Here is a 57135-nt window from a genome sequence, read left to right on the forward strand (position 1 = left end):
TAGGATCGGATCGGCGGCTAAGGCGAAAGCCGTCAGTGGTAGTCGTCTTCGCGCTGATGCCGAACGGCGAGGATCGTGACGTGCTGAACCGTATCGTGCGGCGCGGGGGCCGGGGTCTCGTCCCGCTTTGCGCCCTCGATTTCGAACAGCGCGACATAGCCGGCGTTGCCGAAGGAAATCACCAGCTCGCGCAGAAAGGGATTAGCGTCATCGACCTTGCGGCACGTGAACGGGAAGCTCGCAAGCAGTTCCGTGGCCCGGCGTATGGCGTCGAGCGCACGAGCCGCAGCCTCGACGTCGTACTCGAGCAAAAAACCGTAGAGCCTTTTGAGGTCGTCGCGCGCACCGCGTGTGTAGCGAACGCGAAAACTCATTTATCTTTCCGCTTCGCGTGCAGCATCGCCTCCAGTTCGGCGTGCACGTTGTCGGCAGCGAAATAATCGTTGTCCCGCCGCGCCTGTTCACGCGAGTCCAGCCCTCGCGCAACGAACTCGCGCTGTAGACGGCGGCGCGCAACGCCTTCGCGCAGTGCGGCCTCCATGAACGAGGAGAGCGACTCGTTTTCGTGCAGCACGTCTTCCGCAGCTTGCCGCAGTTCGGGGTCAACGCGCAGCGGGGGCATGGTGGCGGTCTTCATTGCCTCTCCTTGCATCGCAAATGTAATGCAGATAGTAGCACGCGGCGCTTGAACCATTCGGCCAATGGTTACACGCGGCGCCACACTCTTTGTGCATCACAACATTCGTTCCCAGCCCCGAGACGGCTGCGTCCTTTCACGACGCATGAGTCGCCCCCCATCGCACCGCGCCACCGAAAACCACCGCCCTCCGCTTGACTTTCGATCGACCGGATACGATCATTCGTTCAACAATAGAGCAATTGCTCAGACATGAGCCTGGCGGCCGCTTTGAGTAAGGAGACACCGAATGAACACCGAACGCAGCCATGCGAACGTGATCCTGCACATCGGCGCCGGGTCGTTTCACCGGGCGCATCAGGCGTGGTATCTGCATCGCGTGAACCTCACGCGCAAGCCCGGCGAGGCCGCCTGGTCGCTCACCGTCGGCAATATCCGCTCCGACATGAACGCCGTGATGGACGCGCTCGCCGCGCAGAACGGCGCCTACATGCTCGAAACGGTGACGCCGCAGGGCGAGCGCGCATACGAGGAGATTCACTCGATCACACGCGTGCTGCCGTGGTCCGCCGATCTCGCGAGTCTGGTCGACGCGGGCGCGGACGCCGACTGCAAGATCATCGCCTTCACGGTGACCGAAGGCGGCTACTACCTCGACGAGCACGACCGCCTCGACACCGCGAATCCCGACCTCGCCGCCGATCTCAAGGGCGGCCGCACGACGATCTACGGCGCGCTCGCCGCGATTCTCGAAGCGCGCATGGCGTGCAACGGCGGCCCCGTCACACTGCAAACGTGCGATAACCTGCGCAGCAACGGCAAGCGCTTTCACGCGGGCATGCGCGAGTTTCTTGCGCTGCGCGGCGCAACGGACCTGCGCGACTGGTTCGACGCGAACACGGCCTGCCCCGACTCCATGGTCGACCGCATCACGCCGCGCCCCACGCCCGACGTGCGCGAGCGCGTGAAAGCCGCAACCGGCGTGGACGACGCGTGCCCCGTGATGGGCGAGGCGTTCATCCAGTGGGTGATCGAGGATCACTTCTGCGCGGGGCGGCCCGCCTGGGAGCGCGCGGGCGCGGAAATGGTCGAATCGGTCATGCCCTACGAGGAAGCGAAGATCCGCATCCTCAACGCCACGCATAGCTGCATCGCCTGGGCGGGCACGCTCGTCGGGCTCGACTTCATCCACGAAGGCACCCAGGATGCCGATATCCGCACCTTCGCGCGCGAGTACGTGAGCGAGGACGTGATCCCCTGCCTCACGCCCAGCCCGCTCGATCTCGCGAAGTATCGCGACGTCGTGCTGGAGCGCTTCAGCAATCCGTACATCCAGGACACGAACCAGCGCGTGGCCGCCGACGGCTACTCGAAGATCCCCGGCTTCATCGCACCGACGCTCGCGCAACGCATCGCCGCCGGCGCGACGCCCGCCGCCACGGCCATACTGCCCGCGCTGTTCCTGCGCTTTCTCGAACGCTGGCATAAGGGCACGCTGCCCTACCGCTACCAGGACGGCGTGATGGACGAAGCCGCCGTGCACCGCATGTTCGACAGCGGCGACCCCGTCTCGACGTTTCTCGGCGACAAACTGCTATGGGGCGGCCTGGCCGGCAACCCGACGCTGGGCAGCGCCGTGCGCGGCGCGCTCACGCGCGTCGACCAGTGGCTTGCCTCACGCGGTTGCAGCGCTTGAATACCGGCCACACCTGAACCCCGCGCCATGCGCGCGCTCCGGGTCGGCGCGCATGGCGTCGCGTCCGGTGCGCGGCTAAAGTAGCGCAACTCTCATCAAGACTTCAGCGCGCCTATGTATCTCGGCATCGACCTCGGCACCTCCGAAGTGAAAGTCCTGCTGCTCGCGCCCGACGGCCGCGTGATCGGCACGGCCGGCACGCCTTTCGTCGTCTCGCGCCCTCACCCGCGCTGGTCCGAGCAGAATCCCGCCGACTGGTGGGACGGCACGCGCCGCGCGCTCGCCGCGCTGCGCGAAGCCCATCCGCAGGAATTCGGGCAGGTGCGCGGCATCGGCCTTTCCGGGCAGATGCACGGCGCCGTGCTGCTCGACGCCCGCGACAACGTCCTGCGCCCGGCGATCCTCTGGAACGACATGCGCGCCGTGGACGAGTGCGCCGAACTCACCGCGCGTGCACCGCAGTTGCATCGCATTGCGGGCAATCTCGCCATGCCGGGCTTCACCGCGCCCAAGCTGCTATGGGTCGCGCGCCACGAGCCGAAGATCTTTCGCGAAACGGCCTGCGTGCTTCTGCCGAAGGACTATTTGCGCCTGCAACTCACCGGCGGCAAGGTCTCCGATCCCTCCGATGCGGCGGGCACGCTCTGGCTCGACGTGGCCAGGCGCGACTGGTCCGACGCGTTGCTCGACGCCTGCAACATGACACGTGCGCAAATGCCCGCGCTCGCCGAAGGCAGCGCGCCCTCGGGCACGCTCCTGCCCGCGATTGCGCGCGAATTCGGCCTGCGCGAGGACGTGATCGTGGCGGCGGGCGGCGGCGACAACGCGACCAGTGCCATAGGCATCGGCGCGACGCAGCCCGGCGACGGCTTCGTCTCGCTCGGTACCTCGGGCGTGCTCTGCGTGGTGGGCGACCGCTTCCGGCCCAACCCGGCTTCCGCCGTGCATGCGTTCTGCCACGCGATTCCGGACCGCTGGCACCAGATGAGCGTCGTGCTCTCAGCGGCAAGCTGCCTGCGCTGGGTCTGCAAGCTCACGGGCACGAACGAGCCCACGCTGCTCGCCGAAGTCGAACAACTCAGTCCGCAAACGCTCAACGAAGCCCCGCTCTTCCTGCCGTATCTCTCGGGCGAGCGCACGCCGCACAACGACCCGTACGCACAAGGCGTGTTCTTCGGCATGACGCACGCGACCGATCGCGCGCTGCTCGGCTACGCCGTGCTCGAAGGCGTGACGCTCGCGCTCACCGACGGGCTCGACGCGCTCGCGGCCGCAGGCACCGAAGTGGGCGCGCTCTCGATGCTGGGCGGCGGCGCGCGCAGCGGCTACTGGGCGCAACTCGTTGCGGACGCATTCAACACGCCCACGCGCCAGCACGGCGGCGGCGAGACGGGCGCGGCGCTCGGCGCGGCGCGGCTGGGCTGGCTGGCAGCGGGCGGCGACGCGCGCGAAGTGCTGACCAAGCCCCCAGTCGTGGCCGAGTACACGCCGAACGCCACGCGCCACGCGGCGCTGCGCGAGCGGCTCACGGCCTACCGCGCGCTGTACCGCCACGTACGCCCACTCTTCGAGCCCTCGCGCGAACGCCTCGCGTAAGGTGTGCAGTACACTTCGGCCCCGATCCAGCCTCGACCACCACCGTGCCCAAGTCCACCGAAAAACTCGATCTCGCGACCCGCGCCGCCTGGCTCTACTACGTGGCCGGCAACACCCAGAACGAAATCGCCGAGAAACTCCAGGTGTCGCGTCCGGTCGCGCAGCGCCTCGTCGCATTCGCGGTCGAGAAGAATCTCATTCGCGTGCGCGTCGATCACCGGCTCGCCGACTGCCTCGCGCTCGCCGATGCGCTGTCGAAACGCTACGGCCTTTCGGTCTGCGAAGTGGTGCCGGTGGACAACGACACGCCCGAGGAGATCGACCGCAAGCTCGCGGTGGCGGGCGCACAGGTGATGGAGCGCTACCTCACCGAAGAGCGGCCGATGGTGGTGGCCGTGAGCAGCGGCCGCACGCTCAAGGCCGCCGTCGATCAGATCGCGCAACTGGAGCGGCCGCAGCACCGGCTGGTTTCGATGGTGGGCGCGATCGCGCAGGACGGCTCGTCGAATCGCTACGACGTCGCGCTGCATATCTCCGAGAAGACCGGTGGCAAGCATTTCCTGCTGCCCGCGCCGCTCATCGCCGACAACGAGGCCGAGCGCGCCCAATGGTGCAATCACCGGCTCTATCGCATCGTCGAATCGCTCTCGGGCGAGGCCGATGTCGCGTTCGTGGGCATCGGCAATATCGGCGAGCATTGCCCGCTGCATGAGGACGGCTTCATCACGTCCGACGAAGTGCGCGAGCTGATGAATCAGGGCGCAGTGGCCGAGATGCTCGGCCTGCCGATCGACGCGGCCGGCAAGCGCGTGGATTCGCCCACCGGCCGCCGCGTGACGAGCGTGTACCTCGATTCGCCGCCGCGCCGCCCGACCATCGGCTTTGCCGGCGGCGCGCGCAAGCGCGATGCGGTGATCGCGGCGCTCAACGGCGGCTGGCTCTCCGGGCTCGTGACCGATGAGCTGTGCGCGCGCGCCGCGCTCGCACGCTAACGCCTCCCGCCTCTATACGCCGAAGACAAAAAAAGCCCGCACGAAGCGGGCTATCAAAGGCAACCTCAGGTACCTCGCCACACAGTACACCGCCTCAGCCAGCGAGGCGGTGCGTCCGGCAAGCCAGTGAAATCACGCAGCCAGTTGCTGCGCGAAGCGACGCTCGAACGCGAGACCGTCCGCATTGAAGAGATGGCAATGATCGGGCGTCGAGCCGACTTTCAACGCCTCGCCGCGCTGGTGCTGCTCCAGCGGCGGAATGCGCGCGATCAGGCCCTCGGGCGCAACCGCGCATTCGGCGTAGAGATAAGCGGCGTCGCCGAGCGACTCGACCGCCATCGCCTTCGCGCTCACGCCTTCCGCGCCCGTCATGATGTGCAGGTGCTCGGGGCGGATGCCCACCGTCACCTTGTCGCCTTCGCGCGCATTGCCAGGCTCGACCGCCACCTTCTGCGTATCGCCCGTTTCGTAGCGCACGACAATGCCGTCGCTGCCGACCTGCTGCACCGTGCCGTCGAGGAAGTTCATCTTCGGCGAGCCGATGAAGCCCGCGACGAACCGGTTCGCCGGCGCGTGATAAAGACGATTCGGACTGCCAACCTGTTCGACATTGCCCGCCGAAAGTACGACGATCTTGTCCGCCAGCGTCATCGCCTCGACCTGGTCGTGGGTCACGTAAATCATCGTCGTCTTGAGCTCGTCGTGCAGGCGCGCGAATTCCAGACGCATCTTCACGCGCAGCGCGGCGTCGAGATTCGAGAGCGGCTCGTCGAACAGGAACACTTTCGGCTTGCGCGTGATCGCGCGCCCAATCGCCACACGCTGCCGCTGGCCGCCCGAAAGCTGCTTGGGCTTGCGGTCGAGCAGATGGTCGATGTGCAGGATCTTCGCGGCGTTCTTCACGGCCGCGTCGATCTCGGGCTTCTTCGCGCCCGCGAGCTTCAGGCCAAACGCCATGTTGTCATAGAGCGTCATGTGCGGATACAGCGCGTACGACTGGAACACCATCGCAATGCCGCGCTTGGCCGGGGGCACGTCGTTCATGCGCGTGCCATCGATCATCAAATCGCCGCCGCTGATGTCCTCCAGCCCCGCGATCATGCGCATGAGCGTGGTCTTGCCGCAGCCGCTCGGGCCCACGAACACCACGAACTCGCCGTCGCCGATGTCGAGGTTCACGTCGCGCAGCACTTCGTTGTCGTCGTAGCGCTTCAGTACGTCTCTGAGGATCACGCTTGCCATGATGTGTCTCCGTTGCCGCGGAATTGCCCGATATCGCTCAATACGAACGCGCATCCGCCTGGTTGATTCGTTGCGCCACCCGTGCGGGCAGCGTCGTCATGTCGTCGAAGATTTCGATTGCGCCCGCTTCGCGCAGCTCGTGCGCGTGCGCGTCGCCGCCCACGTGCGTGCCGCCCACGAAGCCGAGCACCGTCATGCCCGCCGCGCGCGCCGCGCTCACGCCCGTCACGCTGTCCTCCACCACGAGGCACGCGGCGGGCGTCACGCCCATGCCTTGCGCCGCGGCGAGATAGACGTCGGGCGCGGGCTTCGGCCGCGCGACGATATCGGCGCAATACACGCGCGCGCCGAAGAAGCGATCGAGTCCATTGCGCGCGAGCACCTCGCGCACCACGGCCGTGTAGCTGTTGCTCGCGCAGGCCTTGGTGAGCGTCACCGCTTGCAGCGCGGCCACGACGCCCGGAAAGAGCGGCGCCTCACGTGCCTCGGCTTCGGCCACCGTGCGGATCGCGTCGACATCGGCGGCGCTCAGGCTGCGCCCGAGCGCCTCGCCCGCGCCGCCCAGCACGCGCTCGATACGCTGGCCGAGCAGCGGCATCACCACGGGCGCCGCGTCGACTCCTGGCCAGCGTGCTTCGAGTTCGCGCACCAGCACACGGGCCGCCACGGCTTCGCTGTCGATCAGCACGCCGTCGCAGTCGCAGATCAGGGCTTGAATGGGCATTGCCTTGTCCATTTACTTGACCGCCCCGAAGGTGAGGCCGCGCACCAGTTGCTTCTGCGAAAGCCAGCCGACGATCAGCACCGGCGCCACCGCGAGCAGTGACGCCGCGGAGAGCTTCGCCCAGAACAGCCCCTCGGGACTCGAATACGAGGCGATGAACACAGTAAGCGGCGCAGCGTTGGAGCTGGACAGATTGATGCTCCAGAATGCTTCGTTCCACGAAAGAATAATCAGCAGCAGCGCGGTGGAAGCGAGCCCTGGCACCGCCATCGGCATGAGCAGATAGACGATTTCCTGCCACGTGGCCGCGCCGTCCATGCGTCCGGCTTCGAGAATGTCGCGCGGAATCTCATTGAAATACGTGAAAGTCATCCACACCGCAATGGGCAGGTTGATGAGCGTATAGACGATGATCAAACCGGACACGGTGTCGAGCAGCCCGGTGTTCTTCCACAGCAGGTAGATCGGCACGAGCACGCCCACCGACGGCATCATCTTCGTGGAGAGCATCCACAGCAGGACCTTCTGCGTGCGCTGGGTCGGGAAGAACGCCATCGCGTATGCGGCGGGCACGGCAAGAAGCAGGCAGACGACGGTCACGCCGGCCGAGATCAGCACCGAGTTCCACGCGAACGAGAAGTAGTTGCTGCGCGCGAACACCTCGCGGAAGCTGTCAAGCGTCGGCAGGAAGAAGATCGTCGGAATATAGGCCTGTTGCTCGGTCTTGAACGCCGTGATCGTCATCCAGAAGATCGGGAAGAACAGCGCGAGCGCGATGAGCCAGGCAAGCAGCCCCGGCAGCACGCGGCCGATGAACTGGAGCGGCGACGAACGGTTGACCGCGTGGGGCGATGGCGCGGGCGTAGCGGTAATCTGGCTCATTTTTCGTACTCCCCTTTGAGGTTGCGCGCGAGCATGCGCACGAGGAAGAACGACACGATGTTCGCGAGCACGACGGCGAGAATGCCGCCAGCCGAGGCGATGCCCACGTCGAACTGTTGCAGGCCCATCGAGTAGATCAGGTAAGTGAGGTTGGTGGTCGCGTTGCCGGGACCGCCGCCCGTGGTCGTGTAGATCTCGGCGAAGATCGACAGCAGGAAAATGGTTTCCATCATCACGACAACGGCAATCGCGCGCCGCAGGTGTGGCAGCGTGATGTAGAAGAACAAGGCGATCGGGCCCGCGCCGTCGATCTTCGCGGCTTCCTTCTGCTCCTGGTCGAGCGACTGGATCGCCGTGAAGAGAATGAGGAACGCGAACGGCAGCCACTGCCACGCCACGATCATGATGACCGCCGTGAGCGGATACACGGCGAACCAGTCGATGGGCGTCATGCCCATCGAACGCATGGCGATGGCCACGAGCCCGTACACGGGGTGCAGGATCATGTTCTTCCAGATCAGCGCGCTCACCGTGGGCATCACGAAGAACGGCGCGATCGCGAACAGGCGCGCCACGCCCTGGCCGATGAACTTGCGGTCGAACAGCACCGCCATCAGCACGCCGCCCACCACGGTGATCACGAGCACCGCCACGATCAGCTCGATGGTGTGCACGATCGACGGCACGAACGAGGGGTCGGTGGCAAGGAACTTGTAGTTGTCGAAGCCCGCGAAACCCTTCAGGTCCGGATTCAGCAGGTTGTATCGCGTGAACGAATACCAGATCGTCATCGCGAGCGGAATCGTCATCCACAGCAGCAGCACCGCGACGGACGGCGTCACGAGCCAGCGTGACGCCGAGCGGCGTGTCTCGACCTGCTGCGGTTTCTGCGGCGTACGCGCTCGATTGAATATAGGCATGGGGAGATGGAGATGACGCATGAGGACCACCCTTCTCGGTTGCGCGCCGGCTCGTGGCACGGCGCGACATCGGCTTCGCGAGGGGGCGCGCCGCGCCGGGTGGCCCGGCGCGCGCTCGCGGCACTACGCTTGCTGCGGGAACATCGCAGCGTGGCTACGTTTGCTGCCCTTACTTCTGGTACCCGGCCTGCGCCACGGCGCGGTCGGCGGCGGCATTGCCCGCGGCCAGCGCCTGATCGACGCTCATCTGCCCGGCCACGGCACCTGCAATGCTCTGGCCCACGACCGTACCGAACGACTGGAATTCAGGAATCCCGACGAACTGGATACCCGTGTACGGCACCGGCTTCGCGGTCGGGTGATTCGGATCGGCGGTCTGGATCGCCTTGAGCACGAAGTCCGAGAACGGCGCGGCCTTCTTGTACTCGGGATTCTGGTACGTCGAAATACGCGTGCCCGACGGCACCGAAGCCCAGCCCTCGTCCTGCGCGACCATCTGGACGTATTCCTTCGACGTGGCCCATTCGATGAACTTCTTCGCGGCGTCCTGCGACTTCGACGACTTCGGCACCGCGAGCGCCCACGACCACAGCCAGTGCGCGCCATTCGGCGTGACCTGCGTCGGCGCGGCCGCGAAACCGATCTTGTCGGCCACCTGCGACTGCTGCTTGTTGTAGAGAATGCCGGCGGCCACCGTCGCGTCGATCCACATCGCGCACTTGCCCGAGGACATCAGCGTGAGGTTTTCGTTGAAGCCGTTCGAGCTCGCTCCCGGAGGGCCATCCTTCTTCAGCATATCCACGTAGAAGTTCACCGCCTTCTTCCACTCGGGCGAGGTGAGCTGCGCATGCCACTTCTCGTCGAACCAGCGGCCGCCGAAGGTGTTCGCAACCGTCGTCACGTACGCCATGTTCTCGCCCCAGCCGGCCTTGCCGCGCAGGCAGATGCCGTAGGTGCCGGCGGACTTGTCGGTGAGCTTGTCGGCGAAGTCCTTGATCTGGTCATAGGTGGGCTGTTCGGGCATCTTGAGGCCCTTCTTGTCGAACAGATCCTTGCGGTAATACGTCATCGAGCTTTCCACGTAGAACGGCAGCGCATAAAGCGTGCCGTTGTACGAGAGGCCGTCGCGCGCGGTCTTCACCACATCGTCGATGTCATAGCTCGCGGGCAGGTTCGTCATCGGCACGATCCAGCCGCGCTTGCCCCATTGCGGCGCCTCGTAGGTGCCGATCATCATCACGTCGAACTGGCCGCTGTTGGTCGTGATGTCGGTGGTCGCGCGCTGGCGCAGCACGTTTTCTTCCAGAATCACCCAGTTCAGCTTGATGCCCGGATTGGCCTTCTCGAAGGCCGGCGAGAGCTTCTTCAGCTCGATCATGTCCGGGTTGTTCAACATGGCGATCGTGACGGTCTGCGCGTGAGCGGCGCTCGCCGCGGCGACGAGTGCGCCGGCACTCACCGCTCGACCTATGCACTTTGCTGCGGTCTTCATTGCTGGCTTCATGACGTTGTCTCCTTGTTCGTTGCGTTATGTCGTATTGCGTTGTGCAAGGGCTGCGGGAAGGGTCAGCTCATCCAGTTTCCGCCGTCGACGTTGAGTGTCTGCGCGGTGATGTAGTCGGCGTCGGCGGACGCGAGAAAGAGCGCGGCGCCCGTGAGATCCTCGGGCAGACCCATGCGCCCGAGCGGCACGGCCTCGCCCACGAGGCGCTTTTTCTCGCCCAGCGGACGATGTTCGTAGCGTGCGAAGAGCGCGTCGACCTGCTCCCACATTGGCGTGTCGACCACGCCCGGCGCGATGCCGTTCACGTTGATGCGATGCGGCGCGAGCGCGAGCGCCGCCGACTGCGTGTAGCTCAGCACCGCAGCCTTGGTTGCGCAGTAGTGCGAAACGAGTGCCTCGCCGCGGCGGCCCGCCTGCGAGGACATGTTGATGATCTTGCCGCCCTGCCCTTGTTCGACCATGCGCCGCGCCACGGCCTGCATGAGGAAGAACATGCCCTTCACGTTCACCGCGAAGAGGCGGTCGTAAATGTCCCAGGATTCGTCGAGAAGCGGGCGCATGTCGAACAGCGCCGCGTTGTTGAAGAGAATGTCGATGCGGCCAAAGCGTTCGACCGCGCTGAGCACGATGCGATCGATGTCCTCGCGTCGCGTGACGTCCGCGCTCACTGCCAGCACGCGCTCGGGGTACGCGGCGGCCAGCGTGGGCGCGATGGATCCGGCGGCCTTCACGTCGACGAGCACGCAGCGCGCGCCTTCGTCGAGATAGCGCTGCGCGACCGCCTCGCCAATGCCGCTCGCCGCGCCGGTGAGCACGGCTACCTTGTCCTGCAAACGTCCTGCCGCCGGGGTCGCGGAATGTGCCACAGGTTTGTCTCCAGTTTCATTCGTGTGGGGCGCGCCAGAAAAACACCTTGGTGAAGTGCATCTGGGCGATCGCCCGACATGTGAGCATTTGCTCTTTCGTTGATCGAATGATCGGATACGAGTCGGAGCCTGTCAAGGCGAACGAACGCGATTGCCCGACATTTCGATGGTGCGGCGCGCAAGCCCTCGCGGGGCGTGGCATGGGGACCCGGCCCCCTTGGCCGGACGGCGAGCTCACTCGCCAAGCGAAGTGATACGTTATATCATCTCGCCTTCGCGACGCCGACGCTCCCGCGCCTCTTTCAGATTCCGCTATAAACAAGGATAGAACCATGCTGACGTTCACCCGCGCGAATTGCCCCCAACGCCCCGCCACTACGGGCGCGCTAACGCGCGTTACCCCCGCGCTCGCGCGGCTCGCGGCAGGGCTCGCCCTCGCGCTGGGCACGGCGCTCGGCGGCGCGAGCGCGGCCCTGGCGGCGCAGGCGGGCAGTGCCGCGATTCCGGTGGTCGCCGCCGAGAACTTCTATGGCGACGTCGTCAAGCAGATCGGCGGCAGCTATGTGGACGTCACGAGCATCCTCAGCAACCCCGATCAGGACCCGCATCTTTTCGAGGCGAGCCCGAAAACGGCCCGCGCGCTCCAGAACGCGCGCGTAGTGGTCTATAACGGCGCCGACTACGACCCGTGGATGACCAAGCTGCTCAGCGCAACGGGCGCGGGCAAAAACGGCAACGACCGCGCGACGATCGTCGCGGCGGACCTCGTCGGCAAGAAAGCGGGCGACAATCCGCACCTCTGGTACGACCCGAAAACCATGCCCGCCGTGGCGCGCGCCGTGAGCATGGCGCTCGGCGCAGCGGACCCGGCGCACAAGAGCGTGTACGATGCCAACCTGGCGACGTTCCTCGCCTCGCTGCAACCGGTCGACGCCAAGGTCGCGGCGCTGCGCGCGCACTACCAGGGCCAGCCGGTCACGGCTACGGAGCCGGTGTTCGGCTACATGTCGGACGCCATTGGCCTCGATATGCGCAACCAGCGCTTCCAGCTCGCGGCGATGAACGACACCGAGGCGAGCGCTTCGGACATCGCCGCGTTCGAGCGCGACCTGCGCGAGCGCCGCGTGCGCGTGCTGATCTACAACAGCCAGGCGACCGAAGCGCTCACGCGGCGCATGCTGGCGCTGGCGAAGCAGTCGAAGGTGCCGTCGGTGAGCGTGACCGAAACGCAGCCGGCCGGCGTGAACTTCCAGCAATGGATGCTCGCCCAGCTCGAAGCGCTCGACAAAGCGCTCGCCGCGAGCGCGCAGAATCAACATTAATCGTATTCAGCAAGGACACACGCCATGACAGGGGCCGGCCCCTCGCCCACTGATCTCGCTTCACAGCAAGGCGCGCAACACCATGGCGCTCATGGCGCGCACCGCGCGCCCGCACCCGTGCTCACGCTCGCGGGCGTGAGCCTCGCACTCGGCGAGCGCACCATCCTGCGCGACGCGAACTTCGCGGTGAACCAGGGCGAATTCATCGGCGTGCTCGGGCCGAACGGCGCGGGCAAGACCACGCTCATGCGCGCCATTCTCGGCCTCGTGCCGGCCTCGCACGGCGCGATCCGCGTGCTCGGCGAGCCGGTCGCGCGCGGCAACGCGAAGATCGGCTACATGCCGCAAACGCGCACCGCGCTCGCGAGCCGCCGCGTGCGCGGCCGCGACTTCGTGGCGATGGCCGCCGACGGCCACCGCTGGGGCCTGCCGCGCGCCGACGCGGCCACGCGCGCCGACGTCAAGCGCGTGCTCGATCTCGTGGGGGCGACCGCGCTGGCGGACCGCCCGCTCTCGGAGCTTTCGGGCGGCGAGCGCCAGCGCCTGCTGCTCGCGCAATGCCTGCTCGGCGACCCGAAACTGCTGCTGCTCGACGAGCCGCTCATCAGCCTCGACCCCAACCATCAGCGCGGCGTGGTCGAACTCGTGCGCCGCGTGCAGCGCGAGCTCGGCATCGCGGTGCTGTTCTCCGCGCACGAACTCAATCCGCTGCTCAACGCGCTCGACCGCGTGCTCTATCTCGGCAACGGCGTGGCCGCGCTCGGCAGCGTGGACGAAGTCATCACCGCGCCGGTGCTCTCGCGGCTCTATGGCTCGCCCATCGAGGTGATGCGCATGAAGGGCCGCATCTTCGTGATGTCGGGCGACGTGGAAGTCGAAAAACACGACCACGAGCACGAGCACGACCATGCGCACGATCATGCGCACGATCATGGTCACGGTCACGGGCACGACCACGGCCACAGCAACGGCAATAACGACAACGCACACGGCCACACGCACGATGCTTGAATACGATTTCATGGTGAACGCCTTCGCGGCGTCGGGCATCGTCGCGGTGCTCGCGGGCATCGTCGGCTACTTTCTGGTGATGCGCGGGCAGACGTTCGCGGGCCACGCGCTCTCGCACGTGGGCTTCACGGGTGCAACGGGCGCCGTGCTGCTCGGTGTCTCGCCGATGTGGGGCATGGTGGGCTTCACGCTCGCAGCGGGCGTGTCGATGGGTGCGCTCGGCGAAAAGCTCGCGGGCCGCGATGTCGCGATCGGCGTGATCCTCTCGCTCGCGCTCGGTTTCGGCCTGCTGTTCCTGCACTTCTTCACGTCGTACGCCACCCAGGTCACGGCGCTCCTGTTCGGCAACGTGCTCGGCGTGAGCCGCGAAACGCTGGGCGTGCTCGCGGCGCTGGCCGTGGCGAGCCTCGTGGCGCTCGCGGCCATCATGCGGCCGCTGTTGTTCGCCTCGCTGCAACCGGAGCTTGCCGAAGCGAAGGGCGTGTCTCTGCGCGCCGTGTCGATGCTGTTTCTCGCCATCGCCGCACTCGCCGTGGCCGCGTGCACGCAGATCGTCGGCGTGCTGCTCGTCTTCACGCTGATGGTCGGGCCCGCCGCCGCCGCGCAGAACCTCACCACGCGCCTTTCCACGGGCCTCGTGCTCGCCGCGCTGCTCGCGCTCGTGCAGGCGTGGCTCGGCGTGACGCTCGCGTACTACACCGACTGGCCCACGAGTTTCTGGATCACCGCGCTCGCCGCGCTGGTGTATGGTGCAAGCTTGATCGGGCGTCGCTAGCACGTTGCGCGCGCATCGAAAAAAGGCGTTGCCCCTTCCGGTGGCAACGCCTTTTTCGTTTGTATGGCTCGCTTGCGTTACTTCGACAAGATCCGCGCATGATGCGCGAGATGATCCTCGACGAACGACTGGATAAAGAAGTAGCCGTGATCGTAGCCCTCGTGGCGGCGCAGCGTGAGCGGCTGCCCCGCCGCCTTGCACGCGGCTTCGAACACATCGGGGTTCAACTGGGTGGGCAGGAACGAATCGGCCATGCCCTGATCGACGAGGATGCCCTCCTCGAACTTGCGCGTCGCCTTCGCCACCAGTTCGCTCGCGTCGTATTGCTTCCACGCTTCGCGGTCGTCGCCCAGATAGCCGCTGAAGGCCTTCTCGCCCCACGGGCAGCGCGTGGGCGCCGCGATCGGCGCGAACGCCGACACCGAGCGATAAATGTCCGGATTGCGCAGCGCGAGCATCAACGCGCCGTGCCCGCCCATCGAATGCCCGAAGATGCCGAGACGCGCGCCGTCGACAGGCAGATTCGTCGTCACCTTCGCGCGCAGTTCGTCGCGCACGTACGAATACATGCGCCAGTGCTTCGACCACGGCTCGCGCGTGGCGTCGACATAAAACCCCGCCCCCACGCCGAAGTCCCACGCATCGGCTTCGCCCGGCACGTTCGCGCCGCGCGGGCTCGTGTCGGGGGCGATGAGCGCGAGGCCGTGTTGTGCGGCGAAGCGCTGCGCGCCCGCCTTGATCGGGAACGTCTCCTCCGTGCAGGTCAGGCCCGCGAGATAGAAGACCCCCGGCACGTTCGCCGTGCGCGCCTGCGGCGGCAGATACACCGAAAAGCGCATCGGCAGGCCGATCGTTTCCGACTCGTGCTGATAAATGCGCTGCACGCCGCCATGGCAGGCGTGTTCCTCGATCAGGTTCAGCATTCCGTATTTCCTCGCTTGGTAGGTGAGTCCAATTCGCCTCATCACGCCGCTGGCGCGAACCAGGTGCGCACGCGGCCGTACAGGTCGATGAAACGGGCATAGCGCCGGGCCAGCGCTGCGTCGGGGCGCGGCGACGCCACGCGCGTTGCGGCGGGCGCCAGCGCGGCGAGGTCGCTCGCGCGCCAGTGCCCGCACGCCAGGCCGCCCAGCAGCGCCGCGCCGCGCGCCGCCGCGTTCGGGCAGTCGATGGCGTCAAGCTGCGCGTCGAGCGCGTCGGCGAGCAGTTGCCGCCAGCGCGCGTCGACGGAGCCGCCGCCCGCCAGCTTGAGCCTCGGCACGGCCTGCGCAGCGCCCGTGCTCTCGCCGCCGGTTTGCGCCATACCGCGCACGGCGTCCAGGCCCGCGCGCAACGCGAACGCCACGCCCTCGAACGCCGCGCGCATGAGCGTGCCGCGCGTATCGCCGAGCGACGCGCCGAGCCAGCCGCCGCGCGCCGCCGGGTCGAGCCATGGCGAGCGCTCGCCGCTCAGGTAGGGCAAAAATGCGAGCGTCTCCGAAGGCGGCGCGGCGAACGCGTCCACATACGCGCAGGCCCAATCGTAAGACAGCCAGCCGCGCGCGGCTTCGAGCGCCACGCCCACATTCTGCATGGCGGCCATGGTGTACCAGCCGCCGGTGGCCGAGCGGTAGCGATGCAGCCCGCGCCGCGCGGGGGGAATGCTGCGCGCGGTCACGATGATCTGGCCGCCGGTGCCCGTGGTAAGGAGCGCATCGCCGTCGTCGGCCAGGCCGCTGCCGAGCGCGGCGCAAGGCGTGTCGCCGGCGCCCGTTGCGAGCACGATGCCCGCAGGCATGCCGAGCGCCTGGGCGGCCGCGCCGCTCAGCGTGCCGCTCGCTTCACTCGAACCGGCCAGCGGCGCGAACCAGCGCACGGGCAAGCCAAGGCGTTCGATCAGCGCGAAATCCCACGCGCCATCGGGCGCGGCGAGCGCGGTCGCGCACGCATCCGAGGGATCGGCGACGAACGCGCCGCCCAGCGCCACGCGCAGCCAGTCCTTCGGTTGCAGCGCCCAACGCGCGGCCTGCGCGATCGGCGGCTCGTTTTGCAGCACCCAGCGCAGCAGCGGGCCGGCCATGCCGGGCGCAGCGGGGTTGGGCTGGGCATGTTCGGCGTCGTCGGGCCACGCATCGAGCAGCGCATGCGCGCGCGTGTCGGGCCACAGCATCGCGGGGCGCAATGCGCGGCCGGCTTCGTCGGTGAGCACGACGCCATGCATCTGCCCGGAAAAGCCGATGGCGCGCACTGCCGCGCGCTCGCTTTCGGGCAGCCGCGAGCACGCCTCGACCAGTGCCTCCCACCAGCGATCGACGGCGATCTCGGCCCAGCCGGGCTGCGGCGTTTCGAGCGCATAGGCAACACTCGCCGAAGCGCGCTCGACGCCCTCGCCATCGACGATGCCAAGCTTGAGCGAACCGGTGCCGAGGTCGATGCCGAGAAAACGCGTTTGCGATGAGCTCATGGGAGGCCGTGCGAGAGATGTGAGGCAGCGGAAAAAAAGCCATGATACCGGCGCGCAGCGCGCGCCGATGAGCGACCCGAAAAGCGCGTGGCGAGCCGGTCACGAACATGCCGCGAACCCGCTCGCAACGCAGCCGATTTCGCTTCGAAAAATGCCCATTCACGGGTTAACCCGGTGGCTGTCCAAGCGATGCCAAATGGCTCACATTCGGCATCCGAAATAGAGATCATAAGGGCGCGGCCATATGTGACATTGCCCGTCCCCTATTGACGAGCCGCCGCAACGGCAACGTGCGCACGTCAACGATTGCCACGCCGCAGCGAGACGCCCACCGCCGGACACGCGCCGCACAGGCCGTCGACTCCCTGAAACAGGGCCCTTCCCGCGTTGCGCCGCCGCATTCGCGCACGCGCGCAGCGCGCCTCGCAGCCCCAAACAGGCGCTCACACGCGGCGCGCCGACGCCGATCGCACCCTTATGTCGGCCATCCGTCGGCCTGCGCGCATATCGCCCCCGGAAAGCACGGAATAGTCCCCAGCGGTCTTGTTGCATATTTTCGTACCGCATACCTTGGAGGCCATATCCTTAAACAAACAGACGGAGACAGACGACATGCAAGCCAAGGGTCTTCAGGACCGGTCCGGCCAGGTCCACCCCTGCGACGAGCGCCTGCCGTTCGGCCAGTTGCTTACGCTCGGCATCCAGCACGTGCTCGTGATGTACGCAGGCGCGGTCGCCGTGCCGCTCATCGTCGGCGGGGCGATCGGGCTGCCCAAGGACCAGGTCGCCTTCCTCATCAGCGCCGACCTGTTCGCCTGCGGCATCGCCACGCTGATCCAGACACTCGGCCTGTGGATCTTCGGCATCCGCCTGCCCGTCATCATGGGCTGCACCTTCGCCTCGGTCGGCCCGATGATCGCCATCGGCACGAATCCGTCGCTCGGCATTCTCGACATCTTCGGCTCGACCATCGCCGCGGGCGCCATCGGCATCGTCATCGCCCCGATGATCGGCAAGCTGCTGCGCTTCTTCCCGCCCGTGGTGGTCGGCACCGTGATCGCGGTGATCGGCCTCTCGCTCATGGAAGTGGGCATCAACTGGGCTGCCGGCGGCGTGGGCAACCCCGAGTACGGCAGCCCCGTCTACCTCGGCCTCTCGCTGCTCGTGCTAATGCTGATCCTGCTCATCAACAAGTTCGGGCGCGGCTTCGTCGCCAATATCTCGGTGCTGCTCGGCATCGTCGCGGGCTTCGCCATTGCGCTGGCACTCGGCCGCGTGAATCTCGCGGGCATGGCGAGCGCGCCGTGGGTGGGCATCGTCATGCCGTTCCATTTCGGCATGCCGAAATTCCATATCCTGCCGATCGCGACGATGGTGATCGTGATGTTCGTGACCTTCATCGAATCGACGGGCATGTTCCTCGCCGTGGGCGACATGGTCGAGCGCCCGGTGGATCAGGCCACGCTCGTGCGCGGTCTGCGCGTGGACGGTCTGGGCACGCTGATCGGCGGCATCTTCAACTCGTTCCCGCATACGTCGTTTTCGCAGAACGTGGGCCTGATCGGCGTGACGGGCGTGAAGAGCCGCTATGTGTGCGCGATGGGCGGCGTGATTCTCGTGCTGCTCGGCCTCTTCCCGAAGATGGCGCAGATGGTCGCCTCGGTGCCCGCCTTCGTGCTGGGCGGCGCGGGCATCGTGATGTTCGGCATGGTGGCCGCGAACGGCATCAAGGTGCTCTCGCGCGTGGACTTCGTGAAGAACCAGCACAACCTCTTCATCGTGGCCGTGAGCGTGGGCTTCGGTCTCGTGCCGGTGGTGTCGCCGCACTTCTTCGCGAAGCTGCCGCCGGCGCTCTCGCCGCTGCTCCATAGCGGCATCCTGCTCGCTTCGGTGTCGGCCGTGGTGCTGAACCTGATCTTCAACGGCGCAAAGAGCGAGAAGGCCGCCGAGCGCGCCATCCGTCGCGCCGGGCACGATCTGGAAGGCCGCCCCGACGCGGACCAGGCGCCCGACGCGGGCCACGAAATGCCCCGCTCGGCAGCGCACTGAATATGAACGGTTTGAGTTGACGCGAGAGGTTCCCCGCTCGCCGGTGTCCATCTACACGCACATGCGGGCGGGGTCTTTTGCTGGTTTGGCGCCATGGGAAACCGTGGCGCCTTTTTTTTGCCCCGCTTTTGCCCTCTTCTTTTTCGTTTTGGCACGCGCATAAAAAAACGCCACGGTCTCCCGTGGCGTTTTCGCTTCCTGCTGCCGAAGCCCTTGCGGCGCGTTACCCCGCCGTAGCCGCCGAAGCCGCTGCCGGCGCGCTCGCCGCGCCGTAGTCGGCCGGCGCATCAGCCGGACGCGGCGTTTCACCCGCGTTCGCGATCCAGCCGCCGCCCAGCGCGCGATACAGATCGACGAGGTTGGTCAGCCGCGCGAGCCGCGCCGTGACGAGCGACTGCTGTGCGGTGTAGAGGCTCGTCTGCGCGGCCAGCACCGGCAGATAGCTGTCCACGCCGTTCTTGTAGCGCAGTTCCGAAAGCGTGAGCGAGCGCTGGTTCGCGAACGTGCTGCGTTCGAGCGCCGCGATCTGCTCGTCGTAGGTACCGCGCGCAGCCAAACCGTCAGCCACTTCGCGGAACGCCGACTGGATCGACTTCTCGTAGTTGGCGATCTCGATGCGCTTCTCGACATTCGCGAGTTGCAGGTTCGCGATGTTCGAACCGCCTTCGAAGATCGGCAGCGTGATCTGCGGCACGAAACTCCACGCCGCCGTGCCCGCCTTGAAGAGGCCGCCGAGCGACAGGCTTTCGGAGCCGAACGCCGCCGTGAGCGAGATCTTCGGGAAGAAGGCCGCACGCGCCGCGCCGATATTGGCGTTCGCCGCGAGCAGCGTTTCCTCGGCCTGCATGATGTCCGGACGCCGCGTGAGCAGATCCGAAGGCAGTCCCGCCGGGATGTCGTTGAGCAGGGCCTGGCCATCGAGCGGCAGGCCTTGCGGCAGATCCGCCGGCAGCGGCTCGCCAATCAGGAGCACGAGCGCGTTTTCGGCCTGGGCCCGCGCGCGCAGTTGCGCCTGCATGTTGGCCTGCGCGTTCTCGACCACGGTCTGCGCCTGGCGCAGATCGAGCTCGGTGCCGGTGCCCGTTTCGAACTGCGCCTTCGCAATGTTGTACGAGTCCTGCGCCGTCTTGAGCGTTTCCTGCGTGACCTTGAGCAGGTCGTCGTCGGAGAGCATGACCAGATACTGGTCCGCGACTTCCGAAACCAGCGTGATCTCCGCCGCCTTGCGCGCATACGCCGTGGACAGGTACTGAGCCAGCGCCTGGTCCTTCAGGCTGCGGATACGCCCCCAGAAGTCGAGCTCCCACGACGCCTGCACGCCCACGTTGTAGACGCTGTACGGATTCGGACTGTTCGGATTGGTCAGCAGATCCTTCGGCGTGCGCGTGCGCGTGTCCGTGCCCACGCCGTTGATGGCGGGGAACAGATCGGCGCGCGCGATCTGATACTGCGCGCGCGCCGCCTCGACGTTGAGCACCGAAACGCGCAGGTCGCGGTTGTTCTTCAGCGCGATATCGACGAGCTGTTGCAGACGCGGATCGACGAAGAACTCGCGCCAGCCGATGTCGGTCGCCGCGGCGCCGTTGGCGCTCTTGGCGGGCTGGCCGTTCTCGCTCGCCGCGACGGGCTGCGTCGCGTAGACGCCGCCCTGCGGGAAGCTCTGCGACACCGGCGCCTCGGGACGGTGGTACCACGGCTCCATCGTGCAACCCGCGAGTAGCGCGGCGGCCACTGCAATTACGGATAGTTTATGCATCTCAATGTCCTTCCTTGCCCGGGCCGTTGCCGTTGCTTCCGCCGCCGTTGCCGCCGCTTCCGCCACCGTTGCCGCCCTGACCGCCGGCGCCGTCACCGTTCGCGCCGTTCTCGTCGTCGTGGTCGTGCGCGTGGTGCTCTTCGTAGTGCTGGAGCGCGACATCGGCGTCTTCCTTCTCGCCGGCAAACTTCGCGCGGATCACGACGAAGAACATCGGGATCATGAAGATCGCGAGGAACGTGGCCGTCAACATGCCGCCGATCACGCCCGTGCCGATCGCGTGCTGCGAAGCCGAACCCGCGCCGTTACTGATCGCGAGCGGCATCACGCCGAGAATGAACGCGAGCGACGTCATGAGAATCGGGCGCAAACGCAGTCGCGAAGCTTCGAGCGCGGCTTCGATCGGTCCCATCTTGCCTTCGGCTTGCAGGTCTCGCGCGAACTCCACGATCAGAATCGCGTTCTTCGCCGACAGACCCACGGTGGTCAACAGACCCACCTGGAAGAACACGTCGTTCTCCAGGCCGCGCAAGGTCACGGCGAGCAGTGCGCCGAGCACGCCGAGCGGCACCACCATGATGACCGCGAACGGAATCGACCAGCTTTCATACAGCGCCGCAAGACACAGGAACACGACGAGGATCGAGATGCCGTACAGAATCGGCGCCTGCGAACCCGACTGGCGTTCCTGATACGACAGACCCGTCCACTCGTAGCCGATGCCCGCGGGCAGCTTCGCCGCGATCTGCTCCATGGCCGTCATGGCCTGGCCCGTCGACTTGCCCTGACCCGCCTGACCCTGGATTTCCATCGCCGAGATACCGTTGTAGCGCTCGAGCTTGGGCGATCCGTAGGTCCAGTGGCCGGCCGCGAACGAGGTGAACGGCACCATCCCGCCCGAACTGTTGCGCACGTACCAGAGACCCATGTCTTCCGGCGTCATGCGGAACGGCGCGTCGGACATCGCGTACACCTTCTTGATACGGCCGTCGGTGTCGAGGAAGTTGTTCACGTACGACGACGCCCAGGCGATCGAGAACGTCTGGTCCACCGCCGCCGACGTGACGCCAAGCGCATTGGCCTTCTCGCGATCGATATCGATCTTGAACTGCGGCGTGTCGTTCAGGCCGTTCGGGCGCACGAGTGCGAGCGTCGGGTCCTTCGCGGCCATGCCGAGCAGCATGTTGCGCGCTTCCATCAGCTTGTCGTGACCGACGCCGCCGCGATCCTGCAATTCGAAGTCGAAGCCCGACGCCGTGCCGAGTTCGGGAATCGAAGGCGGATTCACCGGAATCACCATCGCGTCCTTGTAGCTCGCGTAGTGACCGAACATGCGGCGCACCAGCGCCTGGACCTTCTGGTCCGCGTGCTGACGCTCCTTGTAGTCCTTCAGGCGCACGAACACGAGACCCGAGTTCTGGCCACGGCCCGCGAAGCTGAAGCCGTTCACCGTGAACACCGACTCGACGATCGACTTCTCGTCCGTGAGCAGCCAGTTCTGGATGTTGGCGAGCGTGCGTGCCGTGGTTTCCTGGGTCGAGCCCGACGGCGTTTGCACGATCACGAACATCGTGCCCTGGTCCTCATCGGGCAGGAACGACTTCGGCAGGCGCACGAACAGCAGGCCAACCGCGACGATCACCGCGAGATAGATGATGAGCCAGCGGCCCGAGCGCTTGATCACGTGGTAGACGCCGCTGTGATACTTGTCGCGGCTCTTCTCGAACGTGCGGTTGAACCAGCCGAAGAAGCCCTTCTTCTCTTCGTGATGGCCCTTCGGAATCGGCTTGAGGATGGTTGCGCACAGCGCCGGCGTGAGAATCAGCGCGACGAGCACGGACAGCACCATCGCCGCCACGATCGTGAGCGAGAACTGCCGGTAGATGGCGCCGACCGAGCCGCCCGAGAACGCCACCGGCACGAACACCGCGGAGAGCACGAGCGCCACGCCCACCAGCGCGCCGGTGATCTGGCCCATCGCCTTGCGGGTGGCTTCCTTCGGTCCTAAACCCTCCTCCACCATCACCCGCTCGACGTTCTCCACGACCACGATCGCGTCGTCCACCAGCAGGCCGATGGCGAGCACGAGGCCGAACATGGAGAGCGTGTTGATGGAGAAGCCCACCATCGCCATGATCGCGAACGTGCCCAGCAGCACCACCGGCACCGCGATCGTCGGAATCAACGTCGCGCGCAGGTTTTGCAGGAACAGGTACATCACGAGGAACACCAGCACGATGCCTTCCAGCAGCGTCTTGATCACTTCCTCGATCGACAGGCGCACGAACGGCGTCGTGTCGTACGGGTACTTCACGACGAGACCGTGCGGGAAGTACTTCGAGAGGTCGTCGATCTTCTGGCGCACCAGCTTCGCCGTTTGCAGCGCGTTGGCGCCCGTGGCGAGCTGGATACCGAGGCCGGCCGTCGGCGAACCGTTGTACTTCGTGTCGAAGTTGTAGTTTTCGCCGCCAAGACCAATGCGCGCCACGTCCTTCAGACGCACCTGCGAGCCGTCCTGGTTGACCTTCAGCAGAATGTTGCCGAACTGCTCAGGCGTCTGAAGCAGCGTCGATTCCGTGATGGTCGCCTGGAACGACTGCCCCGCCACCGATGGCGTGCCGCCAAGCTGGCCGCCCGCGATCTGCACGTTCTGCGCGGTGATCGCCGCTGTGACGTCGGTTGGCGTGAGCTGGAAGTTCGTGAGCTTGTTGGGATCGAGCCACACGCGCATCGCGTACTGCGAGCCGAACAGCGTGACCGTACCCACGCCGTCGATACGGCTGACCGGGTCCTTCACGTTCGACGCCACGTAGTTCGCGAGGTCGTACTTGGTCATGCTGCCGTCTTCGGACACGAACGCGAGCACCAGCAAGAAGCTGCTGCTCGACTTCGTCACGCTGATACCGAGCTGCTGCACCACCTGCGGCAGGATCGGCGTGGCGAGTTGCAGCTTGTTCTGCACCTGCACCTGCGCGATGTCCGGGTTGGTGCCCGCGGCGAAGGTCAGCGTAATGGTGGCCGTGCCCGAGTCATCGGACGTCGACGAGATGTACAGCAGATGGTCGAGACCGCTCATCTGCTGCTCGATCACCTGGGTGACCGTGTTTTCCACCGTCTTGGCCGACGCGCCCGGATAGTTGGCGCTGATCTGGATGGACGGCGGCGCGATGGTCGGATACTGCGCGACCGGCAGCGTGAACACCGACGCCACACCCGCCAGCATCAGGATGATGGCGATCACCCATGCAAAGATAGGGCGATCAATAAAGAACTTTGCCATGAAGCAGGCTCCCGGTTATTGCGCTGCGGAGGCGGCAGGCGCGGCCGAGGCGCTGTTTGCGCCACTTGCACCATTCGCGCCCGAGGCCGCCGATGCCGCGCTCGCGCCGTTCGCATTGCCCGAAGCCGTCGCCATGTCGGCCGAAGGCGCGCCGGGCGCCGGCGGCGGCGGCAGTTGCGCGGGCACAGGCTTCACCTGCGCACCCGGCTTGACCTTGTCGGTACCCTGCACGACCACGCGGTCGCCCGCGTTCAGGCCGGCCTGGACGACCCAGTCCTGGCCTTGCGTGCCCGACGTGGTGATCGGCTGGATCTTGACCTTGTCGTCCTGGCCCACGAGGTACACGGTCGCTTGCCCCTTCTGGTCATGCAGCACGCCAATCTGCGGCACGAGGAACGCGTTGTTGTTGATGCCTTCCTCGATGCGCGCGCGCACGAACATGCCCGGCAGCAGCACGCGGTCGGCGTTCGGGAAGAGCGCGCGAATCGTGACCGAGCCCGTGGTCTGGTCGACCGTGATGTCGGTGAACTGGAGCTTGCCCTTTTCCGAATAGACGCGGCCGTCTTCGAGGACCAGCGACACCTTCGCGGCGTTCGGGCCGGTCGTCTTCAGGCGCCCTTCCTGGATGTCGCGGCGCAGCTTCAGGCCTTCGAGGCTCGACTGCGTGACGTCGACGTACATCGGGTCGAACTGCTGGACCGTGGACATGAGCGTGGCCGCGCTCGCCTGGACGTAGGCGCCCGGCGTCACCTGCGAGATACCCACCTGGCCCGTGACCGGCGAAACGACGTCGGTGTAGCCCAGGTTGATCTGCGCGGTGTCCACGGCGGCCTTGCCCGCGGCGACGTCAGCCGCCGCCTGGCCCTGCGCCGCGACCGCGTTGTCGTAGTCCTGCTTGCTCACCGCGTTGGCCTGCACCAGCACCTTGTAGCGCGCAACCAGCGCGTTCTGCGTGACGAGGTTGGCCTGCGCCTTGGCGAGCGTGGCCTTGGCGTTGTTGAGCGCGGCGATATAGGGCGCCGGATCGATCTTGTAGAGCCGCTGGCCGGCCTTCACGACCGCGCCTTCAGTGAACTCGCGGCGCAGCACGATGCCGTCCACCCGTGCGCGCACCTGCGCGACGAGGAAGGCACTGGTACGGCCAGGAAGCTCGGAGACGACCGGCACGGCGGTCGGCTGGACGGTGACGATACCCACTTCGGGAGTTTGCGGCGGCGGCGCCGACTGCTTTTGCCCGCAGGCTGCAAGCACGATGGCAGCCGTCGCGACACTGATTAGGCGGAATGGAACCCGTTCGACGCGCATGGAGCGACCTCTGTCTATAACTGACAATAAAAGCGTGCGGCGTCCTGCAACGAGGAGGACGACCACGCACGCCAGCATCTGGCAAATACCTGACGGACCAGCCCGGTACTTCTCTTAGATAGGCGCGATTCCGGTCAGCCCATCCGTCCGGGCGATACTGCTGCGCGCCACCGCGAAGGCGTCGCGCATAGGGGTTTCTACGACCACTTGGCCAGTGACGGATATTAACCGGACATCACCACTTGAGGCACCCAGGTGGTGGGGTGCTATTATAGATACATTCGCGAACGAATGTAAAAGGACGTTACGTAACCGTTGAGGGGTACTTCTGGAGTGATTTACGCGTCATTTCAATATTACAAATCAATACATTACCGTTCGCGCCCCAAAAAATAATTCCAGCCCATTAACTCGCAGCAACTATTTATTTCAACATGGCACGCCGTACGAAAGAGGAAGCGCTGGAGACGCGCAACCGGATCCTCGACGCCGCCGAACACGTCTTTTACGAGAAGGGCGTGTCGCGCACTTCGCTGGCGGATATCGCCCAGGCCGCGGGCGTCACGCGCGGCGCAATCTATTGGCATTTCGAAAACAAGGGCGACCTGTTCACGGCGATGTTCGACCGCGTGGTGCTGCCGCTCGACGAGCTGAAAGTGGCGTCGACGGACCCGGGCGAGCCCGACCCGCTCGCGCGCATGCGCGACCTCTGCGTGCTCTGCCTGCGCAACACGGCGACCGACGAGCGCCGCCGCCGCGTGTTCGAGATCCTGTTTCTGAAGTGTGAGTTCGTCGAGGAGATGGGGCCGGTGATGGCGCGCCATCAGACGAACATGTGCGAGGGCCTCGCGAGCATCGAGCAGGGTTTGCGCAATGCGATGTCGAAAGGCCAGCTACCCGCCGACCTCGACGCCACGCGCGCCTCGCGCGTGCTCCATTCGTTCATCAGCGGCGCGCTGCGCGACATGGCGATCCTGCCCGATGTCTTCGACGTGGCCAGCAACGCCGAGCGCCATGTCGAGGCGATGCTCGACGCGCTGCGCTACAGCCCGTCGCTGCGCACCGGCGCGGGCGAGCAGAAAGACGCCTGAGCGCGTCGCGCCCGCCCGGCGCGATCAGGCCGGCACGCGGCTCGCGCGGGCTCGCTGATTCGATGCGTAGATATTGTCGCGAGCGAGCGGCGCGCCCGCCTGCACGGCGGCGAGCCACGCGTCGGTGCTCACCACCGCCGCGAAACGCGTGTGCATCACCACGCTGAACGCGCGGTGGATCTCCTCCGCGCTCGCCGAACCCGCCTCGTTGGCGTACGGCACCGCGCCCGTCGCGTCAGCGAGAAACTCCACCGCCAGACCCGCATGAGTCGCCTCGAACACCGTCGAGGCGTCGCAGTTGTGCGTCATGTAGCCCGCCACCGCGATCGTGTCGATGCCGCGCTGCGCGAGCCACGCCTTGAGATCGTTGCCCGCGAAGGCGCTCGGCAGCGACTTCTCCACGTAGTGATCGTGCTCGCGCGAGGCGACCACCGGATGCAATTCGGCGCCCACGCTGCCGCGCGCGAACAGCGGCGAGTCCGCCGGCGCGAAGTTCTGCACGACCACGACCGGCACGCCCGCCGCGCGCGCGGCGTCCATGGCGCGGCCGATATTGGCGAGCGAGGTTTCGACGGGGGGAAATTCGATCGGCAGATCGCCGCTGACATATTCGTTCTGCACGTCGATGACGACGAGCGCGCGGCGCGGATTCGCGGACATGGCAATGCCTCCTGGTTTGGGTTCTCGGGTTGGAAACGTTCGACGGGCCGGTACGCCGTACAGCGGCGGGTCGATGGCGGGATTGTGGCGCGCCGCCCGCGCGCATGACAGTGGCCCGAACGACAACTTTCGCTAGAATCGGGCCATTCATTCCGGGAACGGCGCACGACCCTTCCCGTCTGCGAGAACCGTCATGACCGCTTGCGCCCGCTCACCGCTCAAGTCGCGCGCCGCCGCGCCCGATACGCGCCCAGCCCCGGCGGCAACCGCCGCGCCGCTGCGCGTGGCCGTGATCGCCTTCGACCGCATGAGCCCGTTCCATCTTTCCGTACCCTGCGTCGTATTCGGCGAGGACCGCGGCGAAGGCGGCGTGCCACCGTTCGAGCTCGTCGTGTGCGCCGCCCAGGACGGCGCGCTCGCCACCACGGCGGGCTTCACGATCGGCGCGCCGCATGGCCTCGAAGGACTGCGCGGCGCCGACGTGGTCGTCGTGCCGAGCTGGCGCGACATGCACGAAGCGCCACCCGTCGCGCTTTGCGAGGCGCTGCGGCAAGCGCATGCAAGCGGCGCGATTCTCGTGGGGCTGTGCCTCGGCGCTTATGTGCTCGCGCACGCGGGCCTGCTCGACGGCCGTCCGGCCACCACGCACTGGGCCGCCGCCGACGATTTCGCGCAGCGCTTCCCGGCCGTGCGCTTCGATCCGGACGTGCTCTATATCGACGACGACGACCTGCTCACCTCGGCCGGCACGGCGGCGGGGCTCGACTGCTGCCTGCATCTCATGCGCCGCCTGTGCGGTTCGAACGCCGCGAACTACGTGGCGCGCCGGCTCGTCGTGCCGCCGCATCGCCAGGGCAACCAGGCGCAGTTCGTGAAGCAGCCGCTCGCCGGGCCGGGGCGCGGCGACCGGCTCTCGGGCCTGCTCGACTGGATCCGGGCGCATCTCGACGCGCCGCATACGCTCGATTCGCTCGCCGGGCGCGCGCTCATGAGCCGGCGCACCTTCACGCGTCAGTTCCGCCTCACGACGGGGTCGACCGTGAGCGCCTGGCTGCTGGGCGAGCGCCTCGCCCGCGCGCAGCAATTGCTGGAGAGCAGCGATCAGCCGATCGACGCGATTGCCCAGCGCGCCGGCTTCGGCTCGGCGGCGTCGCTGCGGCAGCATTTCGTGGAGGCGTTCAGGACTTCGCCGTCGGCGTGGCGGCGGGAATTCCGGGGATCGTGAGGAAAACCGGCGGCGGGCGCGTGTGCTGCCCGCCCTCGCTCAGTTCGCCGTGAACCAGCGCGCGGCGTACAACAGCAGTGCGACGAAGAAAATCATCGCGGCCCATGCCCAGTGCGGCATGGCGTGCGGCGCCGGCTCATGGTGCAGCGTGCTGGCCGCGCGGCCCGAGAGCGTGCCGCCCCCGTGCTGCGGCAGGATATGCGCGCGGCGCGCGAGGCCTGCGAGGTTGATCGGCCGCAGGAACACATGCTGGCGGCGCGGGTGCTCACCCGCCACGCGGTTCGGGGCCTGCCCGTGCTTGACGGCAACCACGGCGCAAAACTCCGTGAAGAAGTCGTCGGCCAGTTCGTGCAGCGCGTTCTCGATCTGGCGCGAGGGCAACTCGGAGAGCGGCCCGGTGAGCGTGGCCCACACCGAGTAATCGATGCGCGTGCTCACCCCGCCCACGCCCTTATCCGCGCCGTCGTCCTCCTTCGCCATGCCGCCGCGCTCTTCCTGGCGCAACGCCACGTCGATCTGCCCGCGCAGCGAGCCAATGCCGTCCGCTCGCGCGCGAAAGCTCAAGACGCGGCGCGGCGTGAGCGGCACCTGGGCGGCGTCACTCGCGATGTGAGCACGCACTTCGTAGCGCGCGCGCAGCGGCCCGAGCGGCACCGTGAGCGTGATTGCGTACTCGCCGGGGCCGAGGCGCCGGAACGACTCGCAATGCTCCATGCTCGCGCGCACGAGCGTCACGTCCTGCAACGCCGTCCAGACAGCGGACGGTTCGAGCGGAATTCTCAGCGCATCGTTCAGTTCCATAGCGGCTCCCCGTTTGCACTCTATCGGGTGAATTCAGGAGGTCTGATCGATCCGGTCCACGCGGGTCGCGTAGAAAGCCAGATAGCCCTTGATGCCGTGCACGCCTTCGAGCGGCGCCTCGTAACTCCAGGCCGCCTCTTCGATACGCCCGTCTTCAGTACGCAAATGGAAGTACGTCGCCTCGCCCTTGTGCGGGCAATGCGAGGTGCGCCCGGCGCGCTCGAGCCGCGCCATGTTCACGTCGGCGCGCGGGAAATACAGGACGTCGGGGTACCCGGTCTCGCAGAGGGTGAGCGCGGCCAGCGTGTCGGCAATGGTGATGCCGCCGTGGATCACGCGCACACGGTGACGGTTCGCGACGATGTCGATGCGGTGCGTCGCATCCGGTTCGACCGCCATGTTCGGCTCCCTGGTGGTGGGCAGCGCCTGTGACGCCCTGCCCAGGCCGGGCGGCGGCACGCCGCGCCGGTTCGCGTGGCGCGCAGCCGCAAGGCGCGCGTCCCGTGCAATTTGCGTGGGGTGGCCGCTTGTCGACGACAGCGATCACGATCGATCGCGGCCGACGTGGCGATCGCAGCCTCCCCTTCGGCTTCATTATCGGCCAAACTCCGCCGCCTTGCGCGGATCTTATACGGGCCGCGTGTGCGGCGGCGCGCTCATGCTCACCGGTTCTCCGGCGCGGCCTACCAGATGAACGACGCGCGCGCGCTGCCGTTCGAGCCCACCGTCACGGCGCTGGTCTTGTCCACGCCCGCATGGCTCACGTGCACGTTGTAGCGGCCCGGGCGCACCTTGACGAGCATGTAAGGTCCGCGCGAGGTCGTGTCCAGCACGCTCGCGCCATGCGAGTCGGTGATCTGCACACGCACGTCGGCCACGTACTCGCCGCTGCGCTGGGTGAAACGCAGCGAAAGCGGCCAGTCGTGCCGCGCGCCCAATAGCGCCTTCGACTCGTCGAGGCCCACGCCGCCCGAGACGAACGACACGTCGCCCTGCTGCTGGACTTGCGGCATGCCGCCGCCGTTGGTGTTACCGGCGCTCGTGTCGTCGGTAGTCGAGCCGCCGACGACGCCCGACGCATTGGCTTGCTGCGCCGCCGCGCCGCCCGCGTAGCCGAGCGCCAGCGCGGCCGCGAATATCGTCGCCCAGGCGGCGGAAGGGATGGGGCGCGAGTTATGGAACCTCTTCATCAATCGCTCCTTGCAGGTTGACTCCGACGCTACGGGTCCGCAAGGCGCATGCCTGATTCCTCCGATGAAGCATCGGCATGCAAGGGGGACAGGCGATCGGGAAGCGGGACGGCGTTTGCGTGCCCGAAAGCGGCCGCACGGGCCGGCACGGCCCCGAAACGCCGCTGCCGCCGGGCGCGAGGCCAACGGCGGCAGCAAGAGAGGCATCAGGACAACAGGAGAAACAACATGCTCTGGCCGCGAGTCCGGCGCACGGAGCCGGACCCGCGGCAGCAGGGATCAGCCGAGATCGACGGGCACGAAAATCTGTGCGTCGTCTCGCTGGATCAGGAGCGCGATGCTGTTGCCAGCCTTCGAGATCATCTGTTTGAGCTGATCGGCGTTGGCCACCGCGCGGCCGTTCACGGCGAGGATCACGTCGCCGGGTTGCACGCCCGCGTTCGCGGCCGCCCCGCCCGCCTGCTCGACGAGCAAGCCGTGGTCGAGCGAGTCGTTGCTCTTTTCTTCGGGCGTGAGCGGACGCACCGCCACGCCGAGACGCCCTTGCATCTGCGATTGCGGCGCTTCGTTCGAGGCCACCTTCGCGTCGCCGAGCGCGCCGATGGTCGCCGTGAGGCTCTTGGTGCCCTTGTCGCGCCACACCTGGATGTCCGCCTTCGTGCCCGGCTTCATGCCCGCGATGAGCGAAGGCAGATCGGACGAGTCGTCCACGGCCTCGCCGTTCACCGAAAGGATCACGTCGCCGGCCTTCAGGCCCGCCTTCGCTGCCGGCCCGCTCGCGTCCACCGAACTCACCAGCGCACCGTGCGGCTTGTCCATGCCGAACGAGTTGGCGAGCGTCTGGTTCATCGACTGCACCGCGACGCCCAGGCGTCCGCGGCTCACGTGGCCGGTCTTGACGAGATCGTCCTTGACCTTGATCGCCTCATTGATCGGGATTGCGAACGAAAGGCCCTGGAAGCCGCCCGTCTGCGAATAGATCATCGAGTTGATGCCGATGACTTCGCCCTGCAAATTAAAGAGCGGACCGCCCGAATTGCCGGGGTTGACCGGCACGTCGGTCTGGATGAACGGCGTGTAGTTTTCGTCAGGCAGCGAGCGCGACTTCGCGCTGATGATGCCCGAGGTCACCGTGTTGTCGAAGCCGTACGGCGAGCCGATCGCGACCACCCACTGGCCCACCTTGCTCTGGCGCGGGTCGCCGATCTTCACGGTCGGCAGATCCTTCGCGTCGATCTTGAGCACCGCAACGTCGGACTGCTTGTCCGCGCCCACGACCTTCGCCTTGAATTCGCGCTTGTCGGTGAGCTTCACCGTCACGACATTGGCGCCGTCCACGACGTGTGCGTTCGTGAGAATGTAGCCGTCCGCGCTGATGATGAAGCCCGAGCCCAGGCTCGCGCTGGGCGTGTCGGGCTGCATCCCGCCGCCGCTGCCGCCGTCGCCGCCCATGCCGGGTGCGCCGCCGTAGAAGTGCTTGAAGAACTGGTAGAACGGATCGCTCGGGTCGATCGGCAGTTGCTGCGGACCGCTGCCGCCGCTGCGCATCGCCGTTTGCTTCACAACGTGCTTGGCGCTGATGTTGACCACGGCGGGCCCGTAGGTTTCAACGAGACCCGAGAAGTCGGGAATGCCGGTTTTGGCCGCGGCTTCGGCGGGCATCATCGCGGCTTGCGCCTGCGTGATCACCTGCGGGGGCGGCACGTCGCGGTGCCCGGCTACGTAGCCCGCCGACAATGCGACGACCACGGCGGCTGCCACGGCACTGCGGGAAAGAACTTTTGTATTCATTGCGGACTCCTTGCGCGGGATACTCATCACGACGTACCGAAGAGTAAGCCGTGTCGCTTAAAGGAATCTTAATTGCGCGTAAATCGCACAAATCGCGCAAACGCCCGCCCGGCGGGCGTTTGCAGGAATTTTTCAGATGCTTGCTCGCGCACCTGCGTCAGAAGCGCAGGTCCACGAGCAGGCCGCCGGCGGGCGAATCGCCGAGCGTGATGGTCGCGTCGTGCTGATCCGCAATGCGCCGCACGATCGCAAGTCCGAGCCCCGTGCCCGCGATATCGGTGCGCGCGCGATTCACGCCCGCGCCCACGCGATAAAAGCGATCGAACACCCGCGCGCGCTCGTCCTTCGGGATGCCCGGCCCGCTGTCCGCGATGCGCACGCGCGGGTGGCCGTCCTCGACCACGAGGCTCACGTCCACACGGCCGCCCGCGGGCGTGTATTTCGTTGCGTTGTCGAGCAGGTTGTTGAACATCACGCGCAACGCGTCGGCGTCGCCGTGCACGCTCGCCGCCGTGCTTTCCTCGATGCCGAGATCGACGCCGCGCTGCTGGGCGAGCGGCGCATAGTTGAGCACGCAATCATCGAGCAGTGCGTGCAAGTCGACGGTTTGCTCGCGCGCGTGACCGTCGGGCTCCGAGCGCGCGAGCGCGAGCAGTTGCTCGGCCAGACGCGTGGCGCGCGTGACGCCCGCTTGCAGATCGTCGAGCGCTTCGCGGCGCGTTTCGTCATCCCTTGCGCGCGCAACGAGTTGCGCCTGGATCTGCACGGCCGCGAGCGGCGTGCGCAGTTCGTGCGCGGCGTCGGCAACGAAGGCTTTTTGCGTGTCGAGCGCCTGCGCGAGCCGTTCGAGCAGCGCGTTCAACGCATGCACGAGCGGCGTGACCTCGCGCGGCAAGCGTTCCTCGGGCAACGGATCGAGCGCTTCGGGATGGCGCGTGTCGAGCGCGCGCGCCACGCGCGAGAGCGGCTTGAGCCCGCGCCCCACCACCATCCACACGGCCAGCCCGAGAAACGGCAGCAGCACGATGAGCGGCCAGAGCGTGCGCAACGCGACATTGGCGGCAAGCCGGTTGCGCACGGAAACGGGCTGCGCGAGCTGCACGACGTTGTCGCCGACGATCGCGCCATACACGCGCCAGTCACCGCGCTCGGTGCGCTCCGTGGAAAAGCCGAGCTCCGCGCGCGGCGCGAGCGGCGCACGCGGATGCGAGTAGTACATGAGCACGCCGTTGCGATTCCAGATTTGCAGCACGATGCCTTCGTCGCCGGTGTCGCGCGAACTGAGGATCTCGTTGAACGGCTCGGAGGGCAATGCCTCGGCGATTTCCTGCAACTGGTAGTCGAACAGCTCGTTGGCTTCGGCGAGCGCCTGGCGATAGATCAGCCAGCCCGCCAGCCCCACCCCCGCGACCACGATCGCGAGCAGCCAGAACAGCAGTTGTCGTCGGATTGAACTCATCGGCTGCGGGACTCTCCTGGGCGCGTCATGCGTCTTTGGCGATCATGTAGCCGAGGCCGCGCACGTTGCGGATCAGGTCGGCGCCGAGCTTCTTGCGCAGCGCGTGAATATAGACCTCGACGGTATTGCTGCCGATCTCCTCGCCCCAGCCGTACATCTTCTCTTCGAGCTGGGTTTTCGAGAGCACCGCGCCCGGCCGCGCGAGCAGCGCTTCGAGCAGGGCGAATTCGCGCGCCGAAAGCGCGACGGGCGAGCCGTCCTGCGTGACCTGGTGCGAGGCGGGATCGAGCGTGATCGAGCCGTGCCGGATGGTCGAGTCGCTGCGGCCCGACTGGCGGCGGATCAGCGCGCGCATGCGGGCGCCCAGTTCGTCGAGATCGAAGGGCTTGATGAGATAGTCGTCGGCGCCGGCGTCGAGCCCTTTCACGCGATCGGCCACCGCGTCGCGCGCGGTGAGGATCAGCACGGGCAAAGCCGCGCCGCGCGCGCGCAGCGTGCGCAGCACATCAAGGCCGTCGCGCCGCGGCAAACCGAGATCGAGCAGCATGAGATCGTAGGAATCGGCGCTCGCGGCAGAGAGGGCGGCGTCGCCGTCCTCGACCCAGTCGACCGCAAAGCCTTCGCCGCGCAGCGCCTTGCGCACGCCTTCGGCGATCATGCGGTCATCTTCGACTAGCAGTATGCGCATCGTAATGTTGGGCGGCGACATCGCGCCGCACTGCGTGAAATAGTGCGATGCGTGCATTCTAGCGCCTGAACAGGGGCGCCGCGCCGCAGGGGGTGCACGGCCGGTCGCGACGCGCGCCCCACATCCGAGGCAACCGGCACAACCCGCCGCAAGCCGGCGCAATCTCTGCTCACCGTTTTCTCACCGCTTTCTCACGGTTTTCTCGCACACGATGCGCGCGCGCCGCGCGAGGTCTTTACAATGTGCGCTTTTGCGGCGCGCAACGCCGCGATGCAAGCGCGCCACGTGCACGGCGAGCGCATCGCGCGCGAGACGCGCCGCCTGAATTTACGCGTCCGCGCGCAGCCCCGGCGAGTGTCCCGCCCGTGCGCCGCGCCCGGCCCCCAATGTCGAGCGCAGCCCGTGCCGAGCACGGGCTGCGCTCCCATCCTGCACTCGCCCGAACGCTTTTCATGCTGCCCGCTTCGCTGTCTCGCCTACGCTCCCTGTCCAGACTGCCCGCCGCGCGCGCCGACCGCGCTCACGTCGTCGCCGCTCATCGCGCCCCCACTTCGCCCGGCCGCGCCCTGACCCTCGCACTCGCCTGCGCCGCGCTCGCCGCGAGCTTCGTGGCCGCGCCGGCGGCGTACGCACAGCCCGAAGGCGCGCGCATACCCACGGTCAACGTGACGACGGTGCTGCCGCCCACCGTGATGGCCGGTCTCGAGCGTGCACACGTGCCGCTTTCGTCGGTCAGCGTGGTGATCGAAAAAGTGGGCGACCGCCAGCCGAGCGTCGCGGTCAACGCCGGCCAGCCGATGATGCCCGCCTCGACGATGAAGCTCGTCACAACGTGGAGCGGCCTCGCGATGCTCGGCCCCGACTATCGATGGAAGACGAGCGCCTATACCGATGGCGAAGTCGATGCGAGCGGCACGCTGCACGGCAATCTCTATATCAAGGGCACGGGCGACCCGAAGCTCGTGCCTGAGGAACTGATCGATCTCGTGCAGAAGATTCGCGCGGCGGGCATCGCGCGCATCGACGGCGCGCTCGTGCTCGACAAGAGCGAGTTCGATGCGTCCACGCGCGACCTGCCCTCGTTCGACGGCGACGACAGCGCGCCCTACAACGTCGGCCCCGATCCGCTGATGTACGCGTACAAGTCGGTCTCGTTCACGTTCTCGCCCTCGCGCGAAGGCGTGTCGATCGACGTGGTGCCGCCCGTTGCGCAATGGCAGATCGACAACCAGATCCGCGAGCGCGCCGGCGCATGCGGCGGCATGCTGCCAAGCCCGCAAGTCACGCCGACCGGCAACGGCCTCGTGACCGCGAGCTTCGCGGGCAGCTACGCCATGCGCTGCGGCGATCGCACGCTGAACATGGCCGCGCCCGTGGACCACAGCACCTTCTTCGCCGACGGCTTTCTCGCCCTGTGGCAGCAAACGGGCGGCAGCCTCTTCGCGACGCCCGGCGGCGCGGTGCGCGAAGGCGTCGTGCCGCCGCGCGCGCGCCTGCTTGCCGTCCATCAGAGCCCGCCGCTCTCGGACGTCGTGCACGACATCAACAAGTTCAGCAACAACGTGATGGCGCGCAATCTGTTCCTCACGCTCGGCGCCGTCGAAGGCAAGCCGCCCGCGACCACGGCGAAGGCCGCCACGGCCGTCACCACGTTCCTGCGCCGCAGCGGCCTGAACATGCCCGAACTCGTGCTCGACAACGGCTGCGGTCTCTCGCGCGAAGAGCACATCAGCGCGCTCTCGCTCGCGAATCTGCTGCAAAACGCGAACGCAAGCCCGGTCGCGCAGGTGTTCATCGACTCGCTGCCGGTGGCCGGCGTGGACGGCACGATGCGCAACCGACTCACCAACGCGGGCGTGGGCGGCAACGCGCACATCAAGACCGGCACGCTGCGCGACGTGCGCGCCATCGCCGGCTACGTGGCGGCGGAAAACGGCGAAAGCTGGATCGTGGTGAGCCTCATCAATGATCCGCGCGCCGAAGCCGCGCGCGCCGCGCACGACGCGCTGCTTGAGTGGGTCTACAAGGGCATGCCCGAAGAAAAGCCGGTGTATGTCGAGCCGCATCCGAAACGTGCAGCGAAGGTTGCGAAAGCTACGAAGGCCGAAAAGACCCCGCACAAGGCCGTCGTGAAGCGGCGCGGCGCGCATTGAGCACGCGCTGATCCGCCCGCCCGGAAGCCCGCCGCCACGCGGCGGGCTCGAAGTTTTCCTCTAGCAAAGCCGCGCCCGACTTGCGTGCGAGGCGTGTACTCTGGCGGGCACAGGCTACAAACGCGTCAAATAAATCTGTCATACGCGCATGGCCTTCGAGCCGCGCGCAATGAATCCGCGCACCCACGCGGCCAATACGAGACGAAACAACGAGACAACAATCGGCGTGCTGCCCGCCAGCGCCGCCCACGGGACAAGGAGGACGACGTTCGTGCAGTTCGACGCGCAATGGCTGTTGCTCGCCCTCGCTCCCGTGTTTCTCGCCTGCATCGGCTGGGAGGCGTGGCATCTGTCCCGCACGCGCGGACACATCACAGCAAACAGCGCTCCCGATAACGCACGCTACGCGTGGCCCGATACGCTGTGCAACACCACGCTCGCGCTCATGCACCAGGGCGCCGACAAGCTCGCGTGGCTCGTCGCCGTGCCCGTCTATGCATACGTCTACCAGCACTTTCGGCTCACCTCGTGGCAACCGGGATGGGCCGCATGGCTCGCGCTTTTCGTCGCGCAAGACCTGCTCTACTACGTCTTTCATCGCGCGAGCCACCGCGTGCGCTGGCTCTGGGCCGCGCATGTCGTTCATCATTCGTCGGAGCGCCTGAACTTCTCCACGGCGTTTCGCCAGAGCCTCATGTATCCCGTCGCGGGCATGTGGATGTTCTGGATTCCACTCGCCATGCTGGGCTTCACGCCCACGCAGATCGTCTCGATCGTGCTCGTCAATCTCGCGTTCCAGTTCTTCGTGCATACCCAGGCCATCGGCAAGAAGCCAGGCTGGCTCGACTACGTGCTCAACACGCCGTCGATGCATCGCGTCCATCACGCACGCAACGCGCGCTACATCGATCGCAACTACGCGGGCGTGCTCGCGATCTGGGACCACCTGTTCGGCAGCTACGTCGCAGAAGATGCGCGCGAGCAGCCCGATTACGGCATCGTCAAGCCGCTCGGCTCGTGCAATCCGCTCGAGGCGACGTTTCACGAATGGTTCGCCATGGCGCGGGACTTCGCGCGCATGCCCGACTGGCGCTCGCGGCTCGCCGCGCTCTTCGCGCCGCCGGACTGGTGCGAGCGCCACGACGCATTGCGCTTCGCACCCGCCATGGCGGGCACGGCGCACAGCGTGCCGGAAAACAACACCGAGGGTGAGTTCGGGTCGCGCAATCCCTGAGAGATTGCGTAGTCTGTCGGCCGTGGCCCCGGCCCGGGGGCCGCGTTGCATGCGGGGGAGATCACGCGTGGCCGACGAGCAGCATCGGAAACGGCACCGATAAAAGAACAGCAGTTCGCGGCACGAGTACCCGTAGCAGAGCATCAAGGCAAGGCATCACAGGCCACACACAGAGGAGATGAAGTGAACATGAAGCATCAAGGACCGAGACACCGTACGCTGTTGCGCGCCTCCCAGATCGCAGTCGCGAGCGCGGCTTTCGCGCTGCTCGCCGCGTGCGGCGGCGGCGGCAGCGGGAACAACAACGCCAGCACGCCGCCGCCGTCGGGCGTGAATTTGCAGGTGGTGGCGTTCGGCACGAGCCTCACCGACGCGGGCACGTATTCGGAGCAGATTCTGCCGGGCTTCGGTGGCGGCCGCTTCACGACCAACCCGGGCGAAGTGTGGGCGCAAAAGGTGTCCGAGTACTTCGGCAATACGCTTACGCCGGCCTTTGAAGGCGGTTTCGGTCTGCCGCTCACGGCAACCGGCGGCTTCGACTACGCGCAGGGCGGCGCGATGGTCTCCACGGGCGGCGTGGCCAATACGAGCGCCGTGATTCCGGCCGCGAGCCAGCAACCTATTACGTGGCAGTTGAGCCAGTACATCGCGCAGCACGGCAGCTTCAATGCGAACCAGCTCGTGCTCGTGGAAGGCGGCGCGAACGAAATCCTGGCGCTCCTGAGCAATAGCGGCGCGGGCCTGGCGGCGTTCGCCACGGCGCTCGCCAAAGCCAATTTCACGGCGCTCGCGAGCGACCCTGCAACCCAGCAAGCCACGGCTCAGACCCTGGTTGCGAAGGGCTTCACAGCCGCACAGGCGCAGGCGCTCGTGCCCGCCGCCATCGCGCTTCAGATCGTCACGACGGATGCCAATGCGGCCACCGACTTCGCGTCGGTCTTGCCGATCATCACCGCCGCCGGCACGCTGGCCAACCTCGTGAACACGCAGATCGCCGGCACGGCCAAGGTCGCGGTCGTCACGGTGCCCGATATCGGCAAGACGCCGGCGGCGCAGGCCGCCGACAAGAGCGCGGGCGCGACACCCGGCGCTGCGAACGCGCCCGACCAGGCGCTCACGCTGGTCTCGGCCATGTACAACCTCGCGCTGCTCGAAGGCTTGCAGCCCTCGCTGGCGGCCAAGAAGGTCGTGCCGGTCGACGTGTTCTCCTGGCTCGACCAGACGGTGCAGAACGCGGCGAGCCTCGGCTTCACGGTGACGAACACGGACACCGCCTGCAACCTCACGCAGATGGAAACCGACGCCACCAACTACGCGCTGGCCAATCCGAAGGCGACCTTGGGGCTGGACCCGGCCACGACGCCGCAGGCCACCCTCAACGCCTACGCGCAGGCGTACGGCCAGAGCTTCGGCAGCTCGCTGTTCTGCTCGCCGCAAACGCTGAAGGCGGCGAATGCACCCACGACCTATATGTTCGCGGATCTCGTGCACCCGAGCACGGCGCTGCACGGGCAGTTCGCGACGTTCGTCGAAACGCAGCTGGCTGCGGCCGGCATCGGCAAGGCACCGCAGTAAGGGTCGCGCACCGGGTTTTCCGGTGTAAAAAAACACCCCACGAACCTTTCAGGTCGTGGGGTGTTTTTGCGTTCGCGGCCTGACTTGTCGATCAGGTTCCCGCAGATTCCGCCTCCGGCCATAACCGGGGAAAGAGCCAACGAAAGAGCGCAATCGGCAAAGCCAGTTCGATGGGGCCGCGCGGACTCGGAGAGCCGAGAATCCCGATCTTGAAGAGGTCCGCGAGCAAGCGGTCTGCGGTGCGTGCCGCGAGTCCGGTCATCGCCTTGAAGCGCGCGCGATCCATGGATTCGACGGTGCCGAGCATGGCGAGGGGCAACGCCGCCTCTGCGCGCAGATACCGCGTCTCCGGCGTCTGGGCGAGTGCCGCCAGCATTTGCGCCAGCCGGCTTTCGAATGCGCTCAGGTCGAGCATGCCTTGCATAAAGCCGATCTGATCGAGACAGACTTCGAGAAAGTACTCAATAAAGCTCACGAGGCCGGCTTCCGTCAGGTTGCCTCGCCCGTCGAGATCGCCCTTGCGGGGCTGATCGGCTTCGGCAAGCGAGGCGTAATACCGCGGCTGCGAGCGGGCAAACCCGCGCATGGGCGACCACAGTCCGTGCGTCAACCCGAGCGCGGCAAGTCCGATATGGGTATGGAGTCGCGCCACTCGCCCGTTGCCATCGAGAAATGGATGAATCCATGCAAGCCGGTGATGTGCGGCGGCCAGTGCGATCACCGCCGTCTCTCCGGCCCGCGCGTGGCGATAGCCCGTCTGCCAGGCGTCCATGAACGCGGGAATCGCGGCGGGATCGGGCGGGACATGGCGCCCAACCTGGACACCCTGCGCACGCCATTCACCGGCAAGCACGTTGGCAAGCTTGCCGTCGTCGTCCTCTTGCCGCAGATCGTCGGGGCGCAGTTGTTCGTGCAGATGTCGATGAATGTCCCGCACGACCGGCGCACCGAAGTGCACCTCGGAATCGAACGACGGCCATGCCGCCTCGCTCCAGCGCTCCGTTTCGATATGCGCAATCGCGATGCGCTGGCGGCGCGCTTCGTCCGGCTTGCTTGAGAAGTCGCGCTGCAAGGCCTGCTCGATCAGCAACGGCTCGGTATGCTGTCCCTCGATTTTGTTCGTGTAGTAAGAGTTCATCGGCCGCAAGGCTTCGCGTAACGCGGCGCGAAGCCTTGGCATCCCATGCGCCGCCAGCGCGGCGGATTGCGCAATGAGCCGCGCCGCGAGCGGACGCAGCGACTCCAGCCGATGCTCTCCCGGCATGAGCGGCTGCATTTGATGAGGATGTTCGTAAGGGTAGCGGCGTGCGAGCGGCATCATGGGTCTGGCGATCGAAACGCAAACCGGGTGGCGCGTTTCGCGGCGACTAATCTGGCGACTGTCCACCTCGCATTCTATCTATCATTATTCTTTATTTACAATAAGATAGATCAAGAATTTCGCAGGTCATGGCGATTGCCATGGCGACTGATCCGGCGACAGCGCCGGATCAATTCCATCTATTGCTGCGCCTCAAACGCCGCAGCCGCCCGCCCCAACCGGTCGTTCACCGCAATCCACTCGATCGTCTCCGGCAGCTTCTCGATGAGAATGCGCGAGACATTCGCGCGATCGAGCGCACGCAGCAAGCCGTACAGTTCGCGTGCGTATTCCTGCGGCTCTTCCGGCGCGCCGACGAAATGCACGCCCTCGGCCTGCGCCCAGGCGCCCGCGCGCGAGGCGCGCGCCACCAGCGCCACCGTTTCGCCCGCATCGCGGGCCGCCGCGAGCAAGGGCTCCAGCGCTTCGAACGGCAGCAGCGCGAGCGGCGTGCGCGGCGCGTAGTGCGCCTTGAGCGTGCCCGAGGCGCGCGGCGCCGTGGCGTCGGAACCGTCGGGCAAGCGAGGCGCCTCGCCCAGCACGCGCGCAATGTCGTGCGGCGTCACGTGGCCAGGCCGAAGCAAAGCCGGAAAGCCGCGCGACAAATCGAGAATCGTCGATTCGATTCCCACATCGCATGCGCCGCCGTCGAGCACATGCACGGCCGCGCCGAATTCGTCGCGCACGTGCTGCGCCGTGGTCGGGCTCACGTGGCCGAAGCGGTTCGCCGAAGGCGCCGCCACGCCGCCATGCCCGCCGCGACGCGCGGAAAACGCCGCCAGCAGTTGCTGCGCGACCGGATGCGACGGGCAGCGCAGCCCCACCGAATCCTGACCGCCGCTCACGGCGTCGGGGATGCGCTCATGGCGCTTGACGATCAGCGTGAGCGGGCCGGGCCAGAACGCCTCGACGAGCTTTTGCGCAGCTTCCGGCCACTCGGCCGCCCAGTACGTCGGGTCGCCGTCCGGCGGCAGGTGCACGATCACCGGATGGTTCGCGGGCCGCCCCTTGGCCGCGTAGATGCGCGCGACGGCTTCCGGGCTCGCCGCATCGCCGCCGAGGCCGTAGACGGTCTCGGTCGGGAACGCGACCAGTTCGCCTGCGTCGAGCAGCGCGGCGGCCTGTTCGATGTCGGCGGCGGTCAAATGCGGCGCGTTCTGCTGATCGGACATGGTGCGGTCCAACCTCAGCTCGTCGCGATGTGCAGCAGGCGCGCGCAGTCGCGTGCGGCCGTGCGCGCTTCGTCGAGCGTCGGCGCGGTGAAATTCACGTGGCCCATCTTGCGGCCCGGACGCGCTTCTTCCTTGCCGTACAGATGCAGGCGCGCGGCGGGCATCGCCGCGACCTGGTCCCAAGGCGGCGTGACGGGCGCGGCGCCCTTCTGCGGCTTGGCCTCCCCTACGGCGCAGGGGAACCACACGTCGCCGAGGATGTTGAGCATCACGGCCGGCGAGTGCTGGCGCGTGTCGCCGAGCGGCATGCCCGTCATCGCGCGCACTTGCTGCTCGAACTGGCTCGTGGCACAAGCATCGGTCGTGTAGTGGCCCGAATTGTGCGGACGCGGCGCCATTTCATTGGCGACGAGCGTGCCGTCTTCGAGGATGAAGAATTCCACGCACAGCACGCCCACATAACCGAGCTTCGCCGCGATCTGGATCGCCGCCTGCTGGGCCTGTTGCACGAGCGTCGGGCTCGCGTCGGGCGCGGGCACGATGGTGTGCGAAAGCACGCCGTTGCGGTGCGTATTTTGCGCGAGCGGATAGACCACGGCCGCACCGTTCGTGCCGCGCGCGATCAGCGCGCTCACCTCGAACTTGAGCGGCAGGCGCTTTTCCAGCACGCAGGGCACGCCGCCGAGCGACGCATGTGCCTCGCGCACTTCTTCGGCATTGCCCACGCGAATCTGGCCCTTGCCGTCGTAGCCCATGCGCGCCGTCTTGAGAATGCCCGGCAGCACGGCGGCAAGCGCCTGGTCGTCGATGGCGGCAAGCGCCGCGGACGACTCGATCACCACGTGCGGCGCGACCGGCACGCCGGCGGCCGCGATAAAGCGCTTCTCGGCGATGCGGTCCTGCGCTACCGCCACGCAGCGCCCGGCCGGGCTCACGAAGGTCGATTTCGCGAGCGCGTCGAGGCTTGCGGCGGGCACGTTCTCGAACTCGGTCGAGATGGCCGCACACAGGCGCGCGAGTTCGGTGAGCGCGGCCTCGTCGTCGTAGGCGGCGCAGATATGGCGGTCGGCCACGGTGCCCGCGGGGCTCGTCGCGTCGGGATCGAGCACGGCGACGCGGTAGCCCATCGCCTGTGCGGCAAAGCAGAACATGCGGCCGAGCTGGCCGCCACCCACCATGCCCAGCCAGGCGCCGGGCAGGATCGGTGAAACCGGTGAATTGTCAGGAGTCATCTTCGTGGTCGGCCGCGGCGAGGCGCGGCGCGTGGGGGACAATCAGGGCAAATCAGAGCGGAGGCAGCACCATGGCGTGCGCCGCTTCGTTCTGGCGCACGCGGAACGCCGCGAGCTTGTTCGCATATTCGGTGTCGGTCACGCTCAGGATCGACACGGCGAAGAGCGCCGCATTGGCCGCGCCCGCCTCGCCGATGGCGAAGGTCGCGACCGGCACGCCCTTGGGCATCTGCACGATCGAATGGAGCGAATCCACGCCCTTCAGGTATTTGCTGACCGCCGGCACGCCCAGCACGGGCACCGTGGTCTTGGCCGCCAGCATGCCCGGCAGATGCGCCGCGCCGCCCGCGCCCGCGATGATCGCGCGCAAGCCGCGCTCGCGCGCTTTTTCCGCGTACTCGAACATCTCGTCGGGCATGCGGTGCGCCGAAACGACCTTGGCCTCGTACGCGACGCCGAACTCCTGGAGGATCGCGACCGCGTGCTTCATCGTGTCCCAGTCGGAGCTGGAGCCCATCAACACGCCGACGAGCGGCGCCGCATGCTGGTGAGCCGTCTGAACTTCGCTCATTGTGCTTCCTTCTTCCCTCTTCACGCTCGCTTAGGCGAGCTTTTGACCCGTAAGACGCTCAAGCGCCTCCTGATACTTCGCCGACGTCTTCGCGACCACGTCGTCGGGCAGCTTCGGCGCCGGCGGCTCCTTCTTCCAGTCCTGGGTTTCGAGCCAGTCGCGCACGAACTGCTTGTCGAACGACGGCGGGTTCGAGCCCACCTGGTACTGGTCGGCCGGCCAGAAGCGCGACGAATCGGCGGTGAGCGCCTCGTCCATCAGATACAGCTGGCCGTGGTTGTCGAGACCGAACTCGAACTTCGTGTCGGCGATGATGATGCCGCGCGTAGCCGCGTAGTCGGCGGCTTCCTTGTACAGCTTGATCGAAATCTCTTTGATGGTGCGCGACAGCTCAGTGCCGATGCGGCGCTCCATCTCGTCGTACGTGATGTTCTCGTCGTGGTGGCCCATTTCGGCCTTCGCAGCCGGCGTGAAGATCGGCTCGGGCAGCTTCTGCGCGTTTTGCAGGCCCGGCGGCAGTTCGACGCCGCACACGGCGCCCGTTGCCTGATAGTCCTTCCAGCCGCTGCCGGCCAGATAGCCGCGCACCACGGCTTCGACGAGGATCGGCTCCAGACGCTTCACCACCACGGCGCGGCCCTTGACCTGCTCGACTTCGTCGGCGGCCACGACCGTTTCCGGGGCGACGCCCGTGAGGTGGTTCGGCACGACGTGCTTGAGCTTCTCGAACCAGAAGTCGGCCATCTGGTTGAGCACCTCGCCCTTGCGCGGAATCGGCTCGCCCATGATGACGTCGAACGCCGACAGACGGTCGGTGGTGACGATCAGCAGCTTGTCGGTGCCCACGGCATAGTTGTCGCGGACCTTGCCGCGGCCGAGGAGCGGCAGCGAGCGGAGCGTGGATTCGTAGAGGGTAGACATCGTCGTGATTCGCTAAAAGAACAATCGAAACGGAAGCGGGTTCGGCCCAAAATCGCTGCGGGAAACCGCAGCGCAAGACCGGAATCCTGAAGGTATTGCGAGGGTAAACCAAAAATCCCAAAAAAGCCCAACGCCGTTCCCCCAAAACAGGCGGAAACGGCGATGTTTTTTACGGCTTCAGGCGGCCGGACCGGCCGAAGCCGGTGCACCTGGCGCGCCTGGCGTGAAAGCCCGCTTTAGCGAACGATCTGCGCGAGTTCGCCCGACTTGTACTTCTCGGCGATCTTGTCGAGCGAAACCGGCTTGATCTTGCCAGCCTGACCTTCGCAGCCGAACGCGAGGAAGCGGTCCACGCACACCTTCTTGGCGGCTTCGCGAGCCGGCTTCAGGTAGTCGCGCGGGTCGAACTTCGACGGGTTTTCGTACATATAGCGACGGATCGCGCCCGTAATGGCCAGACGCAGGTCGGTGTCGATATTGATCTTGCGCACGCCGTGACGGATGCCTTCCTGGATCTCTTCGACCGGCACGCCGTACGTTTCCTTCATGTCGCCGCCGAATTCGCGGATCTCGGCCAGCAGTTCCTGCGGCACCGACGACGAACCGTGCATCACGAGGTGCGTGTTCGGAATGCGCGCGTGGATTTCCTTGATGCGCTGGATCGACAGAATGTCGCCCGTGGGCTTCTTGGAGAACTTGTACGCGCCGTGCGAGGTGCCGATGGCGATGGCCAGCGCGTCGCACTGCGTGAGCTTCACGAAGTCGGCGGCCTGCTCCGGGTCCGTCAGGAGCTGCTCGCGCGTCATGGTGCCTTCGGCGCCGTGACCGTCTTCCTTGTCGCCCTTCATCGTTTCCAGCGAACCGAGCACGCCCAGTTCCGCTTCGACCGTCACGCCGATCGAGTGCGCCATTTCGACGACCTTGCGCGACACATCGACGTTGTACTCGTACGATGCGACCGTCTTGCCGTCGGCTTCGAGCGAGCCGTCCATCATCACGCTGGTGAAGCCGCTGCGGATCGCGGCCATGCAGACTGCCGGCGACTGGCCGTGGTCCTGGTGCATCACGACCGGAATATGCGGATACGACTCGACTGCCGCTTCGATCAGGTGGCGCAGGAAGGGCTCGCCCGCATACTTACGCGCGCCTGCCGACGCCTGCATGATCACCGGCGAGCCGACCTGGCTCGCCGCTTCCATGATCGCCTGGACCTGTTCCAGGTTGTTCACGTTGAATGCCGGCAAGCCATAGCCGTTCTCGGCCGCGTGGTCGAGCAGTTGACGCATTGAAACGAGAGGCATTGTTGCTACTCCTTTGATTTTAAACGAATTCCTTCTGCCGCCGACTGTCTTGCGCAGCCGGTCGAGGGCGGCCTGGCAGCCGCCGCCCGCGTGACACGCAGCGGGCTCAATGGCGTGATTTTATCGCGAAGCGGGTCCGTTCCCTGCGCCAGGCACGTAACTGGCATGAAATTGGCGTGTCGGAGCGTCAAATCCGCGAAAAGATACAAAAAGGATTGACAGCCCGGTCGCCGTTTCTACGGCGTACGGGCTGCAATTGCAGGGAAAAGACACCTAAGTGGCACCGATCTGACGCTTGGCTGATACCAGTTTGATACCAGTGCGCATCAGCGGCATTTATTTTCGGGAGTCTCGAAAATAAAGCGAAAAAAATCGCCGAACACTTACAACATCATTACAGAACGTCGCCCACACGCACGATCTTCAGCGTGTTCGTGCCGCCCGGCTGCCCCATCGGCTCGCCCACGGTCAGCACGACCATATCGCCGCGCGCCGCGTAGCCCTTGCTCACCACCACTTCGATGGCTTGCTGGAGCGCCGTGTCGCGGTCGCTGCTCGTGTCGAGATGCAGCGGCGTGACATTGCGGTAGAGCGACATCGCGCGCTCGCTACCCACGCGCGGCGTGAGCGCGAAGATCGGCACGTGGGTCCAGTGGCGCGACATCCAGAGCGCGGTCGAGCCCGAATCCGTGAGTGCGACGATCGCCTTCGCGCCCAGGTGGTAAGCGGTGAAGAGCGCGCCCATGGCGATCGACTGGTCGATGCGCGTGAAGGTGCGGTCGAGGAAGTCCTTGTCGAGTTCGGAGTGCTCCGACTTCTCGGCTTCCAGACAGATCGCGGCCATCGCCTCGATGGTTTCCACCGGGTACTTGCCCGCTGCCGATTCGGCCGAGAGCATCACCGCGTCGGTGCCGTCGAGCACGGCGTTGGCGACGTCCGAGACTTCGGCGCGGGTGGGCACCGGCGCGTGGATCATCGACTCCATCATCTGCGTGGCCGTGATGACGAGCTTGTTCGAGTCGCGCGCCATGCGGATCATGCGCTTTTGCAGCGCCGGCACGGCCGCGTTGCCCACTTCCACGGCCAGGTCGCCGCGCGCGACCATGATGCCGTCCGACGAATCGAGAATCTCTTGCAGCGCCGGAATCGCTTCGGCGCGCTCGATCTTTGCGATCATCTTAGGCTTGATGCCGTAGGGCGCGCCCGCGATGTTGGCGAGCTGGCGCGCCATTTCCATGTCGGTGGCGTTCTTCGGGAACGACACGGCGACGAAGTCCACGCCGAGCGACAGCGCCGTGCGGATGTCCTCCATGTCCTTCGCGGTGAGCGCGGGCGCGGTCAGGCCGCCGCCCTGGCGGTTGATGCCCTTGTTGTTCGACAGGTCGCCGCCCACGCGCACGACCGTGTGAATCTCGCTGCCGATCACGCGCGAAACGTCGAGCACGATCAGGCCGTCGTTGAGCAGCAGCACGTCGCCCGGCTTCAGGTCGCGCGGCAGGTCCTTGTAGTCGAGGCCGACGCGCTCGTCATTGCCGAGTTCGCACTCGGCGTCGAGGATGAAGGGGTGGCCCGGCTCGAGCGTGGTCTTGCCGTTCTCGAATTTGCCGACGCGAATCTTCGGGCCTTGCAGATCGGCCATGATCGCGACTTCGCGGCCGGCCTGGCGGGCGCACTCCCGCACCATTTCAGCGCGCTGACGGTGATCGTCGGCGGTGCCGTGCGAGAAGTTGAGGCGCACCACGTCCAGTCCTGCGCGGATCATTTTCAGCAGGATGTCCGGCGTGCTGGAAGCCGGACCGATGGTGGCGACAATCTTGGTGGCGCGATGCATGAGTCTCCTCGTCTGGAAAGGATCGCTGGGAAAACCGTTGTTGCGAGAAGTGCTGGCCGGTTGCGCCGCGGGTGCGGACGCGCCGGAACGCGCACCGGTTGTGCCCGGCGTCGCTTTCTTGGAGGGCGCAGCAGGGCTCACGTGAGCCGCTGCGGCGTTGCTTGTATTCGCTTCGGGCGCGGCTGTGCGCCCGACTGGATTCTGTGCGGCTGTCGATTCAGCGGTCGACTGGGTTGCCGCTTCCTGGGCAATCTCTGCGGCCACGGCCGCGGGCGTCGCGCCCGCCCGCACCGTGCCTGCAAGGGGCGTCGCCCGCCCCTTCTGTTTGCCTGCGGCCCCGGTTGTGCTGCGCGACTTCTGTGCAGCAGCACGAGGAAGTTTGTTCATGGCGGTGGCCTTCGCCAACTTCGCGGCCGGGGCGCGCGGCGCCACTTAGCCAGCCGCCCGGGTTTCGAGCACTTCGACCGCCGGCAGCTTCTTGCCTTCGAGGAACTCGAGGAAAGCGCCGCCGCCGGTGGAGATATAGCTGACCTTGTCGGCGATGTTGTACTTCGCGATGGCCGCGAGCGTGTCGCCGCCGCCTGCGATCGAGAACGCACCCGAACTGGCGATGGCGTCCGCGAGCGTCTTCGTGCCATTGCCGAACTGGTCGAACTCGAACACGCCGACCGGGCCGTTCCACACGATCGTGCCGGCCTGCGCGAGCTGCGCGGCGAGCGCGTTGGCGGTGACGGGGCCAATGTCGAGGATCATGTCGTCGTCGGCGACATCCGCCACGTTCTTCGTCTCGGCCTTGGCCGTCGGCGAGAATTCCTTGGCGGTCACGACGTCGGTCGGGATCGGCACCGAGGCGCCGCGTGCGCGCGCCGCGTCGATGATGGCCTTCGCGTCGTCGATGAGATCGACCTCGGCAAGCGACTTGCCGATCTTCAGGCCGGCGGCCAGCATGAACGTGTTGGCGATGCCCCCGCCCACGATCAGCTGGTCGACCTTCTCGGCCAGCGACTTGAGGATGGTGAGCTTGGTCGACACCTTCGAGCCCGCGACGATCGCGACGAGCGGTCGCTTCGGTGCGCCGAGCGCCTTGCCGAGCGCGTCGAGTTCGGCCGCCAGCAGCGGGCCCGCGCAGGCGATGCCCGCGTACTTCGCGATGCCATAGGTCGTGGCTTCGGCGCGGTGCGCGGTGCCGAACGCGTCGTTCACGTAGATATCGCAGAGCTTCGCCATCTTTTGCGCGAGCTCGTCCGAATTCTTCTTCTCGCCCTTGTTGACGCGGCAGTTTTCGAGCAGCACCACGTTGCCCGGCTCGACGTTCACGCCGTTCTCAACCCAGTTCGCGACCAGCGGCACGTCGCGGCCGAGCAGTTCGGCCAGACGCTTCGCGACCGGCGCGAGCGAGTCTTCGGGCTTGAACTCGCCTTCGGTCGGGCGGCCCAGGTGGGAGGTGACCATGACGGCCGCACCGGCGTCGAGTGCGGCCTTGATGGCCGGCACGGAGGCGCGCACGCGGGTGTCTTCGGTGATGTTGCCGTTGTCGTCCTGCGGCACGTTCAGGTCGGCGCGGATGAATACGCGCTTGCCCTTCAATTTGCCTTCGGAGATCAGATCGGAAAGACGCAGAACCTTGTTCATGGGCATGTCATCTTGATGGTGGGAAGGCGGTGGCAAGGCGATGCGCCTGGCCGCCGGCCAGTCTCTATGGCGGGCGGCAAGTCGTGCTCAGCAGCACGGCGCGGGATCCGGTCTGACAGTCTTCCGGTCACGGCTCCGGGTCGCTGCTCGTCGCTGGCACGAGCCGGCATCGAATTGCGAGATCGGTATTTTAGCTGATAGCCAGAACGATCTGAGACGTGTCCTGGCGAATCTCCCGTATTTGGGAGAACGCTCCACGCCCGGCGGGCGTTCGCGGGATTTGCTGCTTTGCAGCATGTTTTTGGCGCGCCACATGGCTGGCGCCACGAGGCCGCGAATGCGGCGAAATGACCCTAAAATCGCCCGAAAACCCCGCCACACGCGCCCGTGAGCGCGCTGGAGAGCGTCAAATGACGCTAAAATGTTTGTCTTTGCCAAATGCCAGCCACGCTGCGTTTGGCGAAACCCAGCGTCATGGCCCGCTTCACGGCCCGATACTTACCGCACTTGTCTGGAGAATCGTATGTCAATGGCCGACCGCGACGGCAAGATCTGGATGGACGGCAAACTGATTGATTGGCGCGACGCCAACATTCACGTGCTGACCCACACGCTGCACTACGGCATGGGTGTTTTCGAAGGCGTACGCGCCTACAAGACCGCCGACGGCAGCACCGCCATCTTCCGCCTCGCCGAGCACACCAAGCGCCTGCTCAACTCGGCCAAGATCTTCCAGATGGACGTGCCGTTCGACGCCAAAACGCTTGCCGACGCACAGCTCGAAGTCGTGCGCGAGAACAAGCTGGAGTCGTGCTATATCCGCCCGATCATCTGGGTCGGCTCGGAAAAGCTCGGCGTGTCGGCCAAGGGCAACACCATTCACGTGGCCATCGCCGCGTGGCCGTGGGGCGCCTATCTCGGCGAAGACGGCCTTGCCAAGGGCATCCGCGTGAAGACGTCGTCGTTTACGCGCCATCACGTCAACGTGTCGATGGTGCGCGCGAAGGCCTCGGGCTGGTACGTGAACTCGATCCTCGCCAACCAGGAAGCCACCGCCGACGGCTACGACGAAGCGCTGCTGCTCGACGTGGACGGCTATGTCTCGGAAGGCTCGGGCGAGAACTTCTTCCTCGTGAACAACGGCAAGCTGTACACGCCGGACCTCGCGTCGTGCCTCGACGGCATCACGCGCGACACGGTCATCACGCTTGCGCGCGACATGGGCATTCCCGTGATCGAAAAGCGCATCACGCGTGACGAGGTGTACACCTGCGACGAAGCGTTCTTCACCGGCACCGCCGCCGAAGTCACACCGATCCGCGAGCTCGACAACCGCACCATTGGCAGCGGCTCGCGCGGCCCGATCACGGAGAAGCTGCAATCGGCGTTCTTCGACGTGGTCTCGGGCAAGAGCGAGAAGTACACGCACTGGCTCGCTAAGGTCTAAGAAAGAAAGGTCCGGGCGCGCTTCGCCCGGCCCCCACAGCTACACAGAGAAAGTCCTCATGAGCGAAATCAAGGAAATGCCGCTGGTCGAACTTTCGGCCAAGGATCTGCCCGCTTACTGTCCGAATCCGTCGATGCCGCGCTGGAGCAACCATCCGCGCGTGTTCCTCGACGTGACGCACGGCGAAGCGAAGTGCCCGTATTGCAGCACGCGTTACAAGCTGCGCGCGGGCGAGGTCGTCCACGGTCACTGACGCGAAGCGCGGCCGCAGCGGGTTGCACACGGCCGCATTCGCACTTTTTCCGTTCGCGCTTTCTCGTTTGTGATGGCATGGCCGCCGGGCGGGAACGCCTCGTTCATCCGGCATTGTCCGTGCCCCATCGCCCGTCACGCGTCGCCACGTACGAGGCGCCGCGCTGCGGGCTTTACGCACACAGGACGCACATCGCCACGAAGCGCCGCGCCCGGCGCGTCTCGCCCGCCGGTACGCCGGCAGGACGGCGCGCTCGCCGCTTCGTTGATTCAACCGTGTTTCGCACGCCGCCCCACCCGCCCGAACGGCCAGGCGGCGCGCGCAACCTTTACCCTCTCCGGACCCTGACTCCCGATGCGCCGCGCGCTGGTAATCGCACCGAACTGGATCGGTGACGCACTGATGGCGCAGCCGCTTTTTTCGCGGCTCGTGAAACTGCACCCGCGCATTCAGATCGATGCGCTCGCGCCGACCTGGGTTGCGCCCGTGCTCGAGCGCATGCCCGAGATTCGCGACGTCTACGCCACCGACCTCGGCCACGGCAAGCTGCAACTGCTGCGCCGCTGGCAACTGGCCGGCGACTTGCGCGCCGAACGCTACGACGCCGCCTATGTGCTGCCCAATTCGCTCAAGTCCGCGCTGATCCCGTGGCTCGCCAACATCGGCCTGCGCATCGGCTACACGGGCGAGAACCGCTACGGCCTCTTGAACGTGCGCCACGCGAATCCGCCGAAGGACGAGCGTCCGCCCATGGTCAGGCACTACGCCGCGCTCGCCTACGCGCCTGGCGCGACCGTGCCCGACGACCTGCCGATGCCGCGTCTCGAATCGGACCCGAACGAGGCCTCGCGCGTGTCGGCACGCTTCAATCTCGATACGCGCGTGCCACTGCTGGTGTTCTGCCCAGGCGCCGAGTACGGCCCCGCCAAGCGCTGGCCGCCCGAGCACTTCGCGGCGCTCGCGAAGATGGTGGGCCAGTCGTTCCCGTACACGCAGATCGTCGCGCTCGGCTCGCCGAAGGACGCCCCGCTCGCCCAGGCCATCGCCGATCGCGCGCCGAACGTGCGCAACCTGTGCGGACAGACCGCGCTCGGCGAAGCGTGCGCGCTGATCTCGCGCGCGAGCGCCGTGGTGACGAACGATTCGGGCTTGATGCACGTGGCCGCCGCGCTGCGCCGCCCGCTCGTCGCGCTGTACGGATCGACGGATCCGCGCCACACGCCGCCCTTGTCCGAGCTTGCAAAGGTACAATGGCTCCATCTCGAATGTAGTCCCTGCTTTGCGCGCGAGTGTCCGCTCGGGCATCTGAACTGCCTGCGCGAACTGAGCCCGGAGCAGGTTTTCGGCGATTTGCGCGGCATGCTGCTCGGGCAGCGCTAAGCGACGTATCCCGCACGCACCACGCGAAAAGCCGCGCAAGCGCCACGGATGTGCGGCACGTAACGGACGCCATGCCCGTTGCGCGCGCCCAATGGGGATACGCGAGGCGCGGGCTCGAAACGCGGCATCGGGGCACGTCACAGGCCCGTCTCGCGAAGGCGGCATGCTCGCGGCGGCCGCCGCCCGCCAGAACGCAGCGCGCACGCCCGGCAACGCGCGACGCGCCGCCACCGACGACGCAGAAGAATCGCGAACCCGCGCGAATCCGCGCCAACCCGTGCCCATCTGCATGCCGAATGCAACGCTGAGCGCACAAGACCAACGAGCCATGCCACGTTTTGCCCACATCTTCGAAGCCGCCGCGGACACCCTCAACGCGTACTATCAGGCCGTCGCGGAAGCCAACATCGACAGCTTGATGGGTCTGTGGATCGATGAAGAATTCGTGAGCTGCATCACGGCCGAAGGCGCGCATCTGCACGGCCTGCCGAATATCCGCGCGGGTCTCGCCGCGCAGCTCGAAGCGGCGCCGGTGTCGATCGAGCCGCTCGACATTCGCGTGTACGACAGCCTCGGCACCGTGGTCTATGCGATCGTGGAGGCGCACCGCCCGGTCGATCCGGCCGCGATTCCCGCCATGGTGTTTACGACCTATGTGATGGTTCACGAACGCGGCGAGTGGCGCATCGCGCACATTCACGCGAGCCGCATGCCCGACGATGCGGCCACCCAGTTCTCCGCCAGGCTGCGCCACGGCCAGGGCGCGCTGCACTGAAAACGAGGCGGCCGGGAACAGTCATGAGCACCACCGACGACACCACCAGGCCCAACGAGACCGACCGCGTCGCCGCCGCGCTGCGAGCCCAGGCCGCCGCGCTGGAGACGAACTATCGCGCACCGTTCTGGCTGCCCGGCGCGCATGTCCAGACCATCGTGCCGGCGCTCTTCGCGCGCCTGCCCCTGCCCACCTACCGGCGCGAGCGCTGGGACACGCCCGACGGCGACTTCATCGAAGTGGACTGGGTGGACGGCAAGACCCCACGCCCCAACGCGCCGCTCTTCGTGCTGTTCCACGGCCTGGAAGGCGGCTCGGGCTCGCACTACGCGCGCGCGCTCGCTGCCGCGGCGCACGCGCGCGGCTGGCACGCCGCGATCCCGCACTTTCGCAGTTGCAGCGGCCCGCTGAACCTGCTGCCGCGCTTCTACCATCTCGCCGATTCCGCTGAAGTCGACTGGGTGCTCAGGCGCCTTGCCGCGCGTCATGCGGGACCGATCGTCGTCGCGGGCGTGTCGCTCGGCGGCAACGTCCTGCTGCACTGGCTCGCGCAGCGCCGCGAGGACGCCTCGGTCGTCGCCGCCGCGGCCGCGATATCGGCGCCGCTCGACGTGCATGCGGGCAGCGAGATGCTCACTCACGGCTTCGGCATGGTCTATACGCGCAGCTTCCTGAAGACGCTCAAGGTCAAGGCGCTGGAGAAGCTCGCGCAGTACCCGGGCCTCTTCGATGCCGACGCGGTGCTCGCGAGCCGCACGATGTACGAATTCGACAACGTCGTGACCGCGCCGCTGCACGGCTTTCGCAACACCCACGACTACTACACCCAGGCGACGATCCTGCCGATGCTCGGCGAAATCGTCGTGCCCACACTCGTTCTGAACGCGCGCAACGATCCGTTCCTGCCCGGCCACGCGCTGCCCGCGCGCCACGAAGTGGGCGCCGCCGTGGAGCTCGACCAGCCCGAGCATGGCGGCCACGTCGGCTTCATGACGGGACCGTTCCCCGGCCGCAGCGACTGGCTCTCGCAACGCGTGTTCGCTTATTTTTCGCCTTTCGTTTCCCATGGATGACATCGTCAAACAAGCGCTCGCGCGCTGGCCCAACGTCCCGCATTGCACGGGCTGGCTCATGCTCGACGCACGCGGCAACTGGCGCATGCGCGACGAGGCCGCGCAGGCCGGAAATACGCCCGGCACGGCGATCCGCCACGACGCGCTGCTCGGCTTCATCAACCGCAACTACGAACGCGACGCAAACGGCCAGTGGTATTTCCAGAACGGGCCGCAGCGCGTGTATGTCGAACTCGAATACACACCGTGGATCGTGCGTCTCGCAAGCGATGCGAGCGGTGCGCTGACGCTCACCGACCAGGCCGGCCAGCCGTTCGAACCCGCGGCCGCCTGGCTCGACGAAGCGGGCAGCGTGATCTTCGCCGATGCGTGCACGCCGCCGCGCGCGGCCCTGCTGCACGATCACGATCTCGACCTCTTCAGCGATCACGCCACGCTCGCAGACGACGCCCGCAGCGGCACCTTCCACTGGCGCGCCGATCGCGCGTTGCCGCTGCAAGCGGTCAAACGCGCCGACGTGCCCGCGAGTTTCGCCTTCGTGCAAAGCCCGGCGCGCGCCGAGCGCGAAGCACAAGGCGACGCGCACGAGCACTGAGCCAGGGGGCGCGCTTCTCACTCAACCGCGCCCTTCGTCCTTCTCGTCCTCGCGCTCCTGCTTGTAGCGCGCCTCGAAGTCATGCAGGCGCGCTTCGATCGTCGAAAGATCGTAGTAGCTGACCGATTTCATGTCGCGCGCCTCCTTGAGCTGCCGGATGGCCGAAGGCCACGCGCCGTCGAGCGCGAGCTTCTCCGCCATCGCGCGATGCTGCGTGAGCGCGTCGCCCATGCCGACGCTCGCCTGCGCCAGATACAGCCACCATGAGGCTTCCTTCGGCTCGGCCTCGGTCTCGCCGCGCGCGAGCGCCTGCGCCTCGGCGTAGCGCCGCGCCGCGAGCAACGCCTGCAAGAGCGTGTCGACGGCCGCGTGCGATGCGGGCCATGCCTTGTGCGCCGCCTGCGCGAGCCGCACGGCTTCGTCGGTGCGGCCCGAGCGGCGCGCGATGTCTGCCGTGAGCACGTCGAGGCTCGGCGAACTGCGCGCTTTGCCTCCCCCGCTCCCGCCTTCCGCCGCCTCGAAGCGCACGAACGCCGCGCGCGCATTCGCGAGCGACGCCGTCGCGTCGTCGTAGCGCTCCAGCAGCGTCTGCGCGTAGGCAATGCCGTACCAGTTCGCCGCGACGTTCAGCGCCGTGCGGTCCTCCAGTTCCGAGCGCAGGCGCGTGATCTCCTCGATATAGTCGCTCCTCGTGCGGTTCTGGAGCACGCGCACGCGCGCGCGCACGAAGCCGTATTCGGTCGCCTGGCGCGGCTGCCGGTAGGCGGCGCGGCGCGCGCGGTCCTGCATGTCGGCGATGCGCTCGCCCGTGAGCGGGTGGGTGCGCGCATAGGCCGGCACGCCCGCATCGCCCATCGAGGCGCGCTCCAGACGCTCGAAGAACGCCACCATGCCCCACGGGTCGTAGCCCGCGCCCGCGAGCAGCTTGAAGCCCACGCGGTCAGCCTCGTGCTCGGCAGCGCGCGAAAAGCGCAGCTGGCTGTCCACGGCATAGGCCTGACTGCCGAGCGCAATCGCGCTGCCCAGGTCGCCGCTATGCGCGAGCACACCCGCGAGAATGCCGAACAGCACGCCCGCCAGCGCGGCGAGACCCGTGCGCTCGCTTTGCGAAAGCATGCGCGCGATGTGCCGCTGCAAGACGTGGCCCATCTCGTGCCCGAGCACGGAGGCGAGTTCGGACTCCGTTTGGGTGGCGACGATGAGACCCGAGTTCACGCCGATGAAACCGCCTGGCAGCGAGAACGCGTTGATCTGGCCGTCGCGGATCGCGAAGATATCGAAGTCGGGACGATAGCCGCCGATGTACTGCGCGCTCGCCGCCGCTGCGAGGCGCGCAGCGACCGTGTTGAGGTAATCGAGAACGAGCCAGTCGCCGATATAGTCCGGATCGCGCCGGATCTCGCGCATCACGCGCTCGCCCAGGCGGCGCTCCGCCTGCGGCGTGAGCGCGCCGCCCGAGCCGTCGCCGAGATCGGGCAGTTGCGGCACCCAGGCGGGGGCGCGCACACTGGCGTTGCCGCCCGGCGCCAGCGCGCCGGACTGCCCGCCCTGGCCGGAAAAGCGGCTCTGCGCGCCGCCGTAGGTGCCGAACACGCCCTGCGCGATCGAAGCGGGGATGACGGGGTCCGCCGCGTCATCCAGCGGGCCGCTGACGAGCGCGGGCGCGTCGGATGCGAGGCTCGACGGGTTCGCGCCGCGCGTGAGCGGTGCCGGGGGTGCGGGGGGCGTCGAAGGTCTCGATGGTGCCGAAGGCGTCTGGCCCGGCGTCGCGCCGAGGTTCAGCACGACGTCCTGGGCCCCCGCCGCGCTGCGCGCACTCGGGCTCGACGCCTGCGCGTACGCTTGCGGCGGGACCGCGAGCGAGGCGCACAACCATGCAGCAAGCAGCCGTTTCAGACGCATTGATGACAGGATCGGGAATGCAGGACGCTGGCGCGACGGCGCGAGCACGTTGCGCGCCGCCTGCGCTGACCGGTCGATTGTAGCCCGCCTGACAAGCCCTGCGACCTGATGGCGACCCGCATGGCGACCCGGTGGATGCGCCGCCGGCGCACTGGCCGCCGCGTGACGCGCTGTTAAGATAGGCACCCTTCACGAAAGAGCCCACCATGCCCGAACTCACGCATTTTGACGCAGCCGGCGACGCCCACATGGTCGATGTCGGTGGCAAGGCCGAGACGAAGCGCATCGCACTCGCGCGCGGCACGATCCGCATGCTGCCGGAGACCTTCGCGCTGATTCGCGACGGTCACGCGAAAAAAGGCGACGTGATCGGCATCGCGCGCATCGCCGCGATCCAGGGCGCGAAGCGCACGTCGGATCTGATTCCGCTGTGCCACCCGCTCGCGATCACGCGCGTGAAGGTCGACTTCACGCTCGATGAAGCGCTGCCGGGCGTGCATTGCACGGCGCAGGTGGAAACGCTCGGCCGCACGGGCGTGGAGATGGAAGCGCTGACGGCCGTGCAGGTGGGGCTCTTGACGGTCTACGACATGTGCAAGGCGGTGGACCGCGGCATGACGATCACCGATGTGAAGGTGCTGGAGAAGCACGGCGGGAAGTCGGGGGATTGGGTGGCGCAGGGCTGAGCCAGAACTCAGGCAATGCACGGGCACTGCCGCCCCAGCGCTTCGCCGAACCACGATCAGGACAAGGATAAGGCCATGACCATCGACGAACTGCTCAAGCAGGTGCTGGACTTCCGCGATGCCCGCGACTGGAAGCA

The 57135-nt window shown here is 66.8% G+C and carries 50 protein-coding genes (2 of these 50 cut by a window edge); 21 read left to right on the forward strand and 29 right to left on the reverse strand.

The window, feature by feature from the left end; translation table 11 throughout:
- Positions 1-3 carry the final stretch of a tRNA (adenosine(37)-N6)-dimethylallyltransferase MiaA gene (miaA, locus tag C7401_RS20855; RefSeq protein WP_112173290.1) on the forward strand. It extends 984 nt beyond the left edge of the window, so the window shows 3 of its 987 coding nt (coding positions 985-987); its start codon lies beyond the left edge, outside the window; its stop codon occupies positions 1-3.
- A gap of 29 nt (positions 4-32) precedes the next feature.
- On the opposite strand, the gene C7401_RS20860 is transcribed toward miaA, so the two are convergent.
- Positions 33-374, reverse strand: a complete 342-nt coding sequence (locus C7401_RS20860) for a type II toxin-antitoxin system RelE/ParE family toxin (protein ID WP_112173291.1) — start codon at positions 372-374, stop codon at positions 33-35.
- Complete coding sequence (locus tag C7401_RS20865) at positions 371-637, reverse strand: YlcI/YnfO family protein (RefSeq protein WP_112173292.1); 267 nt, start codon at positions 635-637, stop codon at positions 371-373. Before C7401_RS20865 ends, C7401_RS20860 begins: the two co-directional genes overlap by 4 nt.
- A gap of 289 nt (positions 638-926) precedes the next feature.
- Here C7401_RS20865 and dalD point away from each other — a divergent pair, with 289 nt between their 5' ends.
- From dalD to C7401_RS20880, 3 genes are all read left to right on the forward strand, one after another.
- Positions 927-2333, forward strand: coding sequence for a D-arabinitol 4-dehydrogenase (gene dalD, locus C7401_RS20870; protein ID WP_112173293.1), 1407 nt, complete (start codon positions 927-929; stop codon positions 2331-2333).
- A 114-nt stretch (positions 2334-2447) separates the two neighbouring features.
- A complete protein-coding gene (xylB, locus tag C7401_RS20875) occupies positions 2448-3929 on the forward strand; it encodes a xylulokinase (RefSeq protein WP_112173294.1) in 1482 nt (493 codons plus the stop codon).
- A gap of 44 nt (positions 3930-3973) precedes the next feature.
- Positions 3974-4921 (forward strand): sugar-binding transcriptional regulator, encoded by a 948-nt coding sequence (locus C7401_RS20880; protein ID WP_112173295.1) that lies wholly within the window; start codon positions 3974-3976, stop codon positions 4919-4921.
- 132 nt (positions 4922-5053) lie between these two features.
- Here the strand turns inward: C7401_RS20880 and C7401_RS20885 are convergent, their stop codons facing one another.
- The 6 genes from C7401_RS20885 to C7401_RS20910 form a co-directional block, all read right to left on the reverse strand.
- Complete coding sequence (locus C7401_RS20885) at positions 5054-6163, reverse strand: ABC transporter ATP-binding protein (protein ID WP_112173296.1); 1110 nt, start codon at positions 6161-6163, stop codon at positions 5054-5056.
- A 37-nt stretch (positions 6164-6200) separates the two neighbouring features.
- The gene (locus tag C7401_RS20890) at positions 6201-6887 is read right to left on the reverse strand and encodes an HAD family hydrolase (RefSeq protein ID WP_258397174.1); all 687 of its coding nucleotides are present in this window, start codon (positions 6885-6887) and stop codon (positions 6201-6203) included.
- A gap of 12 nt (positions 6888-6899) precedes the next feature.
- On the reverse strand, positions 6900-7769 hold the full coding sequence (locus tag C7401_RS20895; protein ID WP_112173298.1) for a carbohydrate ABC transporter permease: 870 nt from the start codon (positions 7767-7769) through the stop codon (positions 6900-6902).
- On the reverse strand, positions 7766-8710 hold the full coding sequence (locus tag C7401_RS20900) for a carbohydrate ABC transporter permease (RefSeq protein WP_181565642.1): 945 nt from the start codon (positions 8708-8710) through the stop codon (positions 7766-7768). The genes C7401_RS20895 and C7401_RS20900 overlap by 4 nt, the downstream gene beginning before the upstream one ends.
- Before the next feature lie 148 nt (positions 8711-8858).
- The gene (locus tag C7401_RS20905) at positions 8859-10193 is read right to left on the reverse strand and encodes an ABC transporter substrate-binding protein (RefSeq protein WP_112173299.1); all 1335 of its coding nucleotides are present in this window, start codon (positions 10191-10193) and stop codon (positions 8859-8861) included.
- Positions 10194-10255: 62 nt separating this feature from the next.
- On the reverse strand, positions 10256-11059 hold the full coding sequence (locus C7401_RS20910) for an L-iditol 2-dehydrogenase (RefSeq protein ID WP_258397175.1): 804 nt from the start codon (positions 11057-11059) through the stop codon (positions 10256-10258).
- 332 nt (positions 11060-11391) lie between these two features.
- Between C7401_RS20910 and C7401_RS20915 the strand changes: the two genes are divergently transcribed.
- The 3 genes from C7401_RS20915 to C7401_RS20925 are packed head-to-tail and all read left to right on the forward strand — an operon-like array spanning position 11392 to position 14167.
- Positions 11392-12381: a metal ABC transporter solute-binding protein gene (locus C7401_RS20915; RefSeq protein WP_112173301.1), complete on the forward strand. Its 990-nt coding sequence runs from the start codon at positions 11392-11394 to the stop codon at positions 12379-12381.
- A 24-nt stretch (positions 12382-12405) separates the two neighbouring features.
- A complete protein-coding gene (locus tag C7401_RS20920) occupies positions 12406-13392 on the forward strand; it encodes an ABC transporter ATP-binding protein (RefSeq protein WP_112173302.1) in 987 nt (328 codons plus the stop codon).
- Complete coding sequence (locus tag C7401_RS20925; protein WP_112173303.1) at positions 13385-14167, forward strand: metal ABC transporter permease; 783 nt, start codon at positions 13385-13387, stop codon at positions 14165-14167. Before C7401_RS20920 ends, C7401_RS20925 begins: the two co-directional genes overlap by 8 nt.
- Before the next feature lie 77 nt (positions 14168-14244).
- Here the strand turns inward: C7401_RS20925 and fghA are convergent, their stop codons facing one another.
- Together fghA and C7401_RS20935 are read right to left on the reverse strand one after the other, a co-directional pair.
- A complete protein-coding gene (fghA, locus tag C7401_RS20930; RefSeq protein WP_112173304.1) occupies positions 14245-15090 on the reverse strand; it encodes an S-formylglutathione hydrolase in 846 nt (281 codons plus the stop codon).
- 41 nt (positions 15091-15131) lie between these two features.
- The gene (locus C7401_RS20935) at positions 15132-16610 is read right to left on the reverse strand and encodes a xylulokinase (RefSeq protein WP_112173305.1); all 1479 of its coding nucleotides are present in this window, start codon (positions 16608-16610) and stop codon (positions 15132-15134) included.
- A gap of 612 nt (positions 16611-17222) precedes the next feature.
- On the opposite strand from C7401_RS20935, the gene C7401_RS20940 reads away from it, so the two are divergent.
- Entirely contained in the window at positions 17223-18659 is a 1437-nt protein-coding gene (locus tag C7401_RS20940) for a nucleobase:cation symporter-2 family protein (protein WP_112173306.1), read from the forward strand.
- A gap of 223 nt (positions 18660-18882) precedes the next feature.
- Here the strand turns inward: C7401_RS20940 and C7401_RS20945 are convergent, their stop codons facing one another.
- Genes C7401_RS20945 through C7401_RS20955 form a run of 3 tightly spaced genes read right to left on the reverse strand, consistent with a single transcriptional unit; the run spans position 18883 to position 25000 of the window.
- Positions 18883-20415: an efflux transporter outer membrane subunit gene (locus C7401_RS20945; RefSeq protein WP_112173307.1), complete on the reverse strand. Its 1533-nt coding sequence runs from the start codon at positions 20413-20415 to the stop codon at positions 18883-18885.
- Between the two features lies 1 nt (position 20416).
- Positions 20417-23695: an efflux RND transporter permease subunit gene (locus C7401_RS20950; protein ID WP_112173308.1), complete on the reverse strand. Its 3279-nt coding sequence runs from the start codon at positions 23693-23695 to the stop codon at positions 20417-20419.
- A 15-nt stretch (positions 23696-23710) separates the two neighbouring features.
- Positions 23711-25000, reverse strand: a complete 1290-nt coding sequence (locus C7401_RS20955) for an efflux RND transporter periplasmic adaptor subunit (protein ID WP_112173309.1) — start codon at positions 24998-25000, stop codon at positions 23711-23713.
- A gap of 434 nt (positions 25001-25434) precedes the next feature.
- Between C7401_RS20955 and C7401_RS20960 the strand changes: the two genes are divergently transcribed.
- Positions 25435-26091 (forward strand): TetR family transcriptional regulator, encoded by a 657-nt coding sequence (locus tag C7401_RS20960; protein ID WP_112173310.1) that lies wholly within the window; start codon positions 25435-25437, stop codon positions 26089-26091.
- Between the two features lie 24 nt (positions 26092-26115).
- On the opposite strand, the gene C7401_RS20965 is transcribed toward C7401_RS20960, so the two are convergent.
- The gene (locus tag C7401_RS20965) at positions 26116-26751 is read right to left on the reverse strand and encodes a cysteine hydrolase family protein (RefSeq protein ID WP_112173311.1); all 636 of its coding nucleotides are present in this window, start codon (positions 26749-26751) and stop codon (positions 26116-26118) included.
- Positions 26752-26944: 193 nt separating this feature from the next.
- Between C7401_RS20965 and C7401_RS20970 the strand changes: the two genes are divergently transcribed.
- Positions 26945-27976 (forward strand): helix-turn-helix domain-containing protein, encoded by a 1032-nt coding sequence (locus tag C7401_RS20970; RefSeq protein ID WP_112173312.1) that lies wholly within the window; start codon positions 26945-26947, stop codon positions 27974-27976.
- Positions 27977-28015: 39 nt separating this feature from the next.
- On the opposite strand, the gene C7401_RS20975 is transcribed toward C7401_RS20970, so the two are convergent.
- From C7401_RS20975 to C7401_RS21000, 6 genes are all read right to left on the reverse strand, one after another.
- Positions 28016-28777 (reverse strand): SRPBCC family protein, encoded by a 762-nt coding sequence (locus C7401_RS20975; RefSeq protein ID WP_112173313.1) that lies wholly within the window; start codon positions 28775-28777, stop codon positions 28016-28018.
- Positions 28778-28810: 33 nt separating this feature from the next.
- Positions 28811-29176 carry a DUF427 domain-containing protein gene (locus C7401_RS20980; RefSeq protein WP_112173314.1) on the reverse strand — a complete coding sequence of 122 codons (366 nt, stop codon included), beginning with the start codon at positions 29174-29176 and terminating at the stop codon, positions 28811-28813.
- 284 nt (positions 29177-29460) lie between these two features.
- Positions 29461-29967, reverse strand: a complete 507-nt coding sequence (locus C7401_RS20985; RefSeq protein ID WP_112173315.1) for a carboxypeptidase-like regulatory domain-containing protein — start codon at positions 29965-29967, stop codon at positions 29461-29463.
- 279 nt (positions 29968-30246) lie between these two features.
- Complete coding sequence (locus tag C7401_RS20990; protein ID WP_112173316.1) at positions 30247-31758, reverse strand: DegQ family serine endoprotease; 1512 nt, start codon at positions 31756-31758, stop codon at positions 30247-30249.
- A 157-nt stretch (positions 31759-31915) separates the two neighbouring features.
- The gene (locus C7401_RS20995; protein WP_112173317.1) at positions 31916-33217 is read right to left on the reverse strand and encodes an ATP-binding protein; all 1302 of its coding nucleotides are present in this window, start codon (positions 33215-33217) and stop codon (positions 31916-31918) included.
- 25 nt (positions 33218-33242) lie between these two features.
- Positions 33243-33905, reverse strand: coding sequence for a response regulator (locus C7401_RS21000; RefSeq protein ID WP_112173421.1), 663 nt, complete (start codon positions 33903-33905; stop codon positions 33243-33245).
- Between the two features lie 452 nt (positions 33906-34357).
- Here C7401_RS21000 and dacB point away from each other — a divergent pair, with 452 nt between their 5' ends.
- From dacB to C7401_RS21015, 3 genes are all read left to right on the forward strand, one after another.
- Positions 34358-36058: a D-alanyl-D-alanine carboxypeptidase/D-alanyl-D-alanine endopeptidase gene (dacB, locus tag C7401_RS21005; RefSeq protein ID WP_112173318.1), complete on the forward strand. Its 1701-nt coding sequence runs from the start codon at positions 34358-34360 to the stop codon at positions 36056-36058.
- Positions 36059-36329: 271 nt separating this feature from the next.
- Entirely contained in the window at positions 36330-37292 is a 963-nt protein-coding gene (locus C7401_RS21010; RefSeq protein WP_112173319.1) for a sterol desaturase family protein, read from the forward strand.
- Positions 37293-37481: 189 nt separating this feature from the next.
- Positions 37482-38867, forward strand: coding sequence for an SGNH/GDSL hydrolase family protein (locus C7401_RS21015; protein WP_112173320.1), 1386 nt, complete (start codon positions 37482-37484; stop codon positions 38865-38867).
- A gap of 91 nt (positions 38868-38958) precedes the next feature.
- Here C7401_RS21015 and C7401_RS21020 read toward each other — a convergent pair whose 3' ends face one another.
- From C7401_RS21020 to C7401_RS21055, 8 genes are all read right to left on the reverse strand, one after another.
- Positions 38959-40188 (reverse strand): Fic family protein, encoded by a 1230-nt coding sequence (locus C7401_RS21020; RefSeq protein ID WP_112173321.1) that lies wholly within the window; start codon positions 40186-40188, stop codon positions 38959-38961.
- 179 nt (positions 40189-40367) lie between these two features.
- Positions 40368-41399, reverse strand: coding sequence for an L-threonylcarbamoyladenylate synthase (locus C7401_RS21025; protein WP_112173422.1), 1032 nt, complete (start codon positions 41397-41399; stop codon positions 40368-40370).
- 14 nt (positions 41400-41413) lie between these two features.
- Complete coding sequence (locus tag C7401_RS21030; protein ID WP_112173322.1) at positions 41414-42631, reverse strand: 5-(carboxyamino)imidazole ribonucleotide synthase; 1218 nt, start codon at positions 42629-42631, stop codon at positions 41414-41416.
- Positions 42632-42683: 52 nt separating this feature from the next.
- Complete coding sequence (purE, locus tag C7401_RS21035) at positions 42684-43202, reverse strand: 5-(carboxyamino)imidazole ribonucleotide mutase (RefSeq protein WP_091996291.1); 519 nt, start codon at positions 43200-43202, stop codon at positions 42684-42686.
- Positions 43203-43232: 30 nt separating this feature from the next.
- On the reverse strand, positions 43233-44123 hold the full coding sequence (locus tag C7401_RS21040; protein ID WP_112173323.1) for a phosphoribosylaminoimidazolesuccinocarboxamide synthase: 891 nt from the start codon (positions 44121-44123) through the stop codon (positions 43233-43235).
- Between the two features lie 236 nt (positions 44124-44359).
- Positions 44360-45424: a class II fructose-bisphosphate aldolase gene (gene fba / locus C7401_RS21045; protein ID WP_103706355.1), complete on the reverse strand. Its 1065-nt coding sequence runs from the start codon at positions 45422-45424 to the stop codon at positions 44360-44362.
- A gap of 394 nt (positions 45425-45818) precedes the next feature.
- Positions 45819-47255, reverse strand: a complete 1437-nt coding sequence (pyk, locus tag C7401_RS21050) for a pyruvate kinase (protein ID WP_112173324.1) — start codon at positions 47253-47255, stop codon at positions 45819-45821.
- Between the two features lie 432 nt (positions 47256-47687).
- Positions 47688-48887, reverse strand: coding sequence for a phosphoglycerate kinase (locus C7401_RS21055; RefSeq protein ID WP_112173325.1), 1200 nt, complete (start codon positions 48885-48887; stop codon positions 47688-47690).
- A gap of 523 nt (positions 48888-49410) precedes the next feature.
- On the opposite strand from C7401_RS21055, the gene C7401_RS21060 reads away from it, so the two are divergent.
- The 6 genes from C7401_RS21060 to C7401_RS21085 all read left to right on the forward strand — a co-directional run bounded on the left by C7401_RS21060 (position 49411) and on the right by C7401_RS21085 (position 54410).
- Entirely contained in the window at positions 49411-50334 is a 924-nt protein-coding gene (locus tag C7401_RS21060; RefSeq protein WP_112173326.1) for a branched-chain amino acid transaminase, read from the forward strand.
- Between the two features lie 58 nt (positions 50335-50392).
- Positions 50393-50587 carry a zinc-finger domain-containing protein gene (locus C7401_RS21065; protein WP_028205950.1) on the forward strand — a complete coding sequence of 65 codons (195 nt, stop codon included), beginning with the start codon at positions 50393-50395 and terminating at the stop codon, positions 50585-50587.
- A 354-nt stretch (positions 50588-50941) separates the two neighbouring features.
- Complete coding sequence (gene waaF, locus C7401_RS21070) at positions 50942-51967, forward strand: lipopolysaccharide heptosyltransferase II (RefSeq protein WP_112173327.1); 1026 nt, start codon at positions 50942-50944, stop codon at positions 51965-51967.
- Between the two features lie 328 nt (positions 51968-52295).
- Positions 52296-52742, forward strand: coding sequence for a nuclear transport factor 2 family protein (locus C7401_RS21075; RefSeq protein WP_112173423.1), 447 nt, complete (start codon positions 52296-52298; stop codon positions 52740-52742).
- Between the two features lie 23 nt (positions 52743-52765).
- Positions 52766-53815, forward strand: coding sequence for a hydrolase (locus C7401_RS21080; RefSeq protein WP_112173328.1), 1050 nt, complete (start codon positions 52766-52768; stop codon positions 53813-53815).
- The gene (locus C7401_RS21085) at positions 53808-54410 is read left to right on the forward strand and encodes a DUF2946 family protein (RefSeq protein ID WP_112173329.1); all 603 of its coding nucleotides are present in this window, start codon (positions 53808-53810) and stop codon (positions 54408-54410) included. The genes C7401_RS21080 and C7401_RS21085 overlap by 8 nt, the downstream gene beginning before the upstream one ends.
- A 21-nt stretch (positions 54411-54431) precedes the next feature.
- On the opposite strand, the gene C7401_RS21090 is transcribed toward C7401_RS21085, so the two are convergent.
- On the reverse strand, positions 54432-56312 hold the full coding sequence (locus C7401_RS21090; protein WP_112173330.1) for a M48 family metalloprotease: 1881 nt from the start codon (positions 56310-56312) through the stop codon (positions 54432-54434).
- Positions 56313-56518: 206 nt separating this feature from the next.
- On the opposite strand from C7401_RS21090, the gene moaC reads away from it, so the two are divergent.
- The gene (moaC, locus tag C7401_RS21095; protein ID WP_112173331.1) at positions 56519-56998 is read left to right on the forward strand and encodes a cyclic pyranopterin monophosphate synthase MoaC; all 480 of its coding nucleotides are present in this window, start codon (positions 56519-56521) and stop codon (positions 56996-56998) included.
- 75 nt (positions 56999-57073) lie between these two features.
- Positions 57074-57135: the start of a nucleotide pyrophosphohydrolase gene (locus tag C7401_RS21100; RefSeq protein ID WP_112173332.1), read on the forward strand. 289 nt of this gene lie beyond the right edge of the window; only the first 62 of its 351 coding nucleotides appear in the window; the start codon lies at positions 57074-57076; its stop codon lies beyond the right edge, outside the window.

It is taken from the genome of Paraburkholderia unamae, from assembly GCF_003268775.1.
Taxonomy (GTDB): Bacteria; Pseudomonadota; Gammaproteobacteria; order Burkholderiales; family Burkholderiaceae; genus Paraburkholderia; species Paraburkholderia unamae.

Bases quoted from the DNA above. Each gene is read 5' to 3' on its own strand.
- C7401_RS21020 (WP_112173321.1), bottom strand. From the start codon at position 40,188: ATGATGCCGCTCGCACGCCGCTACCCTTACGAACATCCTCATCAAATG.
- C7401_RS20950 (WP_112173308.1), bottom strand. From the start codon at position 23,695: ATGGCAAAGTTCTTTATTGATCGCCCTATCTTTGCATGGGTGATCGCC.
- C7401_RS20970 (WP_112173312.1), top strand. From the start codon at position 26,945: ATGACCGCTTGCGCCCGCTCACCGCTCAAGTCGCGCGCCGCCGCGCCC.
- C7401_RS20905 (WP_112173299.1), bottom strand. From the start codon at position 10,193: ATGAAGCCAGCAATGAAGACCGCAGCAAAGTGCATAGGTCGAGCGGTG.
- C7401_RS20900 (WP_181565642.1), bottom strand. From the start codon at position 8,710: ATGCGTCATCTCCATCTCCCCATGCCTATATTCAATCGAGCGCGTACG.
- C7401_RS21080 (WP_112173328.1), top strand. From the start codon at position 52,766: ATGAGCACCACCGACGACACCACCAGGCCCAACGAGACCGACCGCGTC.
- C7401_RS21025 (WP_112173422.1), bottom strand. From the start codon at position 41,399: ATGTCCGATCAGCAGAACGCGCCGCATTTGACCGCCGCCGACATCGAA.
- dalD (WP_112173293.1), top strand. From the start codon at position 927: ATGAACACCGAACGCAGCCATGCGAACGTGATCCTGCACATCGGCGCC.
- C7401_RS20940 (WP_112173306.1), top strand. From the start codon at position 17,223: ATGCAAGCCAAGGGTCTTCAGGACCGGTCCGGCCAGGTCCACCCCTGC.
- xylB (WP_112173294.1), top strand. From the start codon at position 2,448: ATGTATCTCGGCATCGACCTCGGCACCTCCGAAGTGAAAGTCCTGCTG.
- C7401_RS20985 (WP_112173315.1), bottom strand. From the start codon at position 29,967: ATGAAGAGGTTCCATAACTCGCGCCCCATCCCTTCCGCCGCCTGGGCG.
- C7401_RS20860 (WP_112173291.1), bottom strand. From the start codon at position 374: ATGAGTTTTCGCGTTCGCTACACACGCGGTGCGCGCGACGACCTCAAA.
- C7401_RS20945 (WP_112173307.1), bottom strand. From the start codon at position 20,415: ATGCATAAACTATCCGTAATTGCAGTGGCCGCCGCGCTACTCGCGGGT.
- purE (WP_091996291.1), bottom strand. From the start codon at position 43,202: ATGAGCGAAGTTCAGACGGCTCACCAGCATGCGGCGCCGCTCGTCGGC.
- C7401_RS21060 (WP_112173326.1), top strand. From the start codon at position 49,411: ATGTCAATGGCCGACCGCGACGGCAAGATCTGGATGGACGGCAAACTG.
- C7401_RS21055 (WP_112173325.1), bottom strand. From the start codon at position 48,887: ATGAACAAGGTTCTGCGTCTTTCCGATCTGATCTCCGAAGGCAAATTG.
- C7401_RS20955 (WP_112173309.1), bottom strand. From the start codon at position 25,000: ATGCGCGTCGAACGGGTTCCATTCCGCCTAATCAGTGTCGCGACGGCT.
- C7401_RS21085 (WP_112173329.1), top strand. From the start codon at position 53,808: ATGGATGACATCGTCAAACAAGCGCTCGCGCGCTGGCCCAACGTCCCG.
- C7401_RS21015 (WP_112173320.1), top strand. From the start codon at position 37,482: ATGAAGCATCAAGGACCGAGACACCGTACGCTGTTGCGCGCCTCCCAG.
- C7401_RS20980 (WP_112173314.1), bottom strand. From the start codon at position 29,176: ATGGCGGTCGAACCGGATGCGACGCACCGCATCGACATCGTCGCGAAC.
- C7401_RS20935 (WP_112173305.1), bottom strand. From the start codon at position 16,610: ATGAGCTCATCGCAAACGCGTTTTCTCGGCATCGACCTCGGCACCGGT.
- C7401_RS20965 (WP_112173311.1), bottom strand. From the start codon at position 26,751: ATGTCCGCGAATCCGCGCCGCGCGCTCGTCGTCATCGACGTGCAGAAC.
- waaF (WP_112173327.1), top strand. From the start codon at position 50,942: ATGCGCCGCGCGCTGGTAATCGCACCGAACTGGATCGGTGACGCACTG.
- C7401_RS21065 (WP_028205950.1), top strand. From the start codon at position 50,393: ATGAGCGAAATCAAGGAAATGCCGCTGGTCGAACTTTCGGCCAAGGAT.
- moaC (WP_112173331.1), top strand. From the start codon at position 56,519: ATGCCCGAACTCACGCATTTTGACGCAGCCGGCGACGCCCACATGGTC.
- C7401_RS21090 (WP_112173330.1), bottom strand. From the start codon at position 56,312: ATGCGTCTGAAACGGCTGCTTGCTGCATGGTTGTGCGCCTCGCTCGCG.
- fba (WP_103706355.1), bottom strand. From the start codon at position 45,424: ATGCCTCTCGTTTCAATGCGTCAACTGCTCGACCACGCGGCCGAGAAC.
- C7401_RS20890 (WP_258397174.1), bottom strand. From the start codon at position 6,887: ATGCCCATTCAAGCCCTGATCTGCGACTGCGACGGCGTGCTGATCGAC.
- C7401_RS20990 (WP_112173316.1), bottom strand. From the start codon at position 31,758: ATGAATACAAAAGTTCTTTCCCGCAGTGCCGTGGCAGCCGCCGTGGTC.
- C7401_RS20920 (WP_112173302.1), top strand. From the start codon at position 12,406: ATGACAGGGGCCGGCCCCTCGCCCACTGATCTCGCTTCACAGCAAGGC.
- C7401_RS21075 (WP_112173423.1), top strand. From the start codon at position 52,296: ATGCCACGTTTTGCCCACATCTTCGAAGCCGCCGCGGACACCCTCAAC.
- C7401_RS21000 (WP_112173421.1), bottom strand. From the start codon at position 33,905: ATGCGCATACTGCTAGTCGAAGATGACCGCATGATCGCCGAAGGCGTG.
- dacB (WP_112173318.1), top strand. From the start codon at position 34,358: ATGCTGCCCGCTTCGCTGTCTCGCCTACGCTCCCTGTCCAGACTGCCC.
- C7401_RS20975 (WP_112173313.1), bottom strand. From the start codon at position 28,777: ATGGAACTGAACGATGCGCTGAGAATTCCGCTCGAACCGTCCGCTGTC.
- C7401_RS20925 (WP_112173303.1), top strand. From the start codon at position 13,385: ATGCTTGAATACGATTTCATGGTGAACGCCTTCGCGGCGTCGGGCATC.
- pyk (WP_112173324.1), bottom strand. From the start codon at position 47,255: ATGCATCGCGCCACCAAGATTGTCGCCACCATCGGTCCGGCTTCCAGC.
- C7401_RS20995 (WP_112173317.1), bottom strand. From the start codon at position 33,217: ATGAGTTCAATCCGACGACAACTGCTGTTCTGGCTGCTCGCGATCGTG.
- C7401_RS20960 (WP_112173310.1), top strand. From the start codon at position 25,435: ATGGCACGCCGTACGAAAGAGGAAGCGCTGGAGACGCGCAACCGGATC.
- C7401_RS21040 (WP_112173323.1), bottom strand. From the start codon at position 44,123: ATGTCTACCCTCTACGAATCCACGCTCCGCTCGCTGCCGCTCCTCGGC.
- C7401_RS20895 (WP_112173298.1), bottom strand. From the start codon at position 7,769: ATGAGCCAGATTACCGCTACGCCCGCGCCATCGCCCCACGCGGTCAAC.
- C7401_RS21030 (WP_112173322.1), bottom strand. From the start codon at position 42,631: ATGACTCCTGACAATTCACCGGTTTCACCGATCCTGCCCGGCGCCTGG.
- C7401_RS20885 (WP_112173296.1), bottom strand. From the start codon at position 6,163: ATGGCAAGCGTGATCCTCAGAGACGTACTGAAGCGCTACGACGACAAC.
- C7401_RS20865 (WP_112173292.1), bottom strand. From the start codon at position 637: ATGAAGACCGCCACCATGCCCCCGCTGCGCGTTGACCCCGAACTGCGG.
- fghA (WP_112173304.1), bottom strand. From the start codon at position 15,090: ATGCTGAACCTGATCGAGGAACACGCCTGCCATGGCGGCGTGCAGCGC.
- C7401_RS20915 (WP_112173301.1), top strand. From the start codon at position 11,392: ATGCTGACGTTCACCCGCGCGAATTGCCCCCAACGCCCCGCCACTACG.